This window comes from Micromonospora sp. SL4-19 (assembly GCF_047921475.1).
Lineage (GTDB): Bacteria > Actinomycetota > Actinomycetes > Mycobacteriales > Micromonosporaceae > Micromonospora.
Genome location: NZ_JBLROB010000039.1, coordinates 1 through 49991 on the forward strand (window position 1 = coordinate 1; position 49991 = coordinate 49991).

The following is a 49991-nucleotide window of genomic DNA, read 5'->3' on the forward strand; positions in this document are numbered from 1 at the left end:
GATCCGGATGCCGGGCGGGCCGACACTAGTCACTGAGCGTGACGACCCTGATGTGGCTGAGGCGCATGGACGGCTAGCGTTGCGGCTCGTTCGCCGATGCCCAGCCGTGCCTGCGTCTCCTGCGCCCGCTCTGCGGCGGCGCTGGCGCCGTAGTGCCGGGGCATGTCCTCGGATGTCCAGCCGAGCAGCAGCATGAGATCGCCGGTGTCTCCCCGGCGCGCTTCCACTCGTGGGCGAAGGTGTGGCGCCACCGGTGTGCGTGCAGGTCCGGCACGCCGGCTGCCTGACCGAGCCGCTTGAGCCGTATCTTAATGCCGTTCGGGGTCAAGGGGGCCACGCCGCGCTCGGCCAGCCACAGCTGAGGCAATGCGGCGCCCTTGTGCTTGTCCCGGGCCCTCAGATAGCGGCTCAGCGCCCGCGCGGTCTTGGGCCCGAACCGGACCCGTCGCTCCTTGGCACCCTTGCCGTGGAAGTGCACCGACTCGGTGTTCAGGTCGACATCGGCCACGAGGAGGTTGCCCACCTCGGACAGCCGGGCACCGGTGTTGCAGTACAACCGAATCAGCGCCTCGTCGCGCAGGTTGGCGAAGCCCTTGCCCTTGCACGCGTCGAGGAGCTTGCTGGTGTCCTCGTCGCGCAGAACCGGGATCAGCTTCCGGGGTGTCTTCGGCTGCCGAACCCGTTCCATCGGCGACCGGTCGATGGCCTGCTCGTCGACGAGCAGCCACTTGAAGAACTGCTGCAGTCCCTTGTGCTTGTTCAGCGCCGTCGACGCCGACCTAGTGTCGATCATCCACGCCTGGAACGCCTCCACGTGCCGCCCGGGTCACCGCACACGGGTCATCAGCCGCATCATCGGCGTCCGGATCCGGGGATGACTCCCCCAGATACCGGCCCAACTGAGCAGCAGCAAGGAGATAGTTGTACCGGGTCGTCTCCGGGTAGTTCCCGGCCCGCAGCGACCGGTCCCAGTCCCGAAGGAACCCGGCCCACGTCCGGGACAGTCCGACGGTGAGCTTCTGAAGATCGAGAAGTGGCATGACAACCTGCCCGAGTCAAGGAGTCCAACAGCGGCGTGCTAGACCAGGCATCCATGCCAAGCAATGAAAAGAGGGTTCCCGCAAGTCGCTGACCTGCGGAAACCCTCTCGCTGTCGGGACGGCCGGATTTGAACCGACGACCCCTTGACCCCCAGGACGATTCGCTAAGCGTTCCCGCACGTCAAACACGCTCTGCCCGAGCTCAGGCCGTGCAGTCGACGGCATGCCGGCCACCATCGCGCATACCGTGTGGTCCCCACCTGGTCCCCAGAGCGCTGACACGCCTGGCGACCGCAGCACGCGGTTTAGGAAGTGTCGATGCCAGCCCGGGTGGCCTGTCCACGGCCTGGCTTGACCTGCCGGCCATCCTTACTGCCGTCTGGTGAACCTGACCGCTGTTGACCCTCGGCGTCCGTCCCATCGGGCACGGGACGGGCACGGCTGCGGACTGTCGGACGGGCATACTGATCATGTGAACAAGGACGCCGAGTTAGCGATCGGGGCAGTACGGCGCTACGCCGTCGCTCTGGAGCGCATTCGGTCGTGCTTGCTCGACGCCTACCCGGATTTCGGCTGTGTCTTGGACCTGATGGTGGCAGTGAGGCATACGCGAACACTGCCTCGGGAGGGCAAGTCGAGCACCGGTATCGAGTACTCGATTCACGGCGCTGGCTGTCGGATGACCGATCAGCGAGGCCGGGAGGTCGACGTCGACCTGGTCGACGGTGTCGAGGCATTCGACGCCTGGCGAATCAAATGGTTCCTCGACGAACAGTCGGACGCCTGCCCCACGGTCGAGGAGCTGCGTACGGCGTGCTCCTACCTTTCGAGCCTGGGCGAACTGCGAGAGGTGCAGGTCAACCGCTGGTACGCCTTGCCGGATCGCTGACACGGCGACTGATGGATTACGAGATCAAGTTGCCCGTGCCGTCGACGTAGGTACCTGGGCGTCTAGCAGCGAAAACGCCTCTCAACATCTCACACCACTCCCCCGCTGTCCGCCGACCTCTTGTGGACTGGATGCGGACTGGATGCGGGACGCAACCGCAGGCTGCAGGTGCTTCCTGTCTGCGCTGACAGAGGGCGATGATATTCATGGCCTCATGGACACCGATCGTGCTGCCCCTGAAGACCTCGCTGCGCTCCGCGAGGCTTTCCATGTCGATGACGGTGGTGAGTCCGCGCTGGGCTGGGATGCCGTGCGCGCCTTCGAGGCGGACCATGGCATCGTCTTGCCCGAGCCCTATCGAACGTTCGTCGCGGAGATCACCGACGGTTCACACTCCGGACCGCCGGACTACGGGCTTGTTGGGTTGACAGAGCTGCCCGATGACTGGGGCGACGACCGGCCGGAACGCATGCTAAACCGACCCTTCCCGTTGACCTCCTCCTGGTTGTGGGAAGACGACCCGAGGCCGGAAGAGGAGATCGTTCCGCTCATCGAGCAGGTCTTCAACGACGGGTCAATCGTGTTGGGTACCGACGGATGCGGCATGTATTGGCACCTCATCGTGACCGGCCCGCATCGAGGGCAGGTCTGGAACATCAGCGGCGAAGGCGCCATCCCTTCAGAGCAGAGTTCGGGTTCACGACTGGTGACGCCGGATTCGCGGGATGGGTCAAACACTGGGCCGCCAGTAAGCCATAGTTTGACGCTGAATAGTGCGTCAGGCAGTACAACAGCGATGACGGCGGATCTCCTCGTCGGGCAGTCGCCAGACCGTCCAGCCTCCCCGCGGGGGCAAGGTGGAGCGCCCTACCGGTTGCTCCGCTACCCTCCGGCTCATGAAGGGTTCCTCGATCCGTCGGGCTTGTAGCGCTGTCGTTCTGCTCATGACGCTTGTTGGTTGCGGCAGCCTCGGGCCGTCAACGTCGGGAAAGCAGCAAGATGGGCTCACCGTGGTGCCCGATCTACTTGGCGACACCATGGACACCGTCTACGACCAGCTAGAGGCGGTTGGCCTCGTAGCATCTGCAACCAATGCTTTCGGGGGGAGCGACTGGACCAGCGATGCGGTCGTCGTGGGAGTGGCCCCTGCCGCTGGCACGAAGGTTGCCCGAGGCAGCACGGTGAAGATCTCGGAGGCAACAAGGGGGGAGATTGCGTTCTTCTCCAAGCCAATGCCCGACCTGCGTGGATCGATGTGGATAGACAGCGCGTCCGGCGCCACAGAGGCGGTCTATCCCTACATTTCGTTCACATGGCGGGACCCTCGCGGCAAAGAAAAGCCGGGTTCGGTCGTCGCTCAGAAGCCAGGTCCCGGCGCGCACATGACGCTGGGTACCCCGATCAAGCTGACCGTCGCCAACCTCGACCCGATCGATCCCGGGACGAGTTCTACAAGGTCGGACGCGTGGCATCCCGACGTCAACTTGCCAAACCTGTGCCGCCACACGAGACGGTGTTGACTCCTCCCCTACGAGCCACCACCGCCACCCCCTCCGCAGCTCAACTGAGAACGTGCCGATCCACCTCGTAGCCACACTGCTGCCGCTCCCTGGATAGGTGCCAGGACTGCGGGACCCGGCTGGGGTCAAGGGTGGCCGTAGGCCATCGGCGTGCCGACGCGTAGCGCCCTTGACGCCAGCCGGCTGGGGTAGAGGATCGAGCGGGCGGGCGACGGGTCACGCCCTGGTCCTCGTCGTCATCGAACGGCGGAGAGTGCCCGTGTGATTCGGTGGCGAGCGGCTCCGCTGCAAGGCAGCGATCGCCCCACCGTCGACGAAGAGCAACCCCGATGGAGATCGTCCCAGCTCAGCGCTTCTCCTTCGGGTCCTCCCCAGCGCGGCCGGCGCGGCCGATGCCGGCCGGACGTCGCCAGCAGGCCGGGGCCGGGCCGGCGCGGCCGCTTCCCGGGCCGCCTTGATGCGAAAGCCGCATGATTCGGCAGGTATCCCCGAGTGAAACGCTGATGACCCCCAGGACGATCCGCCACACGACCACGCACGTCACGCCCGCTATCCCCAAGATCAAGCCGTGTAGTCGACGGCATGCCGGCCACCATCGCGCATGCCGTGTGGTCCCCACCTGGTCCCCGGGGCGCTGACACCCATGGCGACCGCAGCATGCGGTTTAGGAAGTGGTCGTTCTCGCTGCTATCAGCGTATTGCTGCGCCGAGGGTGACCGGAGGGGCATCGTCCGTGCTGTTGGGACCGCGTGAGCCGGTGCTGACTCGTCCTTGACCCCAGGGCGTTGGGTCACGCATTCCTGCACGTCACGCTCGATCCGGCGTGCCGCGCGACGTTCCCGCGATGCGGCGTGTTGACCAACGCGCGTCCCCGACCGTCTGATGCATGCGCATCGACGGCACCACTATCCTACAGTCGTGACCTACACTGTGGACGTGAATCAGTCCTTCGCCGCCTTTGATCCACTAGAAGTAAAGGGCAAGCTAGAGAACAGCCTCGCTGCACGGCGGGCCTTGAGGCGCGAGATCGAGAACATCCTAAGCTCATACGTCGGATGGTACGACCCTTTCTGCGAGCTAGTTCAAAACGGGCTAGACGCCCTGGAGAAGCGGGCACGCGACGAAGAACTGGCGGGAACAAGCGGCAACTATTCACAACAGCTGCGCGTCATTGTTGATCTGGACGAGAATCAACTGACAGTCTCCGACAACGGATGCGGCATGAATTATGAAGAGTTTCAGCGCTTCCTGGCACCGAACTTTTCATTCAAGGAGGAAGCCACATCCCGTGGTCATAAAGGTGTCGGAGCGACATATCTTGCCTATGGGTTCAATTATCTTCGAGTGCACACCAGAGGACCCGGGAACGAATCTTGCGGGCGAATTCTAGGCGGCCGTGCGTGGCTGAAAGGGCCGGGCGACAGCGATGCTCCGCTCGTTGAACCCGATCCAAGTCCCGACATCGACGACAAATTCGACGAGATGGATCGAGGCACCTCTGTAACCGTTCGGTTCGACGGGCACACGCAGCCAAGGAAACTGGGTTGGCTATCCGCAAGGGATGCCGAAACATGGCTTACCATCCTAAGAGTGAAGACTGGGATCGGCTCTGTAGAACCGGCGCCGGACAAGAGAGTCGAAGTGGTTTGCATCGCCGGAGGGGAAATCTCGACGGCAACCACTGACAGCATTTCCTATCTCTGGCTACACGAGGAGAAAAGCAAATCCGCTCGCATCAGAGAAGTAGAGCAGAAGGCGTCTGAATTCTTCGAGAGGTATGGGCCTTCAAAGCCGTTGCCGAACGCCTACCGGCAGCTTGACTTCATATTTGACGAGTATGGTCCAATCGACTGCAAAAAGATCTTGACCCCCGACGTGTTTATAGAGCACCAAGAGATCATTGAAACACACAAGCCGAGCATACGGGTTGAGTATGGCTACACAACCAAGCTCTGGAAGGTATTCAACGAGAAGTTGGGCGTCCGAGGCAACATGCAGGTCTTGAGGGCAGGAATTCAGCTTGCTGCGAACGGGATGCCGCAGGGCGACGTCATTCAGGTTCCATTAACCAGGTATACCGGTCGACAAAATCAGGTCCACCTCCTCATCCACTTTCAGAACTACACCCCGGACCTTGGCAGAAAGGGCTTCGCCAAACCGCTTGTCGATTTCGCCACCGATGTCGCCGTCGCCATTGTCCAAGGGCCAATCACGCGGCTGCGCTCAAGCATGAAGCGTGACTCTGGTATCGCGCCTGATCTAGATCGGGAGCTCAAGCTTGACGATTGGAAGGAGGAGATGATCAAACACGAAACAACTTCGCCCCTCCTTCTTTCTTCTAATCACTTCTTCGCCCCAACGAAGCGGATAAGCATTACGTCCACCCCTACGCGTGAACAAGATGTCATCGCCCTGTTTCATGAGATCATTTCCGGCGGGGTGGTGCGCGGCCTATCTATCATGTCAACGAACGAGCGATTCAAGTACGACAGCCTCTTCCGGATCAACTTTCAGCACGAACGCGAGTTACTTGAGTTCGATGAGGAGAGCAACCCGCTAGGCATCGACGGACAGGTGCTCGATGGACTTCACGGAAAGATCACTCAGCCTAAGGTCTTGGAATACAAATACACCGTCGACGGTCTCCTCAACGACCTAGATGCACAGGAAAAGAATCTCAAAGACATTGATCTGTGCGTGGCATGGAGAATGGGCGAGCAGTGGCGGGAAAGATTCGCAGTCACTTCCCTCTTACTTCCGGAAAACGTATCCCAGCGTGAATATCATGGAGTGACCCACGTTCTTCAAGATCCTGATTCCGGCGCCCGACACTGCGACCTCATTATCCTCGAAGATCTCGTGTCACTTCTCATGAACGCGCCAGGAACTCACGAAGTGCAAAGAGCGAACTACGAGTGAGGGGCGGCAGCCTCTCCTCCGGTGGGCCGCCTTGAAGACGTACAGAAACTTTGAACGGGGACAGACCACTGGTTTTGACCACTGGTTTGCAGGGGCTGGCCACATGGCTTGACCAACGGTCAAGGAGCGCTACCGGACGCCGTACTTGACCAGCGTGGTCCCCAGGAAACCAGAAAGGCCGGCCCGATGCTTCGGACCAGCCCTCTGACCTGCTATCTCATACTGTCGGGACGGCCGGATTTGAACCGACGACCCCTTGACCCCCAAGACGATTCGCCACACGTCCACGCACGTCACGCACGCTATCCCCAAGATCAGGCCGTGCAGTCGACGGCGTGCCGGCCACCATCGCGCACACCGTGTGGTCCCCACCTGGTCCCCAGCGCAGGCGCCGTTGCCGACCGCAACGCGCCACCTGGAGAGATGGACCTGATCGACAAGGGTGCAGCCATGGCCTGGCTCGCCCTGCGCCGTCGCATCGGCCGCCGCGCCGAACGCCTGACCACCTTTCGCCCTCACCTCTCGCCGCACCGGGCACGCTAGGGGCACGGCCGGGACCAGTTGGTTGCGTCGCACCGTCAGTATGGAAGGCCAAAGATCACCGGTCGACGAGAATATGGTGGCCAAGTCAAGGCAGAAACTGCGTCACCGTTCGAGCCCTTGGTGGCCACCCGAGTTGGCGTCGTCACTTTGAGAGCCTCACCTACGCCGTCGCTTTCGAGACCGCCGTCCACCTGTTGTTCCGAGGCTCGGGGCGACCCCGAGGGCAATCTTCAGCGACGGATTTTCTCGCATTGCCCGAGCAAGGAGCGGCATACGATTCATCCAATAGAGGTCAGTTCCGCCGCCTGTCTGAGAGTTGTATTCCTTGACAGCATCAACCAACTCGGTCCACTCGCGCCTCAGAGCAGAATGGCCGATCCGGATATAAGCATTGCTCGGCTTGAATGAATCGATCGCGCGACGAGTGGCGTCGTCTTCCAGGCCGAGTTCTTGCCGGCATAGCCATTGGTTGATTTTGGTGATGCCGTAACTTTCGTGGTCGGAGTGAACGAACGTGTCTAGCAAGGCGTCGAACACAGTCATCGCGCTCCGCCAGAGGCCTCTTCTCTCCAACTCGACACCTCTCTCAAGGTGCAGCGATATGTCCGCATTAGGATGGGGGAAGAAGTGCTGGGTCCACCGAAGTCCGGTGCATATGGACGCGAGTTCCAACTCGTCCGCCAGTGATCGGAAGTATTTCGGGCTTGTCCTCAGGTCGCCCCATGGATGCAAGCCCTCCGCTTGGGAATCGTCGATGGATTTCAGATACTCCGGGTCAATCCTTCCGCCCGTTCCACGTTCATACGTCTTTTTCCGTGCTATTGCCTCCCGAATAACCTTCCAGTCCCCGCCATTCGAGTCCAAGTCAAACCCAGACCACCTATGGAAGGTTTCCCTCCACTCGGGATACCCGCCTCGTACGAAGTCTTCGACACGCCGGTCGATTGCCCACCTTTCTACATCATTGCTCTGGACATTCTTTCCGTATCGCTGGTAAATGTCGAATGGGAGATTGGGCAGATCGCCTAGGCTATTCGGCCCAGCCACGGTTAGGGCGGTCCTGACCAAGGCGCCAAGATAAGCCTCGAACGCATGGATTGCGCTGGAGAGTAGCGACGTGGCGAGGATTTCAGTCAAGTCGGGTCGACTGAGCGAGGTGTAGTAAGCGGCGGCGAATGCGAACTTGTTCTCGTCGCTTTCGTATAGTTGACGAATGTCGTCCCAGATTGACTTCTCGACCTCCTCTGCGTACATTGCAGCAACGCTGAATCGCTGCTCAAAGGCAATGGGATAGATGGATGCCGACTCCGCCGAATTTTCTTGATTAGGCGACTTGGTGTCATCAGGTCCACTCGACTCGCTCATCTTGGCGGAGAACCTTCGAGATCGGCTCTTTGCCAAGGTTGTGACCTGCAGCTCGATCGCGACGCGATCGCTTACCTTGAGCTTGCTCGCAGGGCGCCTCGTGAGGGAGGACCGCCCTTTCTCCTTGTCTTCCTCTGCAATCTCCACGAGGCGGCGGCTTTTGTCGAGGTCGTCCAGGAAAATTCTTGCAGGGGAGGTAATTACGAGGTTTACCCCTCGGCGGCGCCGCTCCGTGCGGCCGTCTTCCTTGGCTTCGGTCCGCTTATCTGCATCCGCGGTCCCCTGGTCCTGATCCTCGATCACAGGTCCTTGCCTCCTACCTCTGAGTCATTGACAATAGCCCGTGAGCGCTCGTTCATTGCCTCAATGCAGACCGATCCAAACGGAGTGAGCTCCCAAAGGATTTCCTTACCTGATCTCGTGCCTACTTCTCGCGCCAATCCCAAGCTTTGCAGCTTCGCCGTCAGGGCCGTAAGCGCATTTCGCAGGCCGGGATCTCGCTCTACAATTCGCTCCTCTGGCCACGCGTGTCGTAGGGTTATCCGATCCTCGTGGGTATCCCACCAGACCGGGCTGCGCCCCTGAATGACCAACATTAGCCGGAAGTGCGGCGTCTCCAGGTCTCGGATCACGTCTAGCGCGAGTAGTTGTTCGTCAACAACTGCTTGGTCCTGGGTCAGGGCGCCTGTCGCTAATAGTTGCGCAATAAGGTCCAGCTTGGCTTCAGTTGTGGCGTGCGCCGACGCCTCAAGCGAGCGAACCAGCAACTCAACCTTCGCAGGGCTTTCCAATAGTGCGGCGAGGACGGCGTCGGTTGGCTCGCTAACTGCGGCTGCCGCCTTTTCTATCATCGACTGCCCCCGCGCTTGCTGAAAAGACAATGCCCTGCGTGCCGCGAAGGAAAGCTCCTCAGCCAGAGGTCCTGCCATTCCTCCAAGCGCAGCGCCGGATTCTGCGGACCCGGTCGCAGTAGTGATCCAGGTCGTCACCCCGGCATTAACAAGGTTGCCGACAATGCGGTCGAGCGCAGCCCCCGGCCGTTCAGTGTTAGAAGTGGAATCCGAGGGCAGAAGTTCGGCTTCACCGGCTTCCACGCCTCGAATCGCTCCGTCGGCGATTCCACCAACAAGTGCGGCCTCGGTGTCCGAGCGCCGAGCCCGTCGTCGCTGCTGGCTCAACCCTGGCTCCCCATCACCGTTACCTGCGCCCTGGCCCAGACCATAGCTGAGCCACCGCCAAGGTGGCGACCTTCCGATCGGGGCCTCTGTACCGATCTTCGGGTAGCTCGGCGTCCTACGTGGAGATCGTCTGGTGGGGACGCGAGACCGTCCCGCCTCCCCCGGACCGGGCCGAGGTCGTGCGGCCAGTGAGACGCTCCACCTCGTTTCCCCGGGGGAGGCTGGTAGCCCTTGTGGTTCCCCGCCAAGCTGATCTGCGCCTGACCTCTAAGGAGGGTCAGAGGTCGGAGAAGCCTCCTGGTATTCCAGGTCCTGGTCGTCCGCTTGACCCACGCCGCCCTGCCAGCGCTCTGATGCTTTTAGGCAGCAAGGGTGTCACCGAGGTGTCACCCGCCGGCTCCGGTTTCGGCAGCTCGGCCGCCATCGGGTGACACCGGTGACAGGGGTGACAGCCACTACTCCGGCAAGAACTGGGCCAGCGAAGCGTCATCGTGGCGCTTGGTCCGTGGATACCGGTCCCCACATGGGTCGTCCGACTCGATGGACCGGGCGTGTCCAATCAGGCCTGCTGGCCCGACCTTGTCGAGCAGGTCGAGGTACTCCGGCCAGCCGAAGATCTGCATCTGGTCGACAGGCCGGGTAGCCCCATCCGAGAACGCAGCGGCCCGCCGCATGGCGTCAGCCGGGAAGCTGGCGGTGCGTGCGTACTGGGCTGCGGTCGGGTCGGCAGCCGCCACCCACCACCCATCGAGACGGTTCCGGGTCGCGGTCTGCCGCGCGACCAGCGCGGCCAACGCGGCGGCGTGTTCGGGCGTACCGAACCGCATGCCCGCGACCGCGGCCGGCTCGGTCCCGCTGATCTCCTCGATGGACAGGTCGCACGTAACCTCCGGGCCGGTGTCGAGGTCGACCACCACGCTCACGTCGGACAGTGCCAGAGCGTCGACCCGATCGGGTCCCACACGCAGAATGCCGACCGCAGCACAGGGTGTGCCCGGGTTGGTCAGGTCGCAGGTGTCAGTGTGCAGAGCAGCCACGGCGGCGATTCCCTCGGCCAAGCCATCCGCGAGTGGCACATCCGGTGAGGTGACCAGCGCGGCCATGGTTCGGACGCCGAGCTGGCGCGCGTACCACGCCACGCCGTGGTGGCAGCCACCGAACGGGATACCAGCCCCGTCCACGACCACCGCCAGGTCGGCAGCGGCGATCACGAAATCCTCGTTGGGGCGGCCGGGCGCGGCGTCGGTTGCGAGCGAGAACAACGGTGATGGCCTCTCTGGTCAGGCAGCAGTGGTCAGCAGGTCGCGCAGCTTCGCTACGGCTGGGAATGACGCCCAGGGCCGTAGCTGACCGAGCAGATTCCGCAGGTCGTTAAGGGTGCGGGACGATCCGGTCGTGACCGCGATGGCGAAGGACTCTTCAGCGCACGCGCAGGCCTCCTCCGGGCTACCTGCGAGCACGTAGGCCTGAGCAAGGCGAGAGAGGTACTGGCCACGGTCGCGATGGTAGTCCGGCGGAAGCGTGTCGAGCACCGTCGTGAAGGCCGACACGGCGGCCGAGGCGCGGCCGAGTTCCAGGTGACACTTGGCCCGGGAAATGGCCAGGTACAGCCGCAGGTCGCAGTACCGCCCGTCGGACGGGTCGCCTTCCAACGGCGCGTCTGCACCGCCGTCATCAAGCAGCCTCTCGGCCAGGTCCAGGGCGCGATCCGCCTCCCCGCCTTCACCATGGACCGCATACCCGAGGGCCTCTGTCTGAGCAGCGATGGCGCGTATCCGCAGCGTTTCCGGTCCCCGATCCCGTTGGGCGGCGCCGGCCAGCCGTGCGGCGTGGGCGCCGTTACGGGCGCTGATGGCTTGAACGGCACGGCGAGTCAGGACGAAGGCAGCCATCCGATCGTCCTGGCCAGCCTCGGCCCACTCCAGCGCGCGGCGATACCACGCGGTGGCGCCCTCCGTGTCACCCGCGTCTTGGTGGAGCCAGCCCGCAAACTCGGCGTACCCAGCACCCACCCGCAACAAGTCATCCAGCGACTGGCCGGACGCGTCTCGCGCCATCTGCTCGATGGTGTCAGCGTGAGCCGTGATGGCCGGGAGCAGGGCGCGTGGACCGAGCAGGTTGTCTGCCGTGTAGTGGTCGCGGAGCGAACGGCGGAGGAACCGGAGCAGGTCTGGCGTCACTCGGCGGGCCGGAACGGCTCTCGGCGGCAGCACCGGGACGGTTGGCGTCTCGGTCGGTGGCTCGGGGGCAGGCCGCGCAGGCTCTCGAAGGAACTGCGCGAACCGCGCCAGCGCGTCGTCATCCGCGCGCTTCAACGCCACGTCAAGGAGCTGCTGGGTACGCATTGCCAATTCCGCGTCCGGCTGCGCCTCCCACTTCGTCACGCCCCGGGTGGACACGCCCAGGTGTGCGGCGAAGTCGTCGAACGTCATCCGCAGCGCCAGCCGGAGTGCCCGCGCGCTCTGCCCCGTCCATGTGGCAACGACGTGCATGCGCCCACCTCCCCCGCAGGCTGTGTTTCCGGGGAGTCTAGCGGTGTACGTCGATCGGCGGTTGCCGTCCGAGTTCCATGGCCATGCATCGCCAGTTCCATGCAGTTCATGGGAAGTCAGCGGCTACTCGCGTTGACTAGAACCCATGGAAACGAACTGGACTCGCCAAGACGGCCGAGGTCACTACGGCAGGTTCAGACCTCGACGGAACCCCTGCGCGGCCGGGAAGCCTGCCACTCCCGGACCGCCGCCGGCCGCCAAACCGGCGACCGACCGAACATGCGGTCAGGAGCGGGAGCCTGCCCTCGGGACACGTAGGCCGCCCAGGTAGCACGGCTTACCGGCGCTCCCGCCGCCTTCAGGAACGCCAGTACGTCGGCAGTCGTCCACCAGTCAGTCGGTAGCTCACCCGTCGTCTCAGACATCACCAGCGAGGGTACGCCACCCGCCACCCAACACGCCGTGCTGATCAAGGTTCATGCCTTGCGCGAATACAACGTCGCGCTGTAGCGTCCACATCAATGAATACAACGTCGAGTTGTATTCGACCCGCTAGTCAGCCGGGCGGAAGCCGGGGAAGGCAGCGCTTCGCGGCGCTGCGCGCCTACGGACCACCGCGCACCCGTTCATTGACAACACAAGGGCTGTCACCTCCCCGGAAAAGGTGGCCACGCACGGCCGAGGTCCGTGCAGCTCATCTCCCAAGTTGGCGCGGCGGCGCGGGCTGTCCTGGTCCGTACCGCCGCGCTCCCCCACCGCATCGACTACCGGAGGTTTCCCGTGAGGAAGCGTCTCGCCCTCGTCACCGCCGAGCCGACCGCCGCCGACTTGGCGGCCATCGACCGCGAGTGGCCGCTGATCGCGGCCGAGCTGGACCTGTTGGACGCCGAGATCGCCATGCTCTACGCCGAGGACCACGGCGGCCCGACCGACCTGGACCGACGCAGGGTGCGCCGGGCCGCCACCCGCGTCATCCGCGCCGCTGTCGACGTGGCCGACCGCACCATCGACCCGCGCCGCGTGGCCTGATGTCCCGCATCCGCGCCGCCTTTCACGATCCGGACGGGGCGCGGTACGGCATCCCCACCTACTGGTGGCGAGGTGCCCCGCCCGGCTACGCCACCCGCCGACAACTTCGTTCCGCCGGCCTACGTCCCGGCGGTCAACCGGTCGCCGCTCAGGTGCTCTGGTCCGGCGTCGGCGGCACCCGCGCCGCCTACCTCTACCGGCTGGACCTGGCCCAACCCAAGCGCACCGCCACCCCCGCCCAACGCGCCGCCATCGGCAAGGCGCTCACGGCCCGCCGGACCTGCCCGACCTGCGGCACGGTCCGGCCCTACTACATCCCGCGCTCGCTGGGCGAATGCCTCGCGTGCGCCTTCCCGCAGGAGGCCGCAGCATGACTGCCCCCACCATCAACGGCACCCGCTACCCGCAACCCATCGAGACCCTGTTGCCCGCCGCCCGCGACCTGGACCTGCCCGAGGGGCAGACGTTCCCGTCGCGGAACCGGCTGATGCGTGAGTTCCGCATCGGCGCTCCGAAGGCTGACGACCTGCTCGCCCGGCTCAAGGCCGAGCACGCCGAGCCGGCTACCGACACCGCCGAGCCGCCCGCCCCGGACCCAAACCCGGTGCCGGTCGTACCCGAGCCTGCGCCGCCGGCCGCCGAGCCGGTGGAGATCACGCCCGCCGAGCCGCCGGCCGAGGCCACGCCGGTCGGTCACCCGGACACGCCCACCCCGCCCGAGCCGGCCCGCCCGGCGGCAGTCTGGCCGGTGGTGCTGCTGGCTCTGCCGGCGTTCGTGGCGATCTGGTCCGGGTGGGTCGGACTCGGCGGACTCACCGGGTTCGGCGTGGTCCACCCGCTGCCGGGGATCTGGGACAGCTTCTCCATCAACTCGGCCATCACCCTGCCGATCGGGGTGGAGACATACGGCGCGTACGCCCTCTACGTGTGGCTGTCCGGCCGGGTGCCGGACCGGGCACGCCGCTTCGCCAAGTGGTCGGCCATCGCCTCGCTGCTGGTCGGCGCGCTCGGCCAGATCGCCTACCACCTGTTGGAAGCGGCCGGCGTGACCTCGGCCCCGTGGTGGATCACCACCGCCGTGGCCTGCCTGCCGGTGGCGGTGCTTGGCATGGGCGCCGCGCTCGCCCACCTGGTCCGCACCCACGACTAGTTCCGCCCGGCGGCACAGCACACGGCCTAGGAAACCCGCTGTGCCGCCGGTCCCCCTACCGATCTGACGACCGTTGGAGGAACCCCCATCATGACGTCCCCCCGAGATGACGACCGTTTCGACTGGCATGCCGCCGAGCGTGACCTGAACTCTCCCGACGCCGAGGTGGTGGACCTGGACGCCGCCCGGTCCCGCCGGCAGGCATCCGCTGCCCCCGACGACACGGCCGACACCCCCGGGCGGTTGGTCGACTCGCCCGAGGCGCAGCGGTCCCCGCGGTTCACCGTTGCCGCCTTGCAGGACGCGAAGCGTCGGCCGATCGTGCCGGCCTGGCTGCGCTCCCGCGCCGAACTGCGCGACGCCGCCCGCTGGACGGTCGGGCACCTGTTCCACGCCGGTGCCTACCACCTGACCCGCAGCCCGAAGTACGCCGGCAAGCTGGCGTGGCGGGCACCGCGCGGCGCGGGCCGGCTGCTGACCGGGTGGGGTCGGTGGCTGTTCGACCTGCAAGGCGAGCACGTGCGCCAGGTGATGGCGGACAAGGGCGACGCCGAGCTGTACCTGAAGGTGTCGAAGCTGCGTGACCAGCGCGTTCGGTGGCGCGGGTTCGTCACCGCCGCCGTGGTCCTCGGCGTGCTCCCGGCACTCGGGATCGCGTACGCCCTCGCCCCGGCCGGCGCCCGCTATGCCACCCTCGCCGCGCTGCTGGCCGGCCTCGGCGTACTGGGTCGCCCGGCGGACAAGCCGCTGTTGGACACCGCTGTGATGGTGCCGAAGGTGCAGAAGCTGACCTCGGATGTGGTGGTGCGGGCGCTGGGCAACCTCGGCATCACCGGCATCAACCAAGCACTCGCCAAGGGCGACCGGGGCAAGGACTGGTTCCCCGCCCCGATCACCCGCGACGGCCCCGGCTGGCGCGCCGACGTGGAGCTACCCAACGGCGTCACCGCCACCGAAGTCATCGAGAAGCGGGAGAAGCTCGCCGCCGGCCTGTCCCGCCCCCTCGGCTGCGTATGGCCGGAGGGGCAGCCCGACGTGCATCCCGGCCGCCTCGTGCTGTGGGTCGGCGATCAGGACATGTCCAAGGCGCGTAAGCCTGTGTGGCCGCTGCTCAAGGCCGGCACCGTGGACCTGTTCCGGCCGCAGCCGTTCGGCACCGACCCGCGCGGCCGGTGGGTCGAACTCACGTTGATGTTCATGGCGATGGTCATCGGCTCCATCCCCCGCATGGGCAAGACCTTCACCCTGCGGGAAGTGCTGCTCATCGCCGCCCTCGACCCGCGTGCGGAGATCCACGCCTACGACCTCAAGGGCACCGGCGACCTGTCCGCCTTGGAGCAGGTCGCCCACCGCTACCGCGCCGGGGAAGAAGACGAAGACATCGAATACGCCGTGGCCGGCATGCGGGAGCTACGCGACGAGCTACGCCGCCGCGCCAAGGTGATCCGCGACCTCCCCCGCGACCTCTGCCCGGAAAACAAGGTCACCCCCGAACTGGCCTCCAAGAAGTCCCTCGGCCTGCACCCCCTCGTGATCGGGGTGGACGAGTGCCAAAAGTGGTTCGAGCACCCCGAATACGGCAAAGAACTCGAAGCCATCAGCACCGACCTCGTCAAACGCGGCCCGGCACTCGGGATCATCCCCGTCTTCGCCACCCAGCGGCCCGACGCCAAGAGCCTCCCCACCGGGATCTCGGCGAACGCGTCCACCCGGTTCTGCCTCAAGGTCATGGGGCAGACCGAGAACGACATGGTGCTCGGCACCTCGCAGTACAAGCAGGGCATCCGGGCCACCATGTTCGCCTGGACCGACAAGGGCACCGGCTACTTCGTCGGCGAGGGAGCCGACGCCCGGATCACCACCACCGTCAACATCGACGGCCCCCTCGCAGAGCGGATCGCCGCCCGCGCCCGCACCGCACGCGAAGCAGCCGGCCGGCTCACCGGCCACGCCCTCGGCGGACAGCCCACCACCACCCCGACCATCACGTTCAACCTCCTGGAGGACATCGCCGCCGTGGTACCCGCCAGCGAGGCCAAGGTGTGGTGCCGCACCGTCGCAGCACGGCTCGCCGAGCTGCGGCCCGACGTCTACCAGGGGTGGGACGCCGAGCGGGTGACCATCGCCCTCAAGCCCTACGGGGTCAAGGTCGGCCAGACGTGGGGCACCGACCCGGACACCGGCAAGGGCGCCAACCGGGGCGGTTTCGAACGCGCCACCATCATCGCCGCCATTGCGGAGCGTAACCGGAAACGGGAGGCGAGCTAACCGTGGATTGGTCCTAGGTCTAGGACCAGAAGGCTCCTAGACCTAGGACCACCCCTAGGACGCCATCCGAACCCTGATCAGGACGCTAGGAACCTAGCGGCCTCCCCCGAACACACCCAGAAACCGGCCCTGGAGGCTGTCATGACCCCCCGCACCCTGCTAGCCACCGCCCCCTGCCTCGCCCTCGCCCTGCTCACGCTCGGTTACCTCGCCGTGTGCGTGGTCGCGCCATTCGGACGCTGCCGCACCTGCAACAGCACCGGCCGCAAACGCTCCCCACTCAGCCGCAGCGGCCGCGAATGCCGCCGCTGCGCCGGCACCGGCCTACGACTGCGCCCCGGCCGGCACGCCATCAACCACATCAAAGACGAGTACCAGGCGGCCAAGTGATGAACCGCCGCACCGACCGGGACGGGCACACCGACTGGTGCGGCCGAGACCACCGCTGCAACCTCGGCGAGCACCGCTCCGAAGAGATCGTGGTCGACTTGCCCGGCCACGGCCGTGCCGTCCTGGTCCGGGTCCGAACCGACGCCGGGCAGGAGCACGCCGAGGTCCGCGTCAGGGTCGGGCTCGCCGCCGGAGACCCGGCCGCGCGCCGCCAGTTGGTGGGGCTGCTCGGCGACGTGCGCGAGGCCGTCACCCGCGCCGCCATCGCCGCCCATCCCCGTCCGAGGCGGGCTGCCTGATGCCCCGCCCGCGTCTGTCCGGCCTTGAAGTCTGGCTGACCGGCACCCCAGCCGAGCTGGACGCTGCCGCCGCCGCGCTGACCGCCGCAGGGCACCTCGCCCAGCCCGGCACCCGGCACCCGCTGACCGGGGCCGACTCCGGCCGCTACCGGCTCTACCTGCGACTGACCGTCGCCACCACCACCGCCGACCGGACCCACCCGCTCGCCGACACCAGCAACACCGAGGGTGCGCCGCCCGCGCCCACCGCCGACCCGCCTAGGAGATACCCGTGACTGACCTGCTCACCGCCGCGCTCACCCATGCCAAACGCGGATGGCACATCTTCCCGCTACGCCCCGACGACAAACGACCCGCCTTCCCCGACCACAGCGCGGACGACTGCACCGGACGCGACCCGCGCTGCCGAAACGCAGGACATCACCTCGGGTGGGAGCCCCGCGCCACCACCGACCCCGACCGCATCCGCCGGGCGTGGTCGGCCCGCCCCTATGGCATCGGCATCGCCTGCGGGCCGTCCCGCCTCGTGGTGGTCGACCTCGACACGCCGAAGACCCCAGCCGAGGCAGGCGGACGTGACGGACTGACCGTGCTCGCCGAGCTGGCCGCCGAGCACGGGGCCGGCATCGCGCCGACATACACCGTGACCACCGGTCGAGGCGGCACCCACCTCTACTACCGTCACCCTGACGACGGGGCAGCGCTGCGCAACACCGCCGGCGCCCTCGGCCCGATGGTCGACACCCGCGCCTACGGCGGCTACGTCGTCGCCGCCGGCTCCACGGTCGCCGGCCGGCCGTACGTGGTCGACCTCGACACCGACCCGGCCCCGCTGCTCGGATGGCTCGCCGAGCTGCTGGTACCCGCACCGTTGCCGCCGCAGCGGCCGGTGGTGGTCGATCTCGGCACCGGCCGCCGCGCCGCCTACGTCGACGCCGCGGTCTGCGCCCAGGTCGCCGAGGTCACCGACGCCGCACCCGGCGGGCGCAATCACGCGCTCTACCGTTCCGCGGTTGCCCTCGGGCAGCTCGTGGCCGGTGGCGCGCTCGCCGAGGACGACGCCACCGCCGTGCTCACCGACGCCGCCTACACGGCCGGGCTGCGGCCGGTAGAGACGGCCCGCACGATCGCGTCCGGGCTGCGCGCCGGAGCGCGCCGTCCCCGGAGCGTGGCCGCGTGACTGTGCCGCTGAACGTGTTGGAGCTGTTCGCCGGTATCGGCGGGCTGTCCCTCGGCCTGCAACGCGCCGGGATGCGGATCGTCGGTCACGTCGAGATCAACCCATTCTGCCGAGCCGTCCTGCAGAAGCACTGGCCGGAGGTGCCCGCCCATGACGACGTCCGCACCGCCGCCGCCTGGTGGCGTTCAGGGCCTCGGCCTCGCCTCGATGTCGTCGCCGGTGGCTACCCCTGCCAGCCCGACTCGCTGGCCGGGCCCCGGCTCGGCACCGACGATCCGCGCTGGCTCTGGCCGGCCATGGCCGAAGTCATCGCCGAACTGCGTCCCCGCTACGTCATCGGAGAGAACGTCCTCGGCCATCGGACCCGGGGACTCCGGTACGTCCTGCGAGACCTTCGACGACTCGGATACACCGCCCGTGCCGGCATTATCCGAGCTTGCGAGGTGGGCGCCCCACACCCACGACCAAGGCTGTTCGTCCTGGCCCACGCCGACAGCGAGGGACGGCCGGCGCGGCGCTGGCTGGAACCTGCCCGGACGGCCCCTGTCCGAGCGAGCCGGTGGCCCGCTGAACCCCGAGTGGGTCGAGTGGTTGATGGGCTTCCCGGCCGGGTGGACCGAGTTACCGCCCTCGGCAACGCCGTCCTCCCCGACGTCGGCGAACGCATCGGCCGCATCATCCTCGACCACCACGAGAGCAGGTGACGACATGGTCATCTCCGACCACGAGCAACCACGCCGAGAGGAACAGCAGCACCGAGGCGAGCGGCCCGACCTGCGCGTGGTGCAGCCTGGCGACGACACCGCCGCCGAAGTCATCTCCCCCGTCCGCCGGGAGCCGGGGCGTATCCGTACCTCGTGGACCGCCGCCGACCTGATGGCGATGGAGTTCCCGCCGCCCCGGTGGGCCGTTCCCGGGGTGCTGTCCGAGGGCGTGAACCTGCTCGCCGGACCACCGAAGGTGGGCAAGTCGTGGTTGTCCCTCGGCCTCGGCCTAATCGTCGCCGAGGGCGGCAAGGCGTTCGGCAGCATCGCCACCGAACCGGGTCCGGTGCTCTACCTCGCGTTGGAGGACACCCCGCGCCGGTTGCAGTCCCGCATGGGGAAGATCCTCGCCGGACGGTCCGCGCCGGCCGGGCTGACCCTGGCCACCGCGTGCCCGCCGCTGCCGCAGGGCGGGGACGAGGCCATCGCCGCGTGGCTGGACCGCAACCGCGACGCCCGCATGGTCATCATCGACGTGTTCGCCAAGCTGCGCGGCACCTCCGCCCCCGGCATGTCCGCCTACGACGCCGACTACGCCGCCGTTGGCCGAGCGAAGAAGGTTGCCGACGCCTACGGCGTGGCGGTGGTGCTCGTGCATCACGTCCGAAAGGCCGGGTCGGATGACTTCCTGGAAGCCGTGTCCGGCACAAACGGTCTGGCCGGTGCCGCTGACGCCACCCTCGTGCTGCGCCGGCCGCGCGGGTCGGCCGATGGGGTGCTGCACGTGACCGGCCGCGACGTGGACGAGTCGGAATACGCGCTGGCGTTCGACCCGGCCGCCGGGGCGTGGACCATGCTCGACGGTCCCGTCGCAGAGCACGAAGTCAGCGACACCCGCGCCGCCATCCTGCGGTGGCTACGCGCCTTCCCTGGCAGTACGCCGAAGGCCATAGCCGAGGGCACCGGGTTGGGCGTGGACAACGTCAAGAAGACCTGCGGCCGGATGCTCGACGCTGGCCAGGTCGCCTGCGAACCGGGAGGCCGCTACCGGCTACCCGCCTAGCTGTCTCCGGTGTCACCCGAGTCACCGTAGTCACCCAACCGGCGCTGACCTGCGGAAACGCTGCCGAATCTCGGTGACACCCGCTCAGCCGCCGCCGCAGGGTCAGATCGGCTGAAACAGGGGCGATGTGCTGCGTTTCAGCCCAGACCCTACCCATCACCCTCGAAACCCGAAGATCTTGGCTCTACGGCGCTCTCAGCGGGCCGTTTAGACGCCCACTGAGAGCGCCACCCCGCCACTCAGCACAGGACCCGCCCGCACCCGGAAAGGCGCTCACCGTGCGACTCGTGCCGCAGAATCAGCCAGCAGACGCGACCGCCACCCAGGAAGGAGACAATGTCATCCGCCTCTCCCCCAGGCCGTTCATGTCCACCGAGGAGCTTGCCGAGCTGCTCGACGTAGACCCCTCGACCATCCGGCGCTGGCGCACGGCGCCGCCCTTCCAAGGCCCGCCGTTCATCCAGATCTCGGATCGGGTGGTGAAGTACGCGACGGCCGATGTGGAGCGTTGGCTGTCCGCCCGGCGCGTCTGCCCGCTGGCGGCATGATGGCAGCGCCTCAGCAACCACCAATCGGCGTTCATCTGGCCACTGATATTGAGTTCCGGCCGGGCCGTGACCGTCCCTACAGGGCACGGGTCCGATGGGTCGACCCGACGAGCAAGCGGCGGCTGTCCAAGTCCAGGACTGTCGCCACACCGGAAGAGGCGCAGGCGTGGATTGACGGAATGGTCAGTGCGGCGCAGGGCGGCGTTGACCCGCTCGCCGCGACCAAGCGCCTGACGGAGTACGGCGAGAGCGTGATGACGCTGGCCCTGCGCGGCCTGGAGCGCAAGACGCTTGATCCCTACCTGGCGGGTTGGCGCAAGCGCGTTGTTCCGACGCTCGGTCACATTCCCGTTCGCATGATTACCAACGGCGCGGTTGACCGGGCTGTTCATTCCTGGATTGCCGACGAATGCAGCCGATCCACGGTGAAGAACAGCCTTGCCGTGCTGGTCCGCGTGATGCAGCAGGCCGTACGCGATGGCATCATCCAGCGCAACCCGGCGCAGGTCACCGGGTGGCAACGCGAGTACCAGCGAGCCGCAGACGAATTGGACGATCCCCGCTCGCTGGCGCTGCCTGACTGGGAATCGCTGACCACGCTTGCCGGCGTGCTGGTCGAGCGGTCCGCGAACGGCTTCACCGGGTGGGCCGACGTGGTGATATTCGCAGCCTGCACAGCGGCGCGAATCGGGGAAGTCTCAGGCGTACGAGCCGAGGACATCGACCGGGAATCCTGGATGTGGACGGTACGCCGGCAGACCACACCCAGTCCCGGTGGCCTGGTCGACAAGGGCACCAAGGGAAAGCGGGCACGCTCGGTGCCGCTGATCGAAGAGGTAAGGCTGATCGTAGCGCACCGCCTGGACGCGGTGGCCACGCCCGAGTCACGGCTGTTCACCGGGCCGCGCGGCGGCCGGATCAGCACAGCCGTGCTGCGCGACGCGACGCACTGGGATGAGGTGGTCACGAAGCTCGGCTACGAGCATCTACGCCGGCACGACCTACGGCATACCGGGCTGACCTGGATGGCAGACGCAGGCGTGCCGGTCCACGTCCTACGGAAGATCGCCGGCCACGGATCGCTGACCACAACCCAGCGATACCTGCACCCGGACCGGCAGTCGATCACGGACGCGGGAGCGGCACTCAGCGCCCATCTGAAGGCCCGCCGGTCCCCAAGTGGTCCCCAGCTACGCGCGGTCTAGATCGCAGACTCTTGACTGTTTCAGCACAAGAGAAAGGCCGCTGACCTGGGCGTACGCCCTCGTCAGCGGCCTTTTTGCGTGCTGTCGGGACGGCCGGATTTGAACCGACGACCCCTTGACCCCCAGTCAAGTGCGCTACCAAACTGCGCCACGTCCCGATGCCCCCGCCTGGTCTCCCCTGCGGCAGCCGGTACAGCTTAGCGCAGGATCTTCGCACCGCGCGCACAGGCCCCTCCCGTGCCACGCGGGCCCACGCCACTCCCCCTAGAGCGTCCTAGGAAAGAGGCGCCGGGTGGAGTTTGGGCTCCGCCCGGCGCCTCAGGGAGGCGGGGACTGTCAGCCGTGGGCCTTGCCGCGGCCGCCCGGGCCGAGCTTCTTGCGCGGGCGTACCGAGATGTCGATCGGGGTGCCCTCGTAGCCGAACTCCTCACGGAGCTTGCGCTCGACGAAGCGCTGGTAGCCGGCGTCCAGCGGGCCGGTGGTGAACAGCACGAAGCGCGGCGGGGCCACCCCGGCCTGGGTGGCAAACAGGATGCGCGGCGCCCGACCACCGCGCACCGGGTGCGGGGTGGCCTGCACCAGGGCGGTGAGCCACTGGTTGAGCTGCGCGGTGGGGATCCGCGTCTCCCAGCTTGCCAGGGCCTTGCGCAGGGCCGGGGCGAGCTTGTCGACCGCCCGACCGGTCTTCGCCGACAGGTTGAGCCGGATCGCCCAGGGGATGCGGCGCAGCTCCCGGTCGATCTCCTTGTCCAGGTAGTACCGGCGGTCGGCGTCGACCAGGTCCCACTTGTTGAACGCGATGACCAGGCCCCGACCGGCCTCCACGACCATGGAGAGGATCCGCTGGTCCTGCTCGCTGATGACCTCGCCGGCGTCGAGCAGCACCACCGCCACCTCGGCCGCCTCGATCGCCGAGGCGGTGCGCAGGCTGGCGTAGTACTCGGTGCCGCTGGCCTTGCCGACCCGCTTGCGCAGGCCCGCGGTGTCCACCAGCTGCCAGGTCTCCCCGCCGATCTCCACCAGGCTGTCGACCGGGTCAACGGTGGTGCCGGCGACCGAGTCGACCACCGCCCGTTCCTCGCCGGAGAAGCGGTTGAGCAGGCTGGACTTGCCGACGTTGGGCCGGCCCACCAGGGCCACCCGGCGCGGGCCGCGGGGGCGGTGCTCCACCACCTTCGGGGCCTCGGGCAGGGCGTCCAGGATGGCGTCGAGCAGGTCGCCGGAGCCGCGGCCGTGCAGCGCGGAGACCGGGTACGGCTCACCGAGGCCGAGCGACCAGAGCGCGGTCGCCTCCATCTCGATATTGGCGTTGTCCGCCTTGTTCGCCACCAGGATCACCGGCTTGGCGCTGCGGCGCAGCATCTTCACCGCGGCTTCGTCCACGTCGGTCGAGCCGACCATCGCGTCGACCACGAAAAGCACCACGTCGGCGGTGGCGACGGCCGCCTCGGCCTGCGCCGCGATCGCCGCGGCCCGGTCCTTGGCGTCGGGCTCCCAGCCGCCGGTGTCCACCACGGTGAACGCCCGCCCGTTCCAGTTCGCGTCGTACGGGACGCGGTCGCGGGTCACCCCGGGGATGTCCTCGACGACCGCCTGTCGGCGGCCGATGATCCGGTTGACCAGCGTCGACTTGCCCACGTTGGGCCGGCCGACCACGGCCACCACCGGCTGCGGGCCGGACTGCTCCCCGGCGTCGAACTCCGGATCGCGCAGCTCCACCCAGCCGTCACTCGTCTCGGTCACGCCACGCCCCGCTCGGTGAGCAGGTCCCGGAGCCGGGCGACGACCTCGTCGATGCCCAGCTCGGTGGTGTCCAGCACGACCGCGTCCGCGGCCTGCTGGAGCGGGTTGACCTGGCGGGTCGAGTCGAGCTTGTCCCGGCGGGCCAGGTCGACGGCGGTCGCGGCGACATCGCTGGCGTCCTCGGCGCTTCGCCGCTGGGCGCGGGCCGCCGCGGAGGCGGTCAGGTAGACCTTCAGGTCGGCGTCCGGGGCCACCACCGAGCCGATGTCACGGCCCTCGACCACGATCCGGCCGGCGTTCTCGATCATCTGCCGCTGCCGGCCGACCAGCAGGTCGCGTACGGCCGACACGGCGGCCACGACGGAGACCGCACCGGTCACCTCGGGACCCCGGATCTCCTTCTCCACGTCGACGCCGTCAGCGACCACGCCGTACCCCTGGGGGTCGGTGCCGATGCGCAGGTCGACCTCACCGGCGACCTTGGCCACCGATTCGGCGTCGGTCAGATCGACTCCGGAGCGCAGCACCGCCCAGGTGACGGCCCGGTACATCGCGCCGGTGTCGAGGTAGCGGGCCCCGAGGCTGGCTGCGAGCCGCCGCGAGACGGTGGACTTACCCGAACCGGACGGCCCGTCCACCGCGACCACGCACCGCCCGGTCCGATCGTTCTCCCCCACCGTGTTCCTCCTCAGCCCGTACCTCGCGGGTCACCGGTGTCTCCGGCGCCGTTGAGCGGATGTGTTCCTCGTCCAATGATGCCCGCGGCCCTGGCGGACCCGCGCGGCGACGTCGCCGGGCGCGACCCGCGCCACCGCGGCCGCCCCGACAACTCCAGCTCGGCGCGTCCTGGCGCCGCGCCACGACCTGGAGCCGTCGCCGACAACTCCAGGTCGGCGCGGCCGACGCCGCGCCACGACGTGACGCCGTCGCCGACCGCGAGGAAGCCTACCGGCTGACCTACCCCGAACGGGGGGTCAGTCACCCACCGCCTTGAACAGGGCGGCGACCTCGGCGTTGGTGAGCCGTCGGGTCCGCCCGGCGCGCAGGTCGCCCAGGCGGATCGGCCCGATCGAGGTACGCGCCAGCCGACTCACCGGGTGCCCGACCTCGGCCAGCAGGCGCCGGACGATGTGCTTGCGCCCTTCGTGCAGGGTCACCTCCACCTGGGCGGTCTTGCCCAGGGTGCCCACCACCCGGAACGAGTCGACCCGCACCGGGCCGTCCTCCAGCTCGACCCCGGCGGCCAGCCGCTTGCCCAGGTTGCGCGGGATCGGCCCGGCCACCTCGCAGAGGTACGTCTTCGACACCCCGTACGACGGGTGCATGAGGCGGTGGGCGAGGGTGCCGTCGTTGGTGAGCAGCAGCAGGCCCTCGCTGTCCGCGTCGAGCCGCCCGACGTGGTAGACGCGCTGCTCCACCCGGTTGCCGAGGAAGTCGGACAGCGCGGCCCGTCCCTTTTCGTCCGCCATGGTGGAAACGACGCCGCGGGGCTTGTTCATGGCCAGGTAGACCAGGCGGGTGTCGGCCTGGAGCCGCTCGCCGTCGACGTGGATGACGTCGCGGGTCGGGTCGGCCTTGTCGCCGAGCTGGGCGACCCGGCCGTTGACGGTGACCCGGCGCCGGAAGATCAGGTCCTCGCAGGCGCGCCGCGACCCCACCCCGGCGGCGGCGAGCACCTTCTGCAGGCGCTCGGCGCTCTCGTACACGGGGGCGTCGGGTTTGGGGGCACGGTCATCGCGTCGCATCGGCAAGCTCTTCTACGTCGTCGGGCAGGAAGGGGGCCAGCGGGGGCAGGTCGTCCACCGAGTTCAGCCCCAGCTTCTCCAGGAACATCGTGGTGGTCCGGTAGAGGAACGCTCCGCTGTCGGATTCGGTGCCGCACTCCTCGACCAGTCCGCGGGAGACCAGGGTACGGAGCACCCCGTCGCAGTTGACACCCCGGATCGCGGAGACCCGCGACCGGGTCACCGGCTGCTTGTAGGCGACCACGGCCAGGGTTTCCAGCGCGGCCTGGGTGAGCCGTACCGACTGCCCGTCCAGCACGAACCGCTCCACGTAGGTGGCGTATTCCGGGCGGGTGTAGAGACGCCACCCACCGGCGGCCCGGCGCAGCTCGAAGCCGTGCCCGGCGGCGGTGTAGCCGGCGGCGATGTCGTCGAGCATCGGGCCGATCCGCTCCGGGGACTGCTCCAGCACCTGGGCGAGGATCAGCTCGCTGACCGGCTGGTCCACCACCAGCAGGATCGCCTCCAGCGCGCCCCGCAGCTCCGCGTCGTCCAGCTCCGGCGCGGGCTCCGGCGCGGGGGTCGCCCGCCGCCGCCCCGCCGGCCGCTTCTCGGGCCCGCCCGGAGCCGCGTCCTCCGCTCCCGCCGCCTCGCGCTCGCCGGGCGCCTCCAAGATCTTGGTACGGTCCGGACCCGCGTCGGGCGCCTCCGTATCAAGATCCGGAGTGGGCTCGGGCTCCGCCTCCTCGACCGTGGAGATCGGGGCAGAGATCGGCCCCTCCTGGGGCCTCTCTCCGCCAAGATCTGCGACGGGGTCGGGTTCCGAGGCGGCTGGCTCCGGCTCGGGGGGCGGCTGGTCGGCGGGGGCGGGAGCGGGGGGTGCGGGACGCTGCCACGGGGGGATCCAGGCGGCGGCCTGGTCCGCCAGGGAATCCTGGCGCTCCTCGTCGCTCATGCCGGCACTCCGCTGCGCTCCGTGCCGCCATGAGACACCACGTCGCTGCATTGATGATTCGCTCGCTGACGCTCGCTCATCGGGATCACTCCTGCGTCGTTGCCGGGTCGCCCGCCGGGGCGGCCGGGGCGGCCGGCTCCGGAGAGCCGGCGTACTCGTCGATGGTCAGTTCGGTGTCGCCGTCGGCGGGGCCGGTCCAGCGGACGGTCAGCTCCTCCAGGGCCTGCTCCTGGACGAAGGCGACCAGCCCCTGCCGGTACAGCTCCAGCAGCGCCAGGAAGCGGGCCACCACCTCCAGGGTGATCTCGCAGTCGGCGCAGAGCAGCGAGAAGGTCGCCGTGCCCGCGCGGCGCAGCCGGCCGGAGATGATCTCCGCGTGCTCCCGGACGCTGACCCGGACCATGTGCACGTGCGCGATGGACACCTCGGGCACCGGCTTCGGGGTCATCGCCTTGAGCGCCAGCTTGAGCAGGCGCTCCGGGCCGATGCCGAGCACCAGGTCGGGCAGGGCGTCGGCGTACCGGGGTTCCAGGGTGACCGCGCGGGGGTAGCGCCGGCCGCCGACCGCCTCCAGCTGGGCTAGGTGCGCCGCCGCCTCCTTGTACGCCTTGTACTGCAACAGCCGGGCGAAGAGCAGGTCCCGGGCCTCCAGCAGGGCCAGGTCCTCCTCGTCCTCCACCTCGGCGGCGGGCAGCAGCCGGGCCGCCTTCAGGTCGAGCAGGGTGGCGGCGACCAGCAGGAACTCGCTGGTCTCGTCCAGGTCCCACTGGTCGCCCATGGCCCGGATGTAGGCGATGAACTCGTCGGTGACCTTGTGCAGGGCCACCTCGGTCACGTCGAGCTTGTGCTTGCTGATGAGCTGGAGCAGCAGGTCGAACGGGCCGGTGAAGTTGTCCAGCCGGACGGTGAAGCCGCCGGACTGCTCGGTCGGGGCGGCGGGATCTGCCGGCACGACGCCGTCGAGCTCCGCGGCCAGTTCGGCGGCGGTCGCCGGGTCGGCGGCGCCGCGCGGGGCGGCGGGCGGGTCGAGGGGCGGCGCGGTCACCCGACGACCGTAGTGGACGGGCTCGCGGCACCGGCGGCCTGGTGCACCCGGTCCTACCGATCAGCCTGGGCGGCGATCACCTCGCGGGCCAGCTGGCGGTAGTTGCGGGCACCGGAGGAGGCCGGGTCGAGGGTGGTGATCGGGGCGCCGGCGACGGTCGACTCGGGGAACTTCACGGTCTTGGTGATCACGGTCTGGTAGACCTTGTCGCCGAACGCCTCCACCACCCGCTGAAGCACCTGCCGGCAGTGGGTGGTGCGGCTGTCGTACATGGTGGCGAGGATGCCTTCGAGCTCCAGGTCGAAGTTGAGCCGCTCGCGCACCTTGTCGATGGTGTCCAGCAGCAGCGCGACCCCGCGCAGGCTGAAGAACTCGCACTCCAGCGGGATGAGCACGCCGTGCGCCACGGTCAGCGCGTTGATCGCCAGCAGGCCCAGCGAGGGCTGGCAGTCGATCAGGATGAAGTCGTACTCCTTGCGGACCGACTTGAGCACCCGTGCCAGGGCCATCTCCCGGGCGACCTCGTTGACCAACTGGATCTCGGCGGCGGAGAGGTCGATGTTGGCAGGGAGCAGGTGCAGCCCGGCGACGTCGGTCTTGATCAGGACGTCCTCGGCGGTGACGTCGTCCTGCATGAGCAGGTTGTAGACCGACAGGTCGAGGTTGTGCGGGTTGACCCCAAGGCCGACAGAGAGCGCACCCTGCGGGTCGAAGTCGACCAGCAGCACCTTGCGGCCGTACTCGGCGAGCGCGGCGCCCAGGTTGATGGTGGTGGTGGTCTTGCCGACGCCACCCTTCTGGTTGGCCATCGCGATGATCCGCGCCGGGCCGTGCCGGTCGGTCGGCATCGGCTCCGGGATCGGCTTGCGCATCGTGTAGGCGGCCGGGTCGGCCGGGCCGAGGTCGCCGCCGAGCGTCGCCTGCTGCTCGCGGAGCTCCGACGTCCAGGTCTCGGCACGGTCCTCGTTGCCAGCCATGTCCTCGTTGCCCCCTCCCGACGACCACCCGGTGTCGGAGTCGTCCGACGTCCCTCGCGGCGCCGCTGCGTACCCCGGTTCGACCGCCCGTGAGGTCCACGCCGATGCCGACTGTACGCCACGCGCCAGCAGCGCGTTCGGTACCGGGTCGGCGTGTCGGGCCGCCGGCTGCCCGAAGGGTCCGAAGAGGTCAGCCGCGGGCCCGTGGGTGGGCGGTCGCGTACACCTCGCGCAGCCGCTCCACGGTGACCAACGTGTACACCTGGGTGGTGGTCACCGAGGCGTGGCCGAGCAGTTCCTGCACCACCCGGACGTCGGCGCCGCCGTCGAGCAGGTGGGTGGCGTACGAGTGGCGCAGGGTGTGCGGGGAGACCGCTTCGGGGCCGTCCACCGGCAGGCCGGCCCGCTCGGCCGCGCCGCGCAGGACGGTCCAGGCGCCCTGCCGCGTCAGCGGCCCGCCACGCGCGTTGACGAAGACCGCCGGGGTGCCACGGCCGGCGGCGAGCAGCACCGGACGGCCGCGGACCAGCCAGCCGCGCAGCGCCTCGACGGCGTACCCCCCGATCGGGACGAGCCGGGTGCGGCCGCCCTTGCCGCGCAGCAGCACGGCGCCCTCGTCGGCGTCCAGGTCGTCGACGGCGACGCCGACCGCCTCGGAGATCCGCGCGCCGGTGCCGTACAGGAACTCCAGCAGTGCCCGGTCGCGCAGGGCGCGGGGCGCCGCGTCGCCGGTGGCGGTGACCGGGCCGGCGGCCTCCAGCAGCCGGACCACGTCGTCGAGCGGCAGCGCCCGGGGCAGCCGTCGCGGCGGGGTGGGCGGTCGGACGTCACGGCTGGGGTCGGCGCCGGCCAGCCCCTCGCGCAGCGCGAAGCGGTGCAGGCCCCGGACGGCGCTGGCCGCGCGGGCCGCCGAGGTCACCGCCAGCGGCGGGTGGTCGGCGTCGCCGGCGCGCAACCGGGCCAGGTGCCCCTCGACCTCGGCGGGCCCGACGGCGGCCAGGTCGGCCACCCCGGCCGCGGCCAGGGTGGCCAGGTAGCGGTCGAGGTCCCGGCGGTACGAGGCGAGGGTGTTCGTGGACAGCCCACGCTCGACGGTGAGGTGGTCCAGATAGCCCCGGACGGCACGGCGCAGGGCCGGCGCGGGCTGCCTGCCCGGGCCGGCCCCTTCCGTGGCTGTGCTCAGGCCAGCACCTCGGCCAGCGGCAGCACGTCCATGTCGTGCGCCTCGGCGACCGGGCCGTAGACGACCTTGCCGGCGTGGGTGTTCAGGCCGAGGGCGAGGGCCGGGTCGTTGCGCAGCGCCTCGCGCCAACCCTGGTTGGCCAGCTCGAGGGCGTACGGCAGGGTGACGTTGGTCAGCGCGTGGGTGCTGGTGTTCGGCACCGCCCCCGGCATGTTCGCGACGCAGTAGAAGATCGACTCGTGCACCTTGTAGACCGGGTCGGCGTGCGTGGTGGGACGCGAGTCCTCGAAGCAGCCGCCCTGGTCGATGGCGATGTCGACGAGCACGCTGCCCGGCTTCATCCGGGAGACCAGCTCGTTGGAGATGAGCTTCGGCGCCTTCGCGCCGGGCACCAGCACCGCGCCGATGACCAGGTCCGCGTCGACCACGGCCCGCTCGATCTCGTAGGCGTTGGAGGCGACCGTCTGCAGGTGGCCACGGTAGATGGCGTCGGCCTGGCGCAGCCGGGCGACGTTCTTGTCCAGCAGCAGCACCTCGGACTGCAGGCCGAGCGCGATCGCGGCGGCGTTCATCCCGGAGACGCCGGCGCCGATGACCACGGTCTTGGCCGCGTACACACCGGACACGCCACCCGGCAGCACGCCCCGGCCGCCGCCGGTGCGCATCATGTAGAAGGCGCCCACCTGCGGGGCGAGCCGACCGGCCACCTCGGACATGGGGGCGAGCAGCGGCAGCGAACGGTCGGGCAGCTCGACGGTCTCGTACGCGATGCCGGTGACCCTTCGGTCGAGCAGCGCGTCGGTGCACTCCCGGGAGGCGGCCAGGTGCAGGTAGGTGAAGAGCACCTGCCCCTCGCGCATCCGGTGGTACTCCTCGGCGATCGGCTCCTTGACCTTGAGCACCAGCTCGGCGGCGTCCCAGACCTCGTCGGCGGTGGCGAGGATCTTCGCGCCGGCGGCGGCGAACTCGTCGTCGGTGATGGTGGATCCGACGCCCGCGCCGGACTCGACGAAGACCTCGTGGCCGTGGCGGGTGAACTCGTTGATGCCCGCGGGTGTGATCGCCACCCGGTACTCGTGGTTCTTGACCTCGCGGGGGATTCCGACCTTCACGATGCAGACACCTTCCTCGGGGCTGCTCGTCCCCGACTGTGCGGCGCCGCAGCGGCCCCATTGCCGACACGGTCCACCGGTCCCGCCGGCGGCAGTCTAGGCGCGTGGGGACTCCGCGGAGGCCAGCACAGTGGCATCCGGTGCCCGGTCGTCCTGACGATGTGTCAGGCATGGGCCGGGCCGGGCGGTGGAGACCGCCTCAGCCGTCAGGACAATCTTCGGTAAATATCCTCGCATTGTGGGGGCGGCGATGCGGACAGGACGGCCGTGGATCACTAAGGTGTCCGCTCATGACCACTCCCCCTTATCAGCAGCACCCGCAGGGTGTCTCGGACAAGAGCAAGGTTGTCGCGGGCATCCTCGGCATCCTGCTGGGCTGGCTCGGTGCCGGCCGCTTCTACATGGGCGACACCAAGACCGGTGTGCTCCAGCTCGTGGTGAGCCTCGTAACCTGTGGTGCCGGCGGCATCTGGGGCTTCATCGACGGCATCCTGATCCTGGTCAAGGGTGGCGTCGACGGCCAAGGCCGCCCGCTGCGCGACTGAGCGGCGACACCACGGAATAAAAGGGCCGCGCGGTGCTGACACCGCGCGGCCCCTTCGTCGTCGGACCCCGCTCAGCGGGGCAGCGGCACCTCCGCCCGGCGCAGCTCTGCGAACCCGGTCTCCCGGGCCCGGGCGGCGGCGAGCAGCCCGGCCACGCAGGCGGCGTTGGTGATCTCCCCCGCGAGGACCATCCCGACCGCCTCGTCGAGGTCGATCCGGACGACCTGGAGGTCGGCCTCCTCGTCGCGCCGGTCGTGCCGCTGATCGGCGGGCACGTCGGCGAGGTCGCGGGCCAGGAAGACCCGGACCACCTCGTCGGAGAAGCCCGGCGAGCTGTGCAGGTCGACCAGCACGTCGATGGCGCCGGCGGTCAGGTCGGCCTCCTCGGCCAGTTCCCGGGCCGCCGCGGCGGCCAGGTCCTCGCCGCTGACGTCCATCAGCCCGGCCGGCAGTTCCCACAGGTGCCGGCCGACCGGGTGCCGGTACTGCCGGATCAGCACCACCTGTCCGGCGTCGTCCAGCGCCACCACGGCCACCGCGCCGACGTGCCGCACGTAGTCCCGGGAGGCGGTGCCGCCGCCGGGCATGGTGACGTCGTCGCTGACCACCGAGAAGATCCGGCCGGACCAGATCTCGCGGTGGTCGGTCACCTCGTACCGGTGCTCGACCGCGCTGCTGGGCCCGGCGGCCTGCTCGCTCCGCCCGCTCACGACGCGGATGCCGCCTTCGCCGCGGTGGCGCCGCCGGTGCGACTCGCCTTCTTCGCCGCCGGGGCCCCCGCCGACGCGGCTTCCAGGTCGACCGGGAGCTGGTCGGCCTCGGAGCACGCGACGGCGGCCTTGACGAACGCGGCGAACAGCGGGTGCGGCCGGGTCGGCCGGCTCTTCAACTCCGGGTGCGCCTGGGTGGCCACGAAGAACGGGTGCAGGCTCCGGTCCAGCTCGATGAACTCGACCAGGCGGCCGTCCGGCGAGGTGCCGGAGAATCGCAGACCGGCCTTGGTGAGCTGGTCACGGTACGCGTTGTTCACCTCGTACCGGTGCCGGTGCCGCTCGCTGACCTCGGTGCTGCCGTACGCGTCCGCGACCAGCGAGCCCTCGGCCAGCTTCGCCGGGTACGCCCCGAGCCGCATGGTGCCACCCAGGTCGCCCTTGCCGGCGACGATGTCCTCCTGGTCGGCCATCGTGGCGATGACCGGGTGCTTGGCCTCCTCGTCGAACTCCAGCGAGTTCGCCCCGTCGAGGCCGGCCAGGTGGCGGGCCACCTCGATGGTCATGCACTGCAGGCCGAGGCAGAGGCCGAGCAGCGGGATGCCGTTCTCCCGGGCGTACCGGGCGGTGCCGATCTTGCCCTCGATGCCCCGGACGCCGAAGCCGCCGGGGATCACGATGCCGTCCACCCCCGCGAGGGCGGCCGCCGCGCCGGCCGGGGTGACGCAGTCGTCGCTGGGCACCCAGCGCAGCTGCACGCGGGCCCGGTGGCCGAAGCCGGCGGCCCGGATCGCCTCGCTCACCGAGAGATAGGCGTCGGGCAGGTCGACGTACTTGCCGACCAGCGCCACGGTCACCGTGTGCAGCGGCTGGTGCACCCGGTCCAGCAGGTCGTCCCAGCGGGTCCAGTCGACGTCGCGGAAGGAGACGCCGAGCCGCCGCACCACGTACGCGTCGAGGCCCTCGCGGTGCAGCACCTTCGGGATGTCGTAGATGCTCGGCGCGTCCGGGGCGGCGGTGACCGCCTCCCGGTCCACGTCGCAGTACAGGGAGAGCTTCTCCTTGACCTTGTCCGGGATGTCCCGGTCGCAGCGCAGCACCAGGGCGTCCGGCTGGATACCGATGCTGCGCAGCTGCGCCACCGAGTGCTGGGTCGGCTTGGTCTTCAGCTCGCCCGACGGCGCCAGGTAAGGCACAAGCGAGACGTGCAGGTAGAAGCAGTTGTCCCGGCCCAGGTCGTGGCGGACCTGACGGATCGCCTCCAGGAACGGCAGCGACTCGATGTCGCCGACCGTGCCGCCGACCTCGGTGATCACCACGTCGGGGACCTGGCCGTCGGCGTCCGGCTCGGCCATGCCGAGGATCCGCGACTTGATCTCGTTGGTGATGTGCGGGATGACCTGGACGGTGTCGCCGAGGTACTCGCCGCGCCGCTCCTTGGCGATCACGGCCGAGTAGATCTGCCCGGTGGTGACATTCGCCTTGCCGGACAGGTCCCGGTCCAGGAACCGCTCGTAGTGGCCGACGTCGAGGTCGGTCTCGGCGCCGTCCTCGGTGACGAAGACCTCGCCGTGCTGGAACGGGTTCATCGTCCCCGGATCGACGTTGAGGTACGGGTCGAGCTTCTGCATCACCACGCGCAGCCCGCGCGCGGTCAGCAGGTTGCCGAGGCTGGAGGCGGTGAGGCCCTTACCCAGCGAGGAGGCGACGCCCCCGGTGACGAAAATGTGCCTGGTCGTCCGTGCTGAAGGGGCCAAGGCCTGCTCCCGTGTCGTCCGTCGCGGTCGTGCGAACCGCCGTGCTGATCAGCAGAGTGATCACGCGATCCACGGGATTCCACGGTAACACCTTCCCCGCCCCGGGCCAGCGCCGCACCCGCCGTCGGCGCACGTGAAAGCGGCTTTCCTCAGGAGGTGGGCACGTCGGTCGATGCCGGGCGGCCCTGGGCGGGCACCCGTACCGGGCCCTCCGTAGCGGGTTCGCCGGCCACCGCCCCGCCGCGGGCGTCCGTACCCCCGCCGTCGGCCCCCGCCGTCCCGGCCGGGGCGCCGGACGGGCCGACGTCCGCGTCGGCGGACGGCCGGTCGACGCCCCCCGGGTCGGCGGAACCGGACGCGCGACCGCCATCCGGGTCCGCGCCACCGGTCGGCCCGCCGGCCGGACCGGAACCGCCGTCGTCGCCGGGCCGCCCGCCGGCGGGCTGGGTGCGGTCGGTGGCATGGTCGAGCACCCGCAGCGCGGCGAGCGCCGCCATCGGCACCACCAGGGCACCCGCCGCCCCGGCCACGTCCAGCGCCGCGCCGCCCAGCACCCCACCGATGCCGGCGGCCACCCCGGTGCCGGCCATCGCGGCCCGGATCGCCGGGTAGATGCCGAACAGGCGCATCAGGCCACCCCACGGCTGGAGCAGGGCGAGCCAGACCAGCGCGGCGCCGGCCAGCGCCAGCACGGTGAGCGGACTGTTGACCAGGGTCTCGACGTTGGCGGCGCTCGACCGGTGGACGGTGAGCCCGCTGGTGCCGTCACCGAGGGCGGCGAGGAAGCGGCCGACGCTGCCCCGCTCGGCCGCCGGCCTACGCAGGTCGATCACGGCGAAGCCGATGGTGAGTGCCAACCCGGCCATGGTGGCCCAGGCCAGCCGGCTGACGGTCAGCCAGCCACCGGTGCAGATCGCGGCGGCGACGCTCACCCCGGCGGCGAGCGCGACCGCGCCGATCGAGTCAGCCCCCAGGTAGGGGCTGCCCACGATCACCACGGCGGCGGCACCGATCGCCACCATCACCACCGGGCGCCAGGCCCGGCGTACCCGCTGGGCCAGCCAGCCGCCGCAGAGCAGCGAGCCGGCGATGAACACGCCCAGGCCGACGGTGCCGAGGCCGACGTACCGGCCGCCCGCCGGGGCGGAGTAGCCGACCACGCCGTTGAGCTGCAACCGGGAGCCGGTGAGCACGTCCACGCCGACCACCAGGGTGGCCAGCCCGGCCACCGCGCCGAGCGGGCCGAGGGTGCGATCGTGACCGGGGCTGAACCGGACGGCGGCCGTGCCCCCGACGATCAGCAGGGTGGTCACCACCGCGAACCACCAGCCGGCGTGCTGGCCGCGCCACCATGGCGCGGCGTCGGCGAGCAGGGCGGCGGGCACGGCGAGCGCCGCGGCGATCAGCAGCAGCTCCACGGCCGCCACCACCCGACGGGACACCGGTTCGGGCCCGTGCGGGCCGGCGTGCCGGCGGGCCCGGCGCAGCAGCGGCAGCACCGCCACCGCGAGGGCCACCTGGGCGACGGCGAGCAGGGCGAAGAACCAGCCGACGACCTCGCGCCGCGCGCCGGCCTCGCGGTCCGCGTCGGCCGGATGGTCGATCGCGGTACGCAGGTCGGCCGGTCGCCCGCCCACCGATACCGCGGCCCGGCCGAGGAAGAGCCGCTCCGGCATCGGCCGGCCCAGCGCGGCGAGGGCGGTGGGAGCCAGGTCCGCCAGTTGCAGGTAACCCTCGCGGGCGGTGCTCGGCGAGGTCAGCCAGCCCCGCTCCCAGCCCGGGCCGTCGGCGACGGCCACGTGCAGCCGGGACGGCGTGTCGGTGTCGGAGACGCCGGCGACCAGGACCAGCGAGTGGGGCGGCCGGGCGGCGAGCACCCGGGCGAGTTGGGTGTCGGCCTGCCGGGCCTGGGCGGCGCGGATCACCGGATCCTCGCCGGCGACGGTGCCCAGGTCGACGATGCTCAGCACGCAGGAGCCGAGCAGCTCGGCCGGATCGTCGGGGAGGGCCGGCGCGTACCGGTCGACCCGGCCGAACGGGCGGGCGGCGGCCACCGCCGCACCCGGTCCGACCGCCACCGAACAACGCACCGACTCCGACAGCGCTCCGGGGGTGGCGCCCCAGGACTGCTTGTCCTGGTTGTAGGCGACGACGCTCTCCTGGTCGGGCAGGTTGGCGCCGATCCCGTCGGGCTGCTCGACGGCCACCTGGGCAGCCGGGCAGCCACCTGGCAGGCGGCTGCCGTTCCAGCCGGCGAAGTTGCCGGCGCCGAGGGTGAGCCAGCCGTCGACCGGGCAGGTGGGCCGGTGCGCGGAGCGCACCGAGAGGGAACCGATGGAGCCGGTCTCGGCCATCCGCCACAGCGTCGGGGTGGTCGCCGGGTCCACGTCGTCCCAGCGCAGCCCGGCCACCCCGACCATCACCACGAAGTCGGCGCTGCGCCCGGGGTTGCCGTTGTCGGGCCGGGCGGCCAGCGCGGTGATGCCGAGCGCCACCACGACCAGGGTCAGCAGGACCGGCGTCAGTCTGCGCAGCATCACCGATTCCCCGTCGACGGCTCGGGCGCCAGCTCGGCGTAGAGGGCGGCCAGGGCGGTCACCGTGTCCGCCTCGGTCGGCCAGGTCGCGGCCCGGGCGGCGCCCCGGCGGGCCAGATCGGCCCGACGGGACTCGTCGTCCAGCAGGTCGCGGACCGCCGCGTCGACCGCGTCGACGTCACCGGCGGGGATGAGCACCGCGGCGCCGCCGACCAGCTCCGGCAGGCCGCCCACGGCGGTCGCCACCAGCGGCACGCCGGCCCGCATCGCCTCCTGGGCGAAGAGCTGACGGGCCTCCCAGTCGCTGGTCACCACGGCCAGGTCGGCGCCGGCCAGCAGATCGGCCACATCGGTGCGGTGCCCGAGCAGATTCACCGGCGCCCGGGCGGCCGAGATCCGCGCGGCGAGCTGGAGGTACGCCGGCCCGCTGCCGGCGATCAGCACCTGCGGCGCCGGAGTCCGGGTACGCCACCGGGCGGCCGCGTCGACCAGAATGTCGTACCGCTTCTGCGGGTGCAGCCGGCCCACCGAGAGGATCAGCGGCCGGGCGGGGGCGACGCCGAACTCGGCCCGGACGGCGGCCCGGCGGCGGCGCGGCGCGGGCAGCGCCGGCGCGGCGACCGGGGCGAGGCGGGCGTCGACCGCGCCCAGCGCGGCGGCCCGCTCCACCAGGTCGGCGGAGGCGCCCAGCGCCACCCGGGCCGAGCGGGCGACGACCCGCTCGGCGAGCCGGGACAGCTGCCCACGCAGCCCGCCGGCGAGGACGGCGTTGTGCCAGGTGACCACCAGCGGTGCGGCCGGCCGGGCGAGCACGGCGACCAGACCGGCCCGCAGCCCGTGCGCGTGCACGACGTCGACTCCGGTGGCGGCGAGCGCCCGGCGCAGCGCGGTGACGGCCCGCGCGTCGGCCGGGGTGGGGCTGGCCGGGATCTCCACCGGCGCGAACCGGGCGCCCGCCGCGGTGAAGTCGAACTGCTCCTGGGTGGCGGCCGGGCCGCAGACCAGCACGGACACGCCGGCGACGGTCAGCCCCCGGGCCACCGAGCGGACGTGCTGCCCCACTCCGCCGGTGGCGGAGGCGAGCACCAGGGCCACCGAGCCGGACCACCGCTGCGCCGACGAGGCGTCCGTCATTGCCTACCTCTCGTTCGCGACCGCGGGGCTCGCAAACCCGGCTCGCTCCTCGCGCTCACCGCAGAGTCTCCCTTCCCGTCGCCCCGGTCCGGGGGATGCTGCGCCTCCTGCGTGTTGTCGGCGGGCGGCGGCCGTCGCCGCCCGAGCCGACGGGCCGCAGCCGCGAGCAGCGGCCGAACGTCCCGTGCGTCGGCCAGCCAGGCTACGGCGAGGAAGAGGGCGGCGACCACGGCCCCGGACAGCATGCCCTGCACGAGCGCACCGAATGCCGTCGGGGTCCCGGCACCGAGGCCGGCGATCCCGCGGGAGGTGGCCACCCCACCGAGCCCGGCGACCACGGCGGCGAGCAGGCCGGCGGCGCCGGCCCGACCCACGCCGGCGAGGGCGGCCCGGCCGGCGGAACGGACCACGGCGACGATCAGCAGACCACCCAACAGCAGCATCCCGACCGAGTTGGCCAGGGTCACCGCGAGCACCCGGTCGTCCCGGTGCAGCAGGGCCGACAGCGGCACGGCCACCACCGGGACAGCCAGCCAGCCGATCGTGATCGCGGCAGTGGCGGCCCGGGTCGCGCCTCTGGCGTAGAGCGCTCGCGACAACACCGCGAAAAGCCCATAGCCGATCAGGCCGGGCGCGAAGCCGATGATGGCCGCCGCCGTCTCCCCCGCCCCGAGCGGGAAGAAACGGCCCACCGCCTCCGCCGTGCCCACCAGGGCCGCCGCACCCAGACAGCTGAACAGCAACACCGCCCGCGTCGCGGGTGCCAGCGTCTTCCGGTATCCCGCGTCGTCCCCGCCGGCCGCGGCGGCGGCGAGAGTCGGATAGGCCGCCACCGCCAGCGGCACCGCCAGCACCGACCATGGCAGCAGGTACATCGTCTGCGCCAGGTTGTAGACCTGGGGGGAGCCGACCGGGCCGCCCGATACCCGGTTCAGGATCACCGCCAGCGCCAGTTGCTGGCCGGTCACCGTCACCGCGCCCGCCACGGCCAGCCCGCCGACCTTCGCCCGCGCCTCGGCAGGGAAGGCGTACCCGGGCCGTAGCCGCAGCCGCAGCCGGCGCAGCGGCACCAGCAGCGACAGCGACAGCACCACCACCCCGAGAGTGGTGCCCCCCGACAAGATCAGCTCACCCGAGCGGCTCACCTGGGCGATGGTGGCGCCCCGCCCTTCCAGCACACCGAAGGCGAGGTAGACGCCGATGACCGTGACGCTGGACAGCAGCGGGGCGATCACCGGCCAGGCGAACCGCCGGTGCGCCTGGAGCACCCCGGTGAGCACGATGCCGACGCCGTAGAGCGGCAACTGGGGGGCGAAGACCCGCAGCATCCGCGCGCCCGCGGCCAGTTCGGCCGGTGAACGGTCCTCGCTGAGCAGTCCGACGATCGGACCGGCCAGCAGCGCCACCAGGACGGCGAGCGGCACGAGGAGGGTCAGCGTCCAGGTCAACAGGGCGCGGGTGATGGCACTGACCTCGAGGCGGTCGCCGGCCTCGACCGATCGGGCCAGCAGCGGCACGACGAGACTGGCAAGGGCACCGCCGGCGACCATCTCGAAGATGATGTTCGGGACCGTGTTGGCGATCACGTACATGCCGCCGAGGTCGCTGCGCTGGACGACCCAGGTGAACACGGCGGTACGGCCGAAGCCGGCGAGCCTGCTCACCACGGTGAGGACGGCGATGAGCGCGGCCGCTCCGGCCACCCGGCCGGCGCCGGCGAGGGGTGCCGGTTTCTTCACGTCAGTCCGCGGGCCGGCCCAGCGCGTCGAGTTCCCGCAGCCCCGGGGTCCGCTGGATGACCTGGGTGAAGCTGACCTTCTCGCTGGCGGCGGTGAGCGCGGCGAGCACGGCGAGGACACCGGCCCGGCCGAGCGGGCCGGTCCGCGCGGCCAGGCTCACCCCGAGCAGCGCGCCGAGCGCGTTGGCGCCGCTGTCACCGAGCATCACCCGCTCGTCGAGGTCCTCCTTGACCAGCCCGGCGGCGGCGCCGACCGCGCCGGCGGCGATCCCTCCGTACGGGCCACCGGACAGCGGCGCGCCGAGCAGCATCCCCGACTTCAGCGCCCGGCCGGGGCGCAGGTCGAGCAGGTTGAGCAGGTTGGCGGTGCCGGCCACCACGCCGGCGCCGAGCAGCACGTCCAGCCCTCGACCGAGGGCGCCGGCGCGCTGCCGACGAGGGTGGGCGGCGACCCGGGGGTCGGCGGCGAGCAGCGCGGCCGCGCCGAGGCCGGCCGCACCGACCCCGACGATCTTGAGAAGCCCGGCGGTGACCCGGCCCTCACGCAGCGCGGCGAGGTGCCCGGCGAAGCCCTTGGCGGCCTTCTGCTCGGGGCGCGCGCCGACGATGTCGTCGTACAGCCCGACCGTGCCGGCGCCCACTCCGGCGACCAGCGCGGCGGCACCGGCGGGGGCACTGCCGGCGCCGAGCGCGCCCGCGGTGGCGGCCCCGACGGCCAGGGCCGGACCGGCGGCGAGGGTGACCGTACGGCCCCGGAAGTTGGTCCGCTCCAGCGCCGGCGCACCCGGAGAGGTACGCACCTCCCGCAGCACGTAGCGGGCGGCGACCGCCCCCGCGCCGACGGCCAGCAGCCGACCCCACCTGGTCACGCGACCCCTCCCGATCCAGATGCCGTACGCGGTGCGGACCGGGCGGCGAGCGACCGCTCGCGCCCGCCGCCCCCGCTCCGCTCGTTCACTGCGGCAGTTTAGGCAGCAGGCCCCCCGCAGCGTTGTCACCGACACCGTACTGGCCGGCCTTCTTCTCGGTCAGCTGCTGCACCAGGGCGAGCGCGGTGACGAGCTGACCCTGCTTGGTGTTGGCGTTGTCGACGGTCGAGATGCTCTGGGAGAGCACCGGGTCGCCGCGCACCACGGCGACCACGTTGCCCCCGGCGGAGCCCATGCCGCCCACCACGAGCGCGCCGTTCCGGTCGAACTGCTCGGCGAGCTTCACCACCGACTCGTCCTTCTTCGCCGAGTCCTTGTCGACGTACGGCTGCCCGCTGACCACCACGACCGCCTCGGCTGCGCCGGAGACCTTGTCCTGCGGGCTGAGGTACCCGCCGGTCGTGTACGCCTGGAGCACCGCCCGGCGGTCCGCGTCGGTGACCGGCGGGCTGCCCTGCGGCCGGTCCAGCAGGACGCTGGCCAGCAGCGCGCTGGAGGTCTCCACGCCGTGCCCGTTGCCCGGCAGGTTGGCGGTGGAGACGCTGTTCGGGCGAGCGGCGGTGACGGCCAGTTCCAGCAGGCTGTTGTTGCTGTCCGGGTTGATGAACTTGTCCTGGACGTCGATCCGGCCGGTGACGTTGGCCCCGGCGAGCTGGAGCATCTTCACCACGCCCTCGGTGTGCTCCCGGCCGCTGGGCAGGCTGAGCACCAGCACCCGCCGGCCGGTCAGCTTGCCGGGGAGCAGGAGCTGCGCCGACCCCGCGGCGAAGTCCTCCTCCATGTCCAGTTCCTTCTGGAGGTTGTTGACCGTCTGGCGCATCTGCTGGTTGTCCTTGCGCAGCGCGTTGACGTTCTCCTTGAGCGAGTCGGCGACCGGCCCGTTGAGGGCGGCCGTGCCGACCACCAGGCCGATCGCCAATGCCAGGAAGACCGCGGTCAGGGACACCACGTGGTAGCGGAAGTTGATCACGCTTGCAGCCTCTTGATCGGTCGGGGAGCTAGAAGAGCTGGCCGAGCTGGAACACGAAATTGTCCCACCATTCGGAGACCACGCCCAAATACGCCTTTCCGACGGTGGACACCGCCACCGCGGAGGCCATGGCGGCGATTGCCGCGAGGACCAGCAGCAGCAGCGACGAGCCGGAGATGCCCTGCCGATAGAGCCGGCTCACGCCCTTGGCGTCGACCAGTTTGCCGCCCACCTTCAACCGGGTCAGGAAGGTCGAGGCCATACCGCCGCGGCCCTTGTCCAGGAACTCCACCAGGGTGGCGTGGGTGCCGACGGCCACCAGCAGTGAGGCGCCCTTCTCGTCGGCCAGCAACATGGCCAGGTCCTCGCTGGTCGCCGCGGCCGGGAAGGTGATCGCCGGCACGCCGAGGCCCTCCACGCGGGGCAGGCCCGGTGCCCGGCCGTCCGGGTAGGCGTGCACGATCACCTCGGCGCCGCAGCGCAGCACGTCGTCGGTGACCGAGTCCATGTCGCCGATGATCATGTCAGGGGTGTAACCGGCCTCGACCAGGGCGTCCGCGCCGCCGTCCACGCCGATCAGCACCGGCTTGAACTCCCGGATGTAGGGGCGCAGCACGTCCAGGTCGGCCTTGTAGTCGTACCCACGGACCACGATCAGGCAGTGCCGGCCCTGGATCTGGGTCTGGATCTCCGGTACGCCGACGCCGTCGAGCAGCAGGTCGCGTTCCTGCTTGAGGTAGTCCATGGTGTTGGCGGCGAACGCCTCCAACTGGACCGACAGCCCCTCCCGGGCGTCGGCCATCGACTTGGCCACCGTCTCGGCGTCCTGGAGGACGCCGTGCGCGACCGGCTCGTCGCCGACGTAGACCGTGTTGCCCTCGATCCGGACGACGTCACCCTCGCGGATCTGCTCGAAGACGCTCTCGCCGAGGTCGTCCAGGAGCGGGATGCCGGCGGAGATCAGCACCTCGGGGCCGAGATTCGGGTATCGCCCGGAGATCGAGGGCTTGGCGTTGAGCACGGCGGCGACCCCGACCGCGACCAGCGAGTCGGCCGCCACCCGGTCCAGGTCGACGTGGTCGATAACCGCGATGTCCCCGGGCCGGAGCCGGCCGACCAACCGCTTCGTCCGGCGGTCGAGGCGCGCGGTGCCGAGGACTGAGCCCGGTTCCGTGTTCCGGATCCGGCGCAACGTGGGTAGACGCATCGTGACCATCCTGGCATGTGAGGCAGGTTTTGCTGTCGCGACATGCCTGAGCAGGGCCGCCTACCCAGGGAAGCACACCGGAGCGCGGCCTGGTGTGCTTGCGGTCACAAACCCGAAATCACGGGCGCCTTTCCTTGGCCGCCACGGCCAGGAGTTCCTCGGCATGCGCGATACCCAGATCGGAATCGGGCAAACCCGCGAGCATCCGGGCCAGCTCCCGGGCCCGCTCGGTGTCCTCCACCACACGCACCCCGCTGGTGGTCACCGCACCCCCGGTGTCCTTCGCCACCACCAGATGGCGGTCGGCGAACGCGGCGACCTGCGGCAGGTGGGTGACCACGAGGACCTGGTGGCTGCGGGCCAGCCGGGCCAGCCGCCGGCCGATCTCCACCGCCGCCTGCCCGCCGACACCGGCGTCGACCTCGTCGAAGACCAGGGTCGGCGGGCCGCCGGACCCGGCGAAGACCACCTCGATGGCGAGCATCACCCGGGACAGCTCGCCGCCGGAGGCGCCGCGCTGCAACGGCAGCGCGGGCGCACCGGGGTGGGCCAGCAGACGCAGCTCCACCTCGTCGGCGCCGTCCGGGCCGACGCCGGCCTCGACGCCGTTGACCGTGAGGCTCGGCTCGGCCCGCCCGGCCGTGCGCGGCACCACCGCCACCTCGATCCGGGCGTGCGGCATGGCCAGCCCGGCCAGCTCGACGGTGACCTGCTCGGCGAACCGGACTGCGGCCTCCTGGCGCGAGGCGGTGACCCGGCCAGCCAGCTCGGCCACCTCCACGGCCAGCCGGGACGCCTCCCGGTCCAGCTCGTCCAGCAACTCGTCGGAGGTGTCCAGATCGGACAGCCGGGTGCGCGCCCGCTCGGCCCAGGCGATCACCCCGTCGACGTCGTCGGCGTATTTGCGGGTCAGCCCGCGCAGCGCGGCCCGCCGCTCGTAGACGGCCTGCAGGCGGGCCGGGTCGGCATCCAGTGCGGCCAGGTAGGCCGACAGCTCGGCGGAGACGTCGGCGACCAGGGTGGCCGCCTCTTCCAGCCGCACGGCCAGCTCGCCGAGCGCGGGGTCGGTGCCGGCCTGCGCCTCCAGCGTGCGTCGGGCGCTGCCGAGCAGCGCGGTGGCGTCCGGCGTGTCGTCGGCCGCGTCCACCCCGCCGGCCACGCACTGGTGAGCCAGCTGGGCCGCCGTACGCAGCCCCTCGGCGTGTTCCAGGCGCTGCGCCTCCGCCTTCAGCTCGTCGTCCTCACCGGGCTGCGGGTCGACCCGGGTGATCTCGTCGAGGCCGAGCCGGAGCAGGTCCGCCTCCTGGTTGCGCTCACGGGCGTTGCGCCGCCGGTCGGCCAGGTCGTCGACCACCGCCCGCCACCGGGTGTACGCCTCGCGCAGCGCGTCGAGCAGCTTCTCGTGCTCGGGGCCGGCGAACCGGTCCAGCGCGGCCCGCTGCTCGGCCGGGCGCAGCAGGCGGAGCTGGTCGGACTGGCCGTGCACGGCCACCACCTGCTCGCCGACCTCGCCCAGCATCGACACCGGCATGCTCCGGCCGCCCAGGTGCGCCCGGGAGCGGCCCTCCACGGTGACCGTGCGGCTCAGCAGCAGTGAGCCGTCCTCGTCGGGCTCGCCGCCGGCGTCGGTGATCCGGGCGTGCACTGTCCCGGCCACCCGGCCCTGCAGGCGCAGCCGCCCCTCCACCACGGCGCGGCCCGGTTGGGCCCGCACCCGACCGGCGTCGGCCCGGCCGCCGAAGAGCAGGCCGAGGCCGGTCACCACCATGGTCTTGCCCGCACCGGTCTCGCCGGTGATGACGTTCATCCCGCCGGTCAGCGGCAGCGTGGTGTCCTCGATGACGCCCAGTCCGGTGATGCGCAGCTCTTCCAGCACAGCACTCGACACTAGACGCGGCCCCCGACAGTTGACCAGCCGGCGCGGGCGGCGCGGCGTCCCGCGTTTCGTCCGCGCTGGTGGGCGGGACGCCGACCAGCGCACGGCGGTGGCATCCCGCGCGCCCCGCCGGTGGCGGTGGATGGTCGGGGTGCCGGACGGACGCGTCGCCGCTCGGCTCGTGAGCCGCCGCTTCCTCCGGCGTCGGCTCGTCGACCCGAGGACCTGACCGGGGTCGAAACCCGGCCGGGCCCGACTCCCGGTCCGCCCGCCGCGGCCGGTCGCGACTCCTCCGGCACCCCGACCGTCGTGGTCCCGACCACCCCCTGGCCGGTGCCACGACCGCCGGGCCGCGCGTCCGGACGGGCACGTGCCTCACCGCCCCGCCCGGACTCCACCTCAGCGCAGCCCGTACGCCCCGATGACCGTCCGCCCGACGGTCCTGCCGGCCCCGTCGACGGCCCACGGCGACCGCTCCCGCCAGACGCGGGAGCGCTCACCCCGTCCCGGTTGCGGCGTGGTACGCCGGCCCGGCGCGGCGCGCCGTCGTCGAGGGAGGCCCCTACGGTAACCCGGTTCCCGCCCGACCCGGGTACACCGAACCGCCGGCCCGGGTTGGCCCGACGGCCGCAGGCCCAGGCGCCGGGGTCCGGCCGGTCCGCGCCGCTGCGCCCGCGGTCAGCGGCGGCTGCCGCGCCAGCCCTGCACGGGCAGGTCGAACTTGGCCACCAGCCGGTCGGTGAACGGCCGCGCCTTGAGCCGGACGATCCGCACCGGCAGCGTGCCCCGGCGCACGGTGACCCGGGCGCCCGGAGGCAGGTCGTAGACCCGCCGTCCGTCGCAGCACAGCACGGCAAGGGTGGCGAACGGGTCCACCGTGATCGCGAAGGTGGACGTCGGCGCGGTCACCAGCGGGCGGCTGAACAGCGCGTGCGCGCTGATCGGCACCAGCAGCAACGCCTCCACCTCCGGCCAGACCACGGGCCCGCCGCCGGAGAACGCGTACGCGGTGGAGCCGGTCGGGGTCGCGCAGACCACGCCGTCGCAGCCGTACCGGGACAGTGGCCGGCCGTCCACGTCGACGAGCAGCTCCAGCATCTGGGCGCGCTCGCCCTTCTCCACGCTGATCTCGTTCAACGCCCACGACTCGATGGTCGGGCCGCCCTCGAACTCGGCGGTCACGTCGATGGTGAGCCGTTCGTCCACCGTGTAGTTGCGCCGGACCACGTCGCGCACCGCGCTGTCCAGGTCGTCGATCTCCGCCTCGGCGAGGAAGCCGACCTTGCCGAGGTTGATGCCGAGCAGCGGCGCCTTCGCCGGGCGCGCCAGCTCGGCGGCGCGCAGGAAGGTGCCGTCTCCACCGAGGGCGAAAACGATCTCGGCGCCCTCGGCGGCCTCCAGGCCGGTCACCGGCACCACGCCGGGCAGGTCCAGGTCTTCGGCCTCCTCGGCCACCACCCGCACCTCGAAGCCGGCGGCGATGAGGTCGGCCGCCACCGCGCGGGCGTGCTCGGTGCTGCGTCGGCGGCCGGTGTGTGTCACCAGCAGAGCGGTCCGGCTCACCCGGGCACCTCCTCACTCGTGGGGTCCGCCGCATCGGCCGGGGACGGAAAGCCCTGCGGGCCGGCCGCCACCACCGCCCGCACCCGCTCGGGGTCCGCGGCGGGCGCGTCCCGGCGCAACCATACGAAGAACTCGACATTGCCGCTCGGCCCCGGCAGCGGGCTGGCGGCCACATCGGCCAGCCCCAGCCCGAGCTGCGCCGCCGCGGCGGCCACGTCGAGCACCGCCTCGGCCCGCAACTGCGGGTCGCGGACCACCCCGCCCGCGCCGACCCGCTCCTTGCCGACCTCGAACTGCGGCTTGACCATCAGCGCCAGGTCGCCGTCCGGCCTCGTGCAGCCGGCCAGCGCCGGCAGCACCAGCCGCAGCGAGATGAACGACAGGTCGGCCACCGTGAGGTCGACCGCGCCGCCGACCACCTCCGGGGTGAGGGTCCGCACGTTGGTGCGCTCGAAGACGTGCACCCGGGCGTCGGTCCGCAGCGACCAGGCCAGCTGGCCGTACCCGACGTCGACCGCCACCACCTCGGCCGCGCCGGCGCGCAGCAGCACGTCGGTGAAGCCGCCGGTGGAGGCGCCGGCGTCCAGGCAGCGCCGGCCGGCCACGCTCAGCCCGCCCGGGCCGAACGCGGCGAGCGCCCCGGCCAGCTTGTGTCCGCCCCGGGAGACGTACTCCGTGGCGGGGTCCTCGCCGGTGACCAGCAACGGGTCGGCCGGGTCGACCATGGCGGCGGCCTTTCGGGCCGGCACCCCGCGCAGCTGGACACGGCCGGCCTCCACCAGCGCGGCCGCCTGCTCCCGGGAGCGGGCCAGACCGCGGCGGACGAGTTCGGCATCCAGCCGGGTACGACGTGCCATGAGGATCTTTCTCCGGTCGGTCAGGCCTGGTCGATGCTGGCCAGGGTTTCGCGCAGCGTCTCGTACGCCGCCTCGTACTGGGCGATCTGGTCCGCCGGGGAGAGCGCCTCGGCGTTGATCATGGCCTGTACGGCCGCGTCCACCGCCGGGTGCTGGGCGTCCCCGACGTGGTCGACCGGCGGCGGCCCGGGGCGGGGGCCACCCGGCGGCGGCCCCGGGCGCGGACCCGGCGGCGGCCCGGGACGGTACGGCGCGGTCACGAGACGGCACCCCCGGCCGGCCTGCGGCCGGCGGTCTTCTTCGCCGGCCGGGCCGGCGTGGCCGGCGACTCCTCGGCCGAGGTGCGCGCGGCCGCTGCCGGCTTCTTCGCGATCGCCTTCTTCGCCACGGCCTTCTTAGCCACCGCCTTCGTCCCAGCGGGCACCGGAGTGGCCGGCACCGCAGCCGGGGCGCCGGAGGTGGGCGCCGCCGCCCGGGCGGCGGGGGCCGGCGGGGCGGCCTGCGCCTCGCGCAACTGCCGTTCCAGCTCGTGCACCCGGCGAGTCAGCTCGGCGACCTCGTCGGCGGTGGCCAGCCCGACCACGCCGAGCGCGCGGTCCACCTCGAAGCGGACCAGCTTGGTCAGTGCCTCCCGGTTCGCCATGCCCGTGGAGACGAGCTCCTCGGCGAGCGCCTGGAGCTGGGCGGCGGTGGCGCCGCCCTGGCCGACCAGGCGTCGCACGGCGTCCTGGGCCTTCTTCCGGGGCGCCTCCGTCAGGCCCATGGCCAGCTCGAGGTAGGCGCGCCACGCGTCCTGCATGCCTGAGTCCTTCCGCGGGGCGGGATGTGCAGGTGTCACGCTACCGGGCACCCGGGACATGCCATTGCGGTACGGTGCCGGGGAACGGCGTGGCGCGTGGTGAGGAGACGATGTGGCCAGCGTGGACGAGTGCCGGCAGGCGTTGCAGGAGCTGGCCGCCCGGCTGGACCAGCACGCCGAGGCGCAGGGCCGGATCGACCTGGACCGCACCCTCGCCTGCCGGCTCACCGACCTGGGCACCGCGTTCCACGGCCGCATCGAGGGCGGCCGACTGGTCGGCCTGACCGACGGCGACGACCCGGCAGCGAAGATCGCGCTCAACACCAGCAGCGACGACCTGGTCGCGCTCGTACACGGTCAGCTCGACATCGCCAAGGCACTGGGCGCCCGCCGGGTGTCCATCAAGGCGAACCCGTTCGACCTGATGAAGCTGCGCAAGCTGCTCTGACCCCGCGCCGTCCCGTCAGGCCGAGGGGCTCAGCGCGGCGAGGGCCTCCCCCGCCGCCGTGGACGCCGGCCGCACCCGGGGGCCGGCCGCCGCCGACCAGGCCGCCGCGCAGAGGGCGGCCAGCGCGTCGAGCGGGCGCCCCGCGCCGTCGAGGACCAGCTCGCCGTCCGTCACGGTCACCGACCAGCCGCCCGTGTCGGGCCCGGCCGGGACCCGCACGACGGCCGCCGGGTCGAACAGCCCGGCCAGATCGACAGAGACGTACGTCGGCCGGCGCTGCTCGGGGGCGGCCAGCAGCTCGGACAGGTCGCTGACGCCGGTGAGCACCAGCAGACTGTCCAGGCCGGCCCGGCGGGCCCCCTCGATGTCGGTGTCCAGGCGGTCGCCGACCACCAGGGCCCGCCCCGCGCCGGCCCGACGGGCGGCGGTGGCGAACAATGCCGGCTGCGGCTTGCCCACCACCACGTCCGGCTCCCGCCCCAACGCGGTGCGCAGCACCGCGACCAGGGATCCGTTGCCCGGCAGCGGGCCGCGCGGGCTGGGCAGTGTCCGGTCGGTGTTCGTCGCGTACCAGAGCGCACCCGCCCGCACCGCCAGGGACGCCTCGGCCAGGTCGACCCAGCCGACCTGGGGGCCGTATCCCTGGGCGACCGCGACGGGCTGCTCGTCGACCGTCGACACCGGGCGCAGGCCGACGGCGCGCAGCTCCGCCCGCAGCGCCTCCGCCCCGACCACCAGCACGGGCGCGCCGACGGGCAACCGATCGCGCAGCAGCTCGGCGGTGGCGGCGGCCGAGGTGACCACCTCCTCCGGCCGGGTCGGTACGCCCATGCCGGTGAGCAGGTCCGCCACCTCGCTGGAGCGGCGCGAGGCGTTGTTGGTCGCGTACGCGACCGCCCGCCCCTCGGCGTGCAGCCGACCGACCGCCTCGACCGCGCCGGGGATCGGCCGGTCGACCAGATAGATCACCCCGTCCAGGTCGAAGACGACCAGGGCGTACCCGTCGACCAGCCGTTCCCCGGCGCTCCCGCTCACCGGCGGTCCGGCTCCGCCTCGCGGCCGGGCGCCGCGTCACCGTCCGTCGCGGCGGCCGGGGGGTCGTCCCGGTCCGTCGCGGTGCCCGAGAGGTCGCCCCCGGTCGCCGTGCCGGCGCTGGCGTCAGCGGCGAGCGACCGGGCCTCGGTGTCGGTCAGCTCGTCGTCGCCGAGGTCCGCACCGTCCCGGTCGCGGTACCCGGCCGTCGCGTCGCCGTCCGCCGGCTCGTCGTGGCGGCCGTCCTGGGCGCGCGGGCCCCCGTCGCCGTCCAGCTCGTCGTCGTCCACGTCGAGGTCGTCGTCGTCCGCGTCGTCGTCCGCGTCCTCGTCGTCGGTGTCGGGTTCGTCCGCGTCACCGTCGAGGTCGGTGTCGTCGTCGTCGAGCTCGTCGTCGCCCTCGATGACCACGCCATCGAGTTCGAGCAGCCGCTCGGCGGCGTCGGTCTCGCCCTCGGTGTCCACCTCGGCGGCCCGGGAGAACCACTCCCGCGCCTCTTCGCGCCGACCCACGGCCAGCAGCGCGTCCGCGTACGCGTAGCGCAGCCGCGCCGCCCACGGCTCGGTCGAGTCGTTGGTCAGCTCGCGGACCTGCAGCATCGCCACGGCCGCGTCCTTCTGCCCGAGGTCACCCCGCGCCCCGGCCGCGACGATCAGCAATTCGATCGCGACCGGCTGGTCGAGCTTCTCCCGGTCCGCGCCGCGGAACAGGTCGATCGCCCGCTCCGGGCGGCCCAGCGCCCGCTCGCAGTCGGCGAGCACCGCCAGATGGCTCTGCGACCCGGTCATCCGGTGGTACGTCCGCAGCTCGGCGATGGCGCTCTGCCACTGCCCGGCGTGGTACGCGGCCAGCCCGACCGCCTCCCGCACGGCGGCGATCCGCGAGGCGAGCCAGCGCGCAGCCAGGGCGTGCGCGAGCGCCTCCTCGGGGTCGTCGTCGATCAGCAGGCCGGTCGCGACCAGGTGCCGGGCGACGGTCTCCGCCACCGGCTTGGCCAACGACAGCAGCTCGGCCCGGACGGTGGAGTCGAGGTCGCTGGCGACCACCTCGTCCGGCAGCGCCGGCGCGACCGCCCGCTCACCCTCACGTCCCTCGGCGCGCTCCTGCGGGCCGTGGCCGACCGGCCGGCGGTCGTCCCGGCCCGGCCGCTCGCCGTAGCCGCGGCGCTCCCCGTCCCGCTCGGTACGCTCCCGGTCGCCCCGGGGGCCACCCGGACGGCCTTCCTCACGGCGGAAGCCGCCCTCGCGGTCATCCCGGCGGAAGCCCTGCCGGCGCTCGCCGCCGCCGAAGCCGCCCTCCCGGCGGTCTCCGCCCCGGAAACCGCCCTCACGGCGCTCGCCGCCCCGGAAGCCGCCCTCGCGGTCCTCAT

Annotated in this window: 45 protein-coding genes, 1 tRNA gene and 1 pseudogene; 18 read left to right on the plus strand and 29 right to left on the minus strand. The window is 70.9% G+C overall.

Going from position 1 to position 49991, the window contains the following annotated elements:
- Positions 1-73: 73 nt before the first annotated feature.
- Positions 74-814 (minus strand): tyrosine-type recombinase/integrase, encoded by a 741-nt coding sequence (locus ACNAVT_RS28680; RefSeq protein WP_416300718.1) that lies wholly within the window; start codon positions 812-814, stop codon positions 74-76.
- Positions 815-1512: 698 nt separating this feature from the next.
- On the opposite strand from ACNAVT_RS28680, the gene ACNAVT_RS28685 reads away from it, so the two are divergent.
- The 4 genes from ACNAVT_RS28685 to ACNAVT_RS28700 all read left to right on the plus strand — a co-directional run bounded on the left by ACNAVT_RS28685 (position 1513) and on the right by ACNAVT_RS28700 (position 6368).
- Positions 1513-1929, plus strand: coding sequence for a DUF6896 domain-containing protein (locus tag ACNAVT_RS28685; RefSeq protein WP_416300720.1), 417 nt, complete (start codon positions 1513-1515; stop codon positions 1927-1929).
- 214 nt (positions 1930-2143) lie between these two features.
- Complete coding sequence (locus ACNAVT_RS28690) at positions 2144-2857, plus strand: SMI1/KNR4 family protein (protein ID WP_416300721.1); 714 nt, start codon at positions 2144-2146, stop codon at positions 2855-2857.
- On the plus strand, positions 2826-3449 hold the full coding sequence (locus ACNAVT_RS28695; RefSeq protein ID WP_416300723.1) for a PASTA domain-containing protein: 624 nt from the start codon (positions 2826-2828) through the stop codon (positions 3447-3449). Before ACNAVT_RS28690 ends, ACNAVT_RS28695 begins: the two co-directional genes overlap by 32 nt.
- Positions 3450-4367: 918 nt before the next feature.
- Entirely contained in the window at positions 4368-6368 is a 2001-nt protein-coding gene (locus ACNAVT_RS28700; RefSeq protein WP_416300725.1) for a hypothetical protein, read from the plus strand.
- A gap of 699 nt (positions 6369-7067) precedes the next feature.
- Here the strand turns inward: ACNAVT_RS28700 and ACNAVT_RS28705 are convergent.
- From ACNAVT_RS28705 to ACNAVT_RS28720, 4 genes are all read right to left on the minus strand, one after another.
- Positions 7068-8579: a hypothetical protein gene (locus ACNAVT_RS28705; protein WP_416300726.1), complete on the minus strand. Its 1512-nt coding sequence runs from the start codon at positions 8577-8579 to the stop codon at positions 7068-7070.
- Positions 8576-9454: a hypothetical protein gene (locus ACNAVT_RS28710; protein WP_416300728.1), complete on the minus strand. Its 879-nt coding sequence runs from the start codon at positions 9452-9454 to the stop codon at positions 8576-8578. The genes ACNAVT_RS28705 and ACNAVT_RS28710 overlap by 4 nt, the downstream gene beginning before the upstream one ends.
- Before the next feature lie 455 nt (positions 9455-9909).
- Entirely contained in the window at positions 9910-10557 is a 648-nt protein-coding gene (locus tag ACNAVT_RS28715) for a hypothetical protein (RefSeq protein WP_416300730.1), read from the minus strand.
- 177 nt (positions 10558-10734) lie between these two features.
- Entirely contained in the window at positions 10735-11946 is a 1212-nt protein-coding gene (locus ACNAVT_RS28720; RefSeq protein WP_416300732.1) for a hypothetical protein, read from the minus strand.
- 780 nt (positions 11947-12726) lie between these two features.
- Between ACNAVT_RS28720 and ACNAVT_RS28725 the strand changes: the two genes are divergently transcribed.
- The 12 genes and pseudogenes from ACNAVT_RS28725 (at position 12727) to ACNAVT_RS28780 (ending at position 21782) form a co-directional block, all read left to right on the plus strand.
- Positions 12727-12975, plus strand: coding sequence for a DUF6284 family protein (locus tag ACNAVT_RS28725; protein ID WP_416300734.1), 249 nt, complete (start codon positions 12727-12729; stop codon positions 12973-12975).
- On the plus strand, positions 12975-13349 hold the full coding sequence (locus ACNAVT_RS28730; protein WP_416300736.1) for an RRQRL motif-containing zinc-binding protein: 375 nt from the start codon (positions 12975-12977) through the stop codon (positions 13347-13349). Before ACNAVT_RS28725 ends, ACNAVT_RS28730 begins: the two co-directional genes overlap by 1 nt.
- The gene (locus tag ACNAVT_RS28735; protein WP_416300737.1) at positions 13346-14125 is read left to right on the plus strand and encodes an ABC transporter permease; all 780 of its coding nucleotides are present in this window, start codon (positions 13346-13348) and stop codon (positions 14123-14125) included. The genes ACNAVT_RS28730 and ACNAVT_RS28735 overlap by 4 nt, the downstream gene beginning before the upstream one ends.
- Before the next feature lie 90 nt (positions 14126-14215).
- A complete protein-coding gene (locus ACNAVT_RS28740) occupies positions 14216-16393 on the plus strand; it encodes a cell division protein FtsK (RefSeq protein ID WP_416300739.1) in 2178 nt (725 codons plus the stop codon).
- A gap of 141 nt (positions 16394-16534) precedes the next feature.
- The gene (locus ACNAVT_RS28745; RefSeq protein WP_416300741.1) at positions 16535-16783 is read left to right on the plus strand and encodes a hypothetical protein; all 249 of its coding nucleotides are present in this window, start codon (positions 16535-16537) and stop codon (positions 16781-16783) included.
- Positions 16783-17082, plus strand: coding sequence for a hypothetical protein (locus tag ACNAVT_RS28750; protein WP_416300743.1), 300 nt, complete (start codon positions 16783-16785; stop codon positions 17080-17082). Before ACNAVT_RS28745 ends, ACNAVT_RS28750 begins: the two co-directional genes overlap by 1 nt.
- Positions 17082-17357 carry a hypothetical protein gene (locus ACNAVT_RS28755; RefSeq protein WP_416300745.1) on the plus strand — a complete coding sequence of 92 codons (276 nt, stop codon included), beginning with the start codon at positions 17082-17084 and terminating at the stop codon, positions 17355-17357. The genes ACNAVT_RS28750 and ACNAVT_RS28755 overlap by 1 nt, the downstream gene beginning before the upstream one ends.
- Positions 17354-18262 carry a bifunctional DNA primase/polymerase gene (locus ACNAVT_RS28760; RefSeq protein WP_416300746.1) on the plus strand — a complete coding sequence of 303 codons (909 nt, stop codon included), beginning with the start codon at positions 17354-17356 and terminating at the stop codon, positions 18260-18262. The genes ACNAVT_RS28755 and ACNAVT_RS28760 overlap by 4 nt, the downstream gene beginning before the upstream one ends.
- Entirely contained in the window at positions 18259-18966 is a 708-nt protein-coding gene (locus ACNAVT_RS28765) for a DNA cytosine methyltransferase (protein WP_416300748.1), read from the plus strand. The genes ACNAVT_RS28760 and ACNAVT_RS28765 overlap by 4 nt, the downstream gene beginning before the upstream one ends.
- Before the next feature lie 4 nt (positions 18967-18970).
- Positions 18971-20106: pseudogene (locus ACNAVT_RS28770) on the plus strand (AAA family ATPase).
- 288 nt (positions 20107-20394) lie between these two features.
- On the plus strand, positions 20395-20577 hold the full coding sequence (locus ACNAVT_RS28775) for a helix-turn-helix transcriptional regulator (protein ID WP_416300792.1): 183 nt from the start codon (positions 20395-20397) through the stop codon (positions 20575-20577).
- The gene (locus tag ACNAVT_RS28780) at positions 20577-21782 is read left to right on the plus strand and encodes a site-specific integrase (protein WP_416300794.1); all 1206 of its coding nucleotides are present in this window, start codon (positions 20577-20579) and stop codon (positions 21780-21782) included. Before ACNAVT_RS28775 ends, ACNAVT_RS28780 begins: the two co-directional genes overlap by 1 nt.
- Positions 21783-21866: 84 nt before the next feature.
- Here the strand turns inward: ACNAVT_RS28780 and ACNAVT_RS28785 are convergent.
- From ACNAVT_RS28785 to ald, 9 genes are all read right to left on the minus strand, one after another.
- Positions 21867-21940 (minus strand) — tRNA-Pro (locus ACNAVT_RS28785).
- Between the two features lie 178 nt (positions 21941-22118).
- Entirely contained in the window at positions 22119-23525 is a 1407-nt protein-coding gene (gene der, locus ACNAVT_RS28790; RefSeq protein WP_416300750.1) for a ribosome biogenesis GTPase Der, read from the minus strand.
- Positions 23522-24202: a (d)CMP kinase gene (gene cmk / locus ACNAVT_RS28795; protein WP_416300752.1), complete on the minus strand. Its 681-nt coding sequence runs from the start codon at positions 24200-24202 to the stop codon at positions 23522-23524. The genes der and cmk overlap by 4 nt, the downstream gene beginning before the upstream one ends.
- Positions 24203-24499: 297 nt before the next feature.
- Positions 24500-25270: a pseudouridine synthase gene (locus tag ACNAVT_RS28800; RefSeq protein ID WP_416300753.1), complete on the minus strand. Its 771-nt coding sequence runs from the start codon at positions 25268-25270 to the stop codon at positions 24500-24502.
- On the minus strand, positions 25257-26204 hold the full coding sequence (scpB, locus tag ACNAVT_RS28805) for an SMC-Scp complex subunit ScpB (RefSeq protein ID WP_416300755.1): 948 nt from the start codon (positions 26202-26204) through the stop codon (positions 25257-25259). The genes ACNAVT_RS28800 and scpB overlap by 14 nt, the downstream gene beginning before the upstream one ends.
- Positions 26205-26289: 85 nt before the next feature.
- Positions 26290-27249, minus strand: a complete 960-nt coding sequence (locus ACNAVT_RS28810) for a segregation and condensation protein A (RefSeq protein ID WP_416300757.1) — start codon at positions 27247-27249, stop codon at positions 26290-26292.
- 53 nt (positions 27250-27302) lie between these two features.
- Positions 27303-28226: a ParA family protein gene (locus tag ACNAVT_RS28815; RefSeq protein WP_416300759.1), complete on the minus strand. Its 924-nt coding sequence runs from the start codon at positions 28224-28226 to the stop codon at positions 27303-27305.
- Between the two features lie 190 nt (positions 28227-28416).
- Positions 28417-29409, minus strand: a complete 993-nt coding sequence (locus ACNAVT_RS28820) for a site-specific tyrosine recombinase XerD (protein WP_416300796.1) — start codon at positions 29407-29409, stop codon at positions 28417-28419.
- On the minus strand, positions 29406-30521 hold the full coding sequence (gene ald, locus ACNAVT_RS28825; RefSeq protein ID WP_416300761.1) for an alanine dehydrogenase: 1116 nt from the start codon (positions 30519-30521) through the stop codon (positions 29406-29408). Before ald ends, ACNAVT_RS28820 begins: the two co-directional genes overlap by 4 nt.
- A gap of 290 nt (positions 30522-30811) precedes the next feature.
- Here ald and ACNAVT_RS28830 point away from each other — a divergent pair, with 290 nt between their 5' ends.
- Entirely contained in the window at positions 30812-31066 is a 255-nt protein-coding gene (locus ACNAVT_RS28830) for a TM2 domain-containing protein (protein WP_416300763.1), read from the plus strand.
- A gap of 71 nt (positions 31067-31137) precedes the next feature.
- On the opposite strand, the gene ACNAVT_RS28835 is transcribed toward ACNAVT_RS28830, so the two are convergent.
- From ACNAVT_RS28835 to ACNAVT_RS28895, 13 genes are all read right to left on the minus strand, one after another.
- On the minus strand, positions 31138-31776 hold the full coding sequence (locus ACNAVT_RS28835) for an NUDIX domain-containing protein (protein ID WP_416300764.1): 639 nt from the start codon (positions 31774-31776) through the stop codon (positions 31138-31140).
- The gene (locus tag ACNAVT_RS28840) at positions 31773-33533 is read right to left on the minus strand and encodes a CTP synthase (RefSeq protein WP_416300765.1); all 1761 of its coding nucleotides are present in this window, start codon (positions 33531-33533) and stop codon (positions 31773-31775) included. Before ACNAVT_RS28840 ends, ACNAVT_RS28835 begins: the two co-directional genes overlap by 4 nt.
- Positions 33534-33682: 149 nt before the next feature.
- Positions 33683-36070, minus strand: coding sequence for a hypothetical protein (locus ACNAVT_RS28845; RefSeq protein ID WP_416300767.1), 2388 nt, complete (start codon positions 36068-36070; stop codon positions 33683-33685).
- Positions 36070-37203, minus strand: coding sequence for a glycosyltransferase family 4 protein (locus tag ACNAVT_RS28850; protein ID WP_416300769.1), 1134 nt, complete (start codon positions 37201-37203; stop codon positions 36070-36072). The genes ACNAVT_RS28845 and ACNAVT_RS28850 overlap by 1 nt, the downstream gene beginning before the upstream one ends.
- Positions 37200-38942, minus strand: a complete 1743-nt coding sequence (murJ, locus tag ACNAVT_RS28855; protein ID WP_416300771.1) for a murein biosynthesis integral membrane protein MurJ — start codon at positions 38940-38942, stop codon at positions 37200-37202. The genes ACNAVT_RS28850 and murJ overlap by 4 nt, the downstream gene beginning before the upstream one ends.
- A gap of 1 nt (position 38943) precedes the next feature.
- Entirely contained in the window at positions 38944-39810 is an 867-nt protein-coding gene (locus ACNAVT_RS28860) for a hypothetical protein (RefSeq protein WP_416300773.1), read from the minus strand.
- An 85-nt stretch (positions 39811-39895) separates the two neighbouring features.
- Positions 39896-40840 (minus strand): copper transporter, encoded by a 945-nt coding sequence (locus ACNAVT_RS28865; protein ID WP_416300775.1) that lies wholly within the window; start codon positions 40838-40840, stop codon positions 39896-39898.
- A 28-nt stretch (positions 40841-40868) separates the two neighbouring features.
- Positions 40869-42047 (minus strand): putative cytokinetic ring protein SteA, encoded by a 1179-nt coding sequence (steA, locus tag ACNAVT_RS28870; RefSeq protein WP_416300777.1) that lies wholly within the window; start codon positions 42045-42047, stop codon positions 40869-40871.
- A gap of 118 nt (positions 42048-42165) precedes the next feature.
- Positions 42166-43923: a DNA repair protein RecN gene (gene recN, locus ACNAVT_RS28875; RefSeq protein ID WP_416300779.1), complete on the minus strand. Its 1758-nt coding sequence runs from the start codon at positions 43921-43923 to the stop codon at positions 42166-42168.
- A 678-nt stretch (positions 43924-44601) separates the two neighbouring features.
- Positions 44602-45486 (minus strand): NAD kinase, encoded by an 885-nt coding sequence (locus ACNAVT_RS28880; protein WP_416300780.1) that lies wholly within the window; start codon positions 45484-45486, stop codon positions 44602-44604.
- Positions 45483-46343, minus strand: coding sequence for a TlyA family RNA methyltransferase (locus ACNAVT_RS28885; protein WP_416300782.1), 861 nt, complete (start codon positions 46341-46343; stop codon positions 45483-45485). The genes ACNAVT_RS28880 and ACNAVT_RS28885 overlap by 4 nt, the downstream gene beginning before the upstream one ends.
- Positions 46344-46363: 20 nt before the next feature.
- On the minus strand, positions 46364-46603 hold the full coding sequence (locus tag ACNAVT_RS28890) for a hypothetical protein (protein ID WP_416300784.1): 240 nt from the start codon (positions 46601-46603) through the stop codon (positions 46364-46366).
- Positions 46600-47142 carry a phasin family protein gene (locus tag ACNAVT_RS28895; RefSeq protein WP_416300786.1) on the minus strand — a complete coding sequence of 181 codons (543 nt, stop codon included), beginning with the start codon at positions 47140-47142 and terminating at the stop codon, positions 46600-46602. The genes ACNAVT_RS28890 and ACNAVT_RS28895 overlap by 4 nt, the downstream gene beginning before the upstream one ends.
- 112 nt (positions 47143-47254) lie before the next feature.
- Here ACNAVT_RS28895 and ACNAVT_RS28900 point away from each other — a divergent pair, with 112 nt between their 5' ends.
- Entirely contained in the window at positions 47255-47590 is a 336-nt protein-coding gene (locus ACNAVT_RS28900) for an alkyl sulfatase C-terminal domain-containing protein (protein ID WP_416300788.1), read from the plus strand.
- A gap of 15 nt (positions 47591-47605) precedes the next feature.
- Here the strand turns inward: ACNAVT_RS28900 and ACNAVT_RS28905 are convergent, their stop codons facing one another.
- Both ACNAVT_RS28905 and ACNAVT_RS28910 read right to left on the minus strand, forming a co-directional pair.
- Positions 47606-48625, minus strand: coding sequence for an HAD-IIA family hydrolase (locus ACNAVT_RS28905; RefSeq protein ID WP_416300790.1), 1020 nt, complete (start codon positions 48623-48625; stop codon positions 47606-47608).
- Positions 48622-49584, minus strand: coding sequence for a tetratricopeptide repeat protein (locus ACNAVT_RS28910; protein ID WP_416300798.1), 963 nt, complete (start codon positions 49582-49584; stop codon positions 48622-48624). Before ACNAVT_RS28910 ends, ACNAVT_RS28905 begins: the two co-directional genes overlap by 4 nt.
- Positions 49585-49991: the final 407 nt, after the last annotated feature.

Bases quoted from the DNA above. Each gene is read 5' to 3' on its own strand.
- ACNAVT_RS28735 (WP_416300737.1), top strand. From the start codon at position 13,346: ATGACTGCCCCCACCATCAACGGCACCCGCTACCCGCAACCCATCGAG.
- scpB (WP_416300755.1), bottom strand. From the start codon at position 26,204: ATGAGCGACGAGGAGCGCCAGGATTCCCTGGCGGACCAGGCCGCCGCC.
- ACNAVT_RS28750 (WP_416300743.1), top strand. From the start codon at position 16,783: ATGAACCGCCGCACCGACCGGGACGGGCACACCGACTGGTGCGGCCGA.
- ACNAVT_RS28800 (WP_416300753.1), bottom strand. From the start codon at position 25,270: ATGCGACGCGATGACCGTGCCCCCAAACCCGACGCCCCCGTGTACGAG.
- ACNAVT_RS28690 (WP_416300721.1), top strand. From the start codon at position 2,144: ATGGACACCGATCGTGCTGCCCCTGAAGACCTCGCTGCGCTCCGCGAG.
- ACNAVT_RS28780 (WP_416300794.1), top strand. From the start codon at position 20,577: ATGGCAGCGCCTCAGCAACCACCAATCGGCGTTCATCTGGCCACTGAT.
- ACNAVT_RS28730 (WP_416300736.1), top strand. From the start codon at position 12,975: ATGTCCCGCATCCGCGCCGCCTTTCACGATCCGGACGGGGCGCGGTAC.
- ACNAVT_RS28815 (WP_416300759.1), bottom strand. From the start codon at position 28,226: ATGGCTGGCAACGAGGACCGTGCCGAGACCTGGACGTCGGAGCTCCGC.
- ACNAVT_RS28745 (WP_416300741.1), top strand. From the start codon at position 16,535: ATGACCCCCCGCACCCTGCTAGCCACCGCCCCCTGCCTCGCCCTCGCC.
- ACNAVT_RS28755 (WP_416300745.1), top strand. From the start codon at position 17,082: ATGCCCCGCCCGCGTCTGTCCGGCCTTGAAGTCTGGCTGACCGGCACC.
- ACNAVT_RS28850 (WP_416300769.1), bottom strand. From the start codon at position 37,203: ATGACGGACGCCTCGTCGGCGCAGCGGTGGTCCGGCTCGGTGGCCCTG.
- ACNAVT_RS28885 (WP_416300782.1), bottom strand. From the start codon at position 46,343: ATGGCACGTCGTACCCGGCTGGATGCCGAACTCGTCCGCCGCGGTCTG.
- ACNAVT_RS28845 (WP_416300767.1), bottom strand. From the start codon at position 36,070: ATGCTGCGCAGACTGACGCCGGTCCTGCTGACCCTGGTCGTGGTGGCG.
- ACNAVT_RS28720 (WP_416300732.1), bottom strand. From the start codon at position 11,946: ATGCACGTCGTTGCCACATGGACGGGGCAGAGCGCGCGGGCACTCCGG.
- ACNAVT_RS28895 (WP_416300786.1), bottom strand. From the start codon at position 47,142: ATGCAGGACGCGTGGCGCGCCTACCTCGAGCTGGCCATGGGCCTGACG.
- ACNAVT_RS28740 (WP_416300739.1), top strand. From the start codon at position 14,216: ATGACGTCCCCCCGAGATGACGACCGTTTCGACTGGCATGCCGCCGAG.
- ACNAVT_RS28830 (WP_416300763.1), top strand. From the start codon at position 30,812: ATGACCACTCCCCCTTATCAGCAGCACCCGCAGGGTGTCTCGGACAAG.
- ACNAVT_RS28715 (WP_416300730.1), bottom strand. From the start codon at position 10,557: ATGGCCGCGCTGGTCACCTCACCGGATGTGCCACTCGCGGATGGCTTG.
- steA (WP_416300777.1), bottom strand. From the start codon at position 42,047: ATGCGTCTACCCACGTTGCGCCGGATCCGGAACACGGAACCGGGCTCA.
- ACNAVT_RS28695 (WP_416300723.1), top strand. From the start codon at position 2,826: ATGAAGGGTTCCTCGATCCGTCGGGCTTGTAGCGCTGTCGTTCTGCTC.
- ACNAVT_RS28775 (WP_416300792.1), top strand. From the start codon at position 20,395: ATGTCCACCGAGGAGCTTGCCGAGCTGCTCGACGTAGACCCCTCGACC.